The sequence below is a fragment of the Archangium lipolyticum genome (assembly GCF_024623785.1).
In the GTDB taxonomy this organism is placed as follows: Bacteria; Myxococcota; Myxococcia; order Myxococcales; family Myxococcaceae; genus Archangium; species Archangium lipolyticum.
In genome coordinates, this window is record NZ_JANKBZ010000004.1 from 568,461 (window position 1) to 618,883 (window position 50,423).

The 50,423-nt window shown below is 68.9% G+C and carries 50 protein-coding genes and 1 rRNA gene (1 of these 51 only partly in view); 29 read left to right on the forward strand and 22 right to left on the reverse strand.

Features of this window, described 5'->3' with window-relative positions; translation table 11 throughout:
* From NR810_RS12630 to NR810_RS12665, 8 genes are all read left to right on the forward strand, one after another.
* On the forward strand, positions 1-1,343 hold the 3' portion of the coding sequence (locus NR810_RS12630) for a molybdopterin oxidoreductase family protein (protein ID WP_257451870.1). 916 nt of this gene lie to the left of the window's left edge; 1,343 of the gene's 2,259 nt are visible here — the last part of the coding sequence; its start codon lies off the left edge, out of view; it ends in the stop codon at positions 1,341-1,343.
* Positions 1,343-2,014 (forward strand): hypothetical protein, encoded by a 672-nt coding sequence (locus NR810_RS12635; protein ID WP_257451872.1) that lies wholly within the window; start codon positions 1,343-1,345, stop codon positions 2,012-2,014. Before NR810_RS12630 ends, NR810_RS12635 begins: the two co-directional genes overlap by 1 nt.
* Positions 2,015-2,022: 8 nt before the next feature.
* The gene (locus NR810_RS12640) at positions 2,023-2,226 is read left to right on the forward strand and encodes a hypothetical protein (protein ID WP_257451874.1); all 204 of its coding nucleotides are present in this window, start codon (positions 2,023-2,025) and stop codon (positions 2,224-2,226) included.
* A 128-nt stretch (positions 2,227-2,354) separates the two neighbouring features.
* Positions 2,355-3,575: a cytochrome P450 gene (locus NR810_RS12645; RefSeq protein ID WP_257451877.1), complete on the forward strand. Its 1,221-nt coding sequence runs from the start codon at positions 2,355-2,357 to the stop codon at positions 3,573-3,575.
* Positions 3,576-3,702: 127 nt separating this feature from the next.
* A complete protein-coding gene (locus tag NR810_RS12650; RefSeq protein ID WP_257451879.1) occupies positions 3,703-4,812 on the forward strand; it encodes a glycoside hydrolase family 3 N-terminal domain-containing protein in 1,110 nt (369 codons plus the stop codon).
* Positions 4,813-4,938: 126 nt separating this feature from the next.
* Positions 4,939-6,279, forward strand: a complete 1,341-nt coding sequence (locus NR810_RS12655) for a hypothetical protein (protein ID WP_257451881.1) — start codon at positions 4,939-4,941, stop codon at positions 6,277-6,279.
* Positions 6,280-6,375: 96 nt separating this feature from the next.
* Positions 6,376-7,197, forward strand: coding sequence for a hypothetical protein (locus NR810_RS12660; protein ID WP_257451882.1), 822 nt, complete (start codon positions 6,376-6,378; stop codon positions 7,195-7,197).
* A complete protein-coding gene (locus tag NR810_RS12665; RefSeq protein WP_257451884.1) occupies positions 7,197-8,138 on the forward strand; it encodes a DUF3396 domain-containing protein in 942 nt (313 codons plus the stop codon). The genes NR810_RS12660 and NR810_RS12665 overlap by 1 nt, the downstream gene beginning before the upstream one ends.
* Before the next feature lie 15 nt (positions 8,139-8,153).
* Here the strand turns inward: NR810_RS12665 and NR810_RS12670 are convergent, their stop codons facing one another.
* Complete coding sequence (locus NR810_RS12670) at positions 8,154-9,782, reverse strand: sigma-54-dependent Fis family transcriptional regulator (protein WP_257451886.1); 1,629 nt, start codon at positions 9,780-9,782, stop codon at positions 8,154-8,156.
* 186 nt (positions 9,783-9,968) lie between these two features.
* Between NR810_RS12670 and NR810_RS12675 the strand changes: the two genes are divergently transcribed.
* Complete coding sequence (locus NR810_RS12675) at positions 9,969-10,415, forward strand: hypothetical protein (protein ID WP_257451889.1); 447 nt, start codon at positions 9,969-9,971, stop codon at positions 10,413-10,415.
* Positions 10,416-10,425: 10 nt separating this feature from the next.
* Here NR810_RS12675 and NR810_RS12680 read toward each other — a convergent pair whose 3' ends face one another.
* The 3 genes from NR810_RS12680 to NR810_RS12690 form a co-directional block, all read right to left on the reverse strand.
* Positions 10,426-10,929 (reverse strand): hypothetical protein, encoded by a 504-nt coding sequence (locus tag NR810_RS12680; protein WP_257451892.1) that lies wholly within the window; start codon positions 10,927-10,929, stop codon positions 10,426-10,428.
* A 139-nt stretch (positions 10,930-11,068) separates the two neighbouring features.
* Positions 11,069-11,392 carry a hypothetical protein gene (locus NR810_RS12685; protein ID WP_257451894.1) on the reverse strand — a complete coding sequence of 108 codons (324 nt, stop codon included), beginning with the start codon at positions 11,390-11,392 and terminating at the stop codon, positions 11,069-11,071.
* A 93-nt stretch (positions 11,393-11,485) separates the two neighbouring features.
* Complete coding sequence (locus NR810_RS12690) at positions 11,486-12,412, reverse strand: LysR family transcriptional regulator (RefSeq protein ID WP_257451896.1); 927 nt, start codon at positions 12,410-12,412, stop codon at positions 11,486-11,488.
* 41 nt (positions 12,413-12,453) lie between these two features.
* On the opposite strand from NR810_RS12690, the gene NR810_RS12695 reads away from it, so the two are divergent.
* Genes NR810_RS12695 through NR810_RS12705 form a run of 3 tightly spaced genes read left to right on the forward strand, consistent with a single transcriptional unit; the run spans position 12,454 to position 17,487 of the window.
* Entirely contained in the window at positions 12,454-13,347 is an 894-nt protein-coding gene (locus tag NR810_RS12695) for a dioxygenase family protein (protein ID WP_257451899.1), read from the forward strand.
* Between the two features lie 55 nt (positions 13,348-13,402).
* Entirely contained in the window at positions 13,403-16,159 is a 2,757-nt protein-coding gene (locus tag NR810_RS12700) for a phospholipase D-like domain-containing protein (RefSeq protein ID WP_257451901.1), read from the forward strand.
* Positions 16,160-16,200: 41 nt separating this feature from the next.
* On the forward strand, positions 16,201-17,487 hold the full coding sequence (locus tag NR810_RS12705; protein WP_257451903.1) for an AlbA family DNA-binding domain-containing protein: 1,287 nt from the start codon (positions 16,201-16,203) through the stop codon (positions 17,485-17,487).
* Positions 17,488-17,567: 80 nt separating this feature from the next.
* Here NR810_RS12705 and NR810_RS12710 read toward each other — a convergent pair whose 3' ends face one another.
* Positions 17,568-18,782, reverse strand: coding sequence for a serine hydrolase domain-containing protein (locus tag NR810_RS12710; RefSeq protein ID WP_257451905.1), 1,215 nt, complete (start codon positions 18,780-18,782; stop codon positions 17,568-17,570).
* Between the two features lie 75 nt (positions 18,783-18,857).
* Here NR810_RS12710 and NR810_RS12715 point away from each other — a divergent pair, with 75 nt between their 5' ends.
* From NR810_RS12715 to NR810_RS12735, 5 genes are all read left to right on the forward strand, one after another.
* Positions 18,858-19,511 (forward strand): TetR/AcrR family transcriptional regulator, encoded by a 654-nt coding sequence (locus NR810_RS12715; RefSeq protein WP_257451907.1) that lies wholly within the window; start codon positions 18,858-18,860, stop codon positions 19,509-19,511.
* Between the two features lie 9 nt (positions 19,512-19,520).
* On the forward strand, positions 19,521-20,411 hold the full coding sequence (locus NR810_RS12720; protein ID WP_257451909.1) for an alpha/beta fold hydrolase: 891 nt from the start codon (positions 19,521-19,523) through the stop codon (positions 20,409-20,411).
* Positions 20,412-20,420: 9 nt separating this feature from the next.
* A complete protein-coding gene (locus NR810_RS12725) occupies positions 20,421-21,368 on the forward strand; it encodes a phosphotransferase (RefSeq protein ID WP_257451911.1) in 948 nt (315 codons plus the stop codon).
* A 368-nt stretch (positions 21,369-21,736) separates the two neighbouring features.
* Positions 21,737-21,985 carry a hypothetical protein gene (locus NR810_RS12730; protein ID WP_257452018.1) on the forward strand — a complete coding sequence of 83 codons (249 nt, stop codon included), beginning with the start codon at positions 21,737-21,739 and terminating at the stop codon, positions 21,983-21,985.
* 11 nt (positions 21,986-21,996) lie between these two features.
* A complete protein-coding gene (locus NR810_RS12735; RefSeq protein ID WP_257451914.1) occupies positions 21,997-22,671 on the forward strand; it encodes a hypothetical protein in 675 nt (224 codons plus the stop codon).
* Here the strand turns inward: NR810_RS12735 and NR810_RS12740 are convergent.
* From NR810_RS12740 to NR810_RS12770, 7 genes are all read right to left on the reverse strand, one after another.
* Positions 22,659-23,219: a GrpB family protein gene (locus NR810_RS12740; protein ID WP_257451916.1), complete on the reverse strand. Its 561-nt coding sequence runs from the start codon at positions 23,217-23,219 to the stop codon at positions 22,659-22,661. The genes NR810_RS12735 and NR810_RS12740 overlap by 13 nt on opposite strands.
* Entirely contained in the window at positions 23,216-25,786 is a 2,571-nt protein-coding gene (locus NR810_RS12745) for a GMC oxidoreductase (RefSeq protein WP_257451919.1), read from the reverse strand. The genes NR810_RS12740 and NR810_RS12745 overlap by 4 nt, the downstream gene beginning before the upstream one ends.
* A gap of 13 nt (positions 25,787-25,799) precedes the next feature.
* Positions 25,800-26,408: a hypothetical protein gene (locus NR810_RS12750; protein WP_257451921.1), complete on the reverse strand. Its 609-nt coding sequence runs from the start codon at positions 26,406-26,408 to the stop codon at positions 25,800-25,802.
* A gap of 156 nt (positions 26,409-26,564) precedes the next feature.
* Entirely contained in the window at positions 26,565-27,137 is a 573-nt protein-coding gene (locus NR810_RS12755; RefSeq protein ID WP_257451924.1) for a hypothetical protein, read from the reverse strand.
* A gap of 16 nt (positions 27,138-27,153) precedes the next feature.
* Complete coding sequence (locus NR810_RS12760; RefSeq protein WP_257451927.1) at positions 27,154-27,663, reverse strand: PaaI family thioesterase; 510 nt, start codon at positions 27,661-27,663, stop codon at positions 27,154-27,156.
* Positions 27,664-27,690: 27 nt separating this feature from the next.
* Positions 27,691-28,863: an acetylornithine transaminase gene (locus NR810_RS12765; RefSeq protein ID WP_257451930.1), complete on the reverse strand. Its 1,173-nt coding sequence runs from the start codon at positions 28,861-28,863 to the stop codon at positions 27,691-27,693.
* A gap of 107 nt (positions 28,864-28,970) precedes the next feature.
* Entirely contained in the window at positions 28,971-29,426 is a 456-nt protein-coding gene (locus NR810_RS12770) for an ester cyclase (RefSeq protein ID WP_257451933.1), read from the reverse strand.
* Between the two features lie 305 nt (positions 29,427-29,731).
* Between NR810_RS12770 and NR810_RS12775 the strand changes: the two genes are divergently transcribed.
* Positions 29,732-30,376: a DUF3575 domain-containing protein gene (locus NR810_RS12775; RefSeq protein ID WP_257451935.1), complete on the forward strand. Its 645-nt coding sequence runs from the start codon at positions 29,732-29,734 to the stop codon at positions 30,374-30,376.
* A gap of 19 nt (positions 30,377-30,395) precedes the next feature.
* Here the strand turns inward: NR810_RS12775 and NR810_RS12780 are convergent, their stop codons facing one another.
* Complete coding sequence (locus NR810_RS12780) at positions 30,396-31,166, reverse strand: peptidoglycan recognition protein family protein (protein WP_257451937.1); 771 nt, start codon at positions 31,164-31,166, stop codon at positions 30,396-30,398.
* Between the two features lie 185 nt (positions 31,167-31,351).
* Here NR810_RS12780 and NR810_RS12785 point away from each other — a divergent pair, with 185 nt between their 5' ends.
* Both NR810_RS12785 and dgt read left to right on the forward strand, forming a co-directional pair.
* The gene (locus NR810_RS12785; protein ID WP_257451940.1) at positions 31,352-31,909 is read left to right on the forward strand and encodes a hypothetical protein; all 558 of its coding nucleotides are present in this window, start codon (positions 31,352-31,354) and stop codon (positions 31,907-31,909) included.
* Between the two features lie 71 nt (positions 31,910-31,980).
* The gene (dgt, locus tag NR810_RS12790) at positions 31,981-33,396 is read left to right on the forward strand and encodes a dGTP triphosphohydrolase (protein WP_257451942.1); all 1,416 of its coding nucleotides are present in this window, start codon (positions 31,981-31,983) and stop codon (positions 33,394-33,396) included.
* A 3-nt stretch (positions 33,397-33,399) separates the two neighbouring features.
* Here the strand turns inward: dgt and NR810_RS12795 are convergent, their stop codons facing one another.
* The 3 genes from NR810_RS12795 to NR810_RS12805 all read right to left on the reverse strand — a co-directional run bounded on the left by NR810_RS12795 (position 33,400) and on the right by NR810_RS12805 (position 36,581).
* The gene (locus NR810_RS12795) at positions 33,400-34,275 is read right to left on the reverse strand and encodes an imm11 family protein (protein ID WP_257451944.1); all 876 of its coding nucleotides are present in this window, start codon (positions 34,273-34,275) and stop codon (positions 33,400-33,402) included.
* A gap of 85 nt (positions 34,276-34,360) precedes the next feature.
* On the reverse strand, positions 34,361-35,161 hold the full coding sequence (locus NR810_RS12800; RefSeq protein WP_257451946.1) for a hypothetical protein: 801 nt from the start codon (positions 35,159-35,161) through the stop codon (positions 34,361-34,363).
* Positions 35,162-35,360: 199 nt separating this feature from the next.
* Entirely contained in the window at positions 35,361-36,581 is a 1,221-nt protein-coding gene (locus NR810_RS12805) for a hypothetical protein (RefSeq protein ID WP_257451948.1), read from the reverse strand.
* 177 nt (positions 36,582-36,758) lie between these two features.
* On the opposite strand from NR810_RS12805, the gene NR810_RS12810 reads away from it, so the two are divergent.
* The 5 genes from NR810_RS12810 (at position 36,759) to NR810_RS12830 (ending at position 40,557) form a co-directional block, all read left to right on the forward strand.
* Positions 36,759-37,397, forward strand: coding sequence for an RNA polymerase sigma factor (locus NR810_RS12810; protein ID WP_306818086.1), 639 nt, complete (start codon positions 36,759-36,761; stop codon positions 37,395-37,397).
* A complete protein-coding gene (locus NR810_RS12815) occupies positions 37,394-37,909 on the forward strand; it encodes a zf-HC2 domain-containing protein (RefSeq protein ID WP_257451950.1) in 516 nt (171 codons plus the stop codon). Before NR810_RS12810 ends, NR810_RS12815 begins: the two co-directional genes overlap by 4 nt.
* 407 nt (positions 37,910-38,316) lie before the next feature.
* The gene (sitA5, locus tag NR810_RS12820; RefSeq protein ID WP_257451952.1) at positions 38,317-39,621 is read left to right on the forward strand and encodes a SitA5 family polymorphic toxin; all 1,305 of its coding nucleotides are present in this window, start codon (positions 38,317-38,319) and stop codon (positions 39,619-39,621) included.
* Positions 39,622-39,671: 50 nt separating this feature from the next.
* On the forward strand, positions 39,672-39,932 hold the full coding sequence (locus NR810_RS12825; protein ID WP_257451955.1) for a hypothetical protein: 261 nt from the start codon (positions 39,672-39,674) through the stop codon (positions 39,930-39,932).
* A gap of 7 nt (positions 39,933-39,939) precedes the next feature.
* Positions 39,940-40,557, forward strand: coding sequence for a hypothetical protein (locus NR810_RS12830; RefSeq protein WP_257451957.1), 618 nt, complete (start codon positions 39,940-39,942; stop codon positions 40,555-40,557).
* Between the two features lie 167 nt (positions 40,558-40,724).
* On the opposite strand, the gene NR810_RS52095 is transcribed toward NR810_RS12830, so the two are convergent.
* Positions 40,725-42,575 carry a S8 family serine peptidase gene (locus tag NR810_RS52095; RefSeq protein WP_306818087.1) on the reverse strand — a complete coding sequence of 617 codons (1,851 nt, stop codon included), beginning with the start codon at positions 42,573-42,575 and terminating at the stop codon, positions 40,725-40,727.
* Positions 42,576-42,758: 183 nt separating this feature from the next.
* Positions 42,759-44,486 carry a glycerol-3-phosphate dehydrogenase gene (glpD, locus tag NR810_RS12845; protein ID WP_257451959.1) on the reverse strand — a complete coding sequence of 576 codons (1,728 nt, stop codon included), beginning with the start codon at positions 44,484-44,486 and terminating at the stop codon, positions 42,759-42,761.
* A 314-nt stretch (positions 44,487-44,800) separates the two neighbouring features.
* On the opposite strand from glpD, the gene NR810_RS12850 reads away from it, so the two are divergent.
* Positions 44,801-45,226, forward strand: a complete 426-nt coding sequence (locus NR810_RS12850; protein WP_257451961.1) for a hypothetical protein — start codon at positions 44,801-44,803, stop codon at positions 45,224-45,226.
* A 23-nt stretch (positions 45,227-45,249) separates the two neighbouring features.
* Here NR810_RS12850 and NR810_RS12855 read toward each other — a convergent pair whose 3' ends face one another.
* Positions 45,250-47,208, reverse strand: coding sequence for an ATP-binding protein (locus NR810_RS12855; RefSeq protein WP_257451963.1), 1,959 nt, complete (start codon positions 47,206-47,208; stop codon positions 45,250-45,252).
* A 230-nt stretch (positions 47,209-47,438) separates the two neighbouring features.
* On the opposite strand from NR810_RS12855, the gene NR810_RS12860 reads away from it, so the two are divergent.
* Positions 47,439-47,792 carry a DUF7577 domain-containing protein gene (locus NR810_RS12860; RefSeq protein WP_257451966.1) on the forward strand — a complete coding sequence of 118 codons (354 nt, stop codon included), beginning with the start codon at positions 47,439-47,441 and terminating at the stop codon, positions 47,790-47,792.
* 234 nt (positions 47,793-48,026) lie between these two features.
* Entirely contained in the window at positions 48,027-48,926 is a 900-nt protein-coding gene (locus NR810_RS12865) for a tetratricopeptide repeat protein (protein ID WP_257451968.1), read from the forward strand.
* A gap of 141 nt (positions 48,927-49,067) precedes the next feature.
* Here NR810_RS12865 and NR810_RS12870 read toward each other — a convergent pair whose 3' ends face one another.
* A complete protein-coding gene (locus NR810_RS12870) occupies positions 49,068-49,367 on the reverse strand; it encodes a hypothetical protein (RefSeq protein WP_257451970.1) in 300 nt (99 codons plus the stop codon).
* Between the two features lie 63 nt (positions 49,368-49,430).
* Between NR810_RS12870 and NR810_RS12875 the strand changes: the two genes are divergently transcribed.
* The gene (locus tag NR810_RS12875) at positions 49,431-49,634 is read left to right on the forward strand and encodes a SlyX family protein (RefSeq protein WP_257451972.1); all 204 of its coding nucleotides are present in this window, start codon (positions 49,431-49,433) and stop codon (positions 49,632-49,634) included.
* 29 nt (positions 49,635-49,663) lie between these two features.
* Here NR810_RS12875 and NR810_RS12880 read toward each other — a convergent pair whose 3' ends face one another.
* Both NR810_RS12880 and rrf read right to left on the reverse strand, forming a co-directional pair.
* On the reverse strand, positions 49,664-50,110 hold the full coding sequence (locus tag NR810_RS12880) for a hypothetical protein (RefSeq protein WP_257451974.1): 447 nt from the start codon (positions 50,108-50,110) through the stop codon (positions 49,664-49,666).
* Between the two features lie 201 nt (positions 50,111-50,311).
* Positions 50,312-50,423: ribosomal RNA gene (gene rrf / locus NR810_RS12885) — 5S ribosomal RNA — on the reverse strand; the annotation flags it as partial.

A 50,423-nucleotide genomic window follows, 5' to 3' on the forward strand; every position in this document is an offset into this window, starting at 1 on the left:
CGGAGAAGGTGGCGGACCTGTGCGGCCTGTCCTCGGCGGAGATTCGCGAGGCCGCACGGCTCTTCGGCATCTCCCAGGCGGCGATGAGCTTCTGGACGATGGGACTCAACCAGCAGACGCACGGGGTAGCGGCCAACCGGATGGTGATGGCGCTGCACCTGCTCACCGGACAGATAGGACGCCCCGGGACCGGACCCTTCTCGATGACGGGCCAGCCCAACGCGGGCGGCGGAGTGCGTGACACGGGCACGCTGGCGCACGCGCTGCCGGCCGGACGGCTCGTCACCAAGGAGCATGACCGCCACGACATGGAGAAGCTCTGGGGGTTGCCCGAGGGCCGCATCTCGCCCAACCCCGGCCTGCCCGCGGTGCAGCTCTTCGAGGCCATGCGCGAGGGCAAGGTGCGCGCGGCGCTGGTGATGGCCACCAACCCGGCGCGCTCGTTGCCCAACGCGGACCGCTACCGCCCGGGCATGGAGAAGGCATTCCTCGTCGTCAGCGACTCCATCTTCCCCACCGACACCGCGCGGCTCGCCGACGTCTTCCTCCCGGCGGCCATGTGGTCGGAGAAGGAGGGCGTCTTCTCCCAGTCCGAGCGCCGCTACCACCTCGTGGAGAAGCTGGTGGACCCCCCCGGCGAGGCGCGCTCGGATCTGGAGATCCTCGTGGCCCTCGGCGAGCGGCTCGGCCATGGCGAGTTGCTGAAGGCACGCACACCCGAGGCCGTCTGGGACGAGTGGCGAAAGGTCGCCGCCGGCACCAGCTACGACTTCACAGGCATCACCTACGCGCGGCTGAAGGAGCTGCCGGGCCTCACGTGGCCCTGCCCCACCGAGCAGCACCCGGGCACCTGCCGCCGCTACGTACCGGGGGAGGATCCCCTGGCGAAGAAGGAGGGGCGCATCGACTTCTACGCGCGGCCGGATGGGCGAGCCATCGTCTACCTCTCCGAGCAGGGCCCCTTCCGGGAGAACCTCTCGAGCGACTACCCGATGATCCTCACCACCGGGCGCCGGCTGGAGCACTGGCACACCGCCACCATCACCGGGAGGGTTCCCGAGCTGAAGGGCATCCCCATGGACTACCTGGAGCTGCACCCGGGAGACGCGGCGGTGCTGGGTGTGAAGGAAGGGGACTGGGTACAGGTGACGAGCGCACGCGGCTCGGTGCGGCTGCGCGCGAAGCCCAGCATGCGGGTGAGGCCTGGCGTGGTGTTCGCGCTCATGCACTCGATGGAGCACCTGGTGAACGCGGCGACGAGCGACTCCGTGGACCCCATCTCCGCGCAGCCCGAGTACAAGATGGCGGCGGTGCGCGTGGAGCGCGTGAAGGAGGGCACGTGATGAGCCCCTGGTACGTGCTGGCGGCGGCCGCGCCCGAGCCTCCTCACGGGGCCACCCTGGGCGGCACGCTCGGAGGCATCGCGCTGTGGGCCATCGGCGCGGCGGTGCTGGGACTGCTGGCGGTGGAGTTCGTCTTCAAGTCGAGGATGGCGCGCTCGACGTACCGGTGGACGCTGCTGCTGGGCCTCTTCATCCTGCCGGGCGTGGCGCTGCTGGGCACCACGGGGCACATGTTCGAGTCCATGAAGGAGGTCGAGGCCTGTCAGTCCTGCCATGTGATGGACCCCTTCGTGGCGGACATGCACGACACCCGGAGCGCCTCGCTGGCGGCGCGCCACTACCGCGCGGGAGCCATCCCCGCCAAGCAGTGCTACGCGTGCCACACGGGCTACGGCATCTTCGGCACCGTGGAGGCCAAGCGCGACGGCTTCCGCCACTGGCTGCTGTACGTGACGGACACGTGGAAGGAGCCCATCACCTACAAGGGCACCTACCCCAACGCCAACTGTCTGTCCTGTCACGCCACCTCGCCCGTCTTCACGCGGGTGGAGAGCCATCAGGCCCTGGCGAAGCAGCTCGCGGCGGACGAGATGAACTGCTTCACCTGCCACGGGCTGCCGCACCCGCCCCGGCCGACCCGCGCGCCCACCCGCGTCACCGCCCACCCGTGAGCAACGCCATGCGCATGCCCTCCTCCGACGTGCTCATCCGCACCGCCGTCATCCTCACGCTGGTGGGTCTGGTGTCGCTGCTGCCCATCCTCTTCAGCATCCGCGCCGGTTTCGTCGGGCTCTTCATGCTGGGCAGCCTGCTGCTCACGGTGTCCATCGCCCTGTACGTGGTGGCCGTGGTGCGCGAGCTGCGCCGCGGCGGCGCGCTGTGAGCGGGTAGCGCGCTCGCACAGGGCGCGTGAGGGACTCTCGATACTCGCCCCTGGGATTACGGGAATGTCAGCGCTTCATGGGAAACTGCGTGGGGTCATCACCACCCCACGAACCAGGAGCGCCCCCCTTGCCCGAGTTCGATCCGACGTGTCCGCACCAGATGGAGAACCCCTACCCGGTCTATGCCGCCGCCCGCGCCGAGCAGCCGGTGTTCTTCAGCCCCCAATTCCAGATGTGGATCGTCACCCGCTACGAAGACATCTGCACCGTGGTGAAGGACCCGGCGGCCTTCTCCTCGTCGGGTGCCGCCTCGGTGGGCGGCGGGTTCCCTCCGGAGGTGCAGGCGGTGCTGGCGGAGGGGATCCCCATCACCCCGTCGCTCGTCGACAACGACCCCCCCTCGCACACCCGGTTCCGCAACCTCGTCAACAAGGCCTTCACGTCCCGCCAGGTGGCGGACCTGGAGTCACGCGTCCGCCAAGTGGCCCAGGAGCTCGTCGAGTCCTTCGTGCACGAGGGCCACGCGGACCTCATCACCCGGTTCGCCACGCCCTTCCCGGGCTGGGTGATCGCCGACATCCTCGGTCTGCCGCGCGAGGACATGCCCGAGCTCAAGCGGCTGGGAGATGCCATGGTGGCGCTGCTCGGCTCGGCCCATGAGCCCCTGGAGCGGCAGCTCGAGTACGCCCGGGGCGTGGTGCAGTTCACGAAGTACCTGCGGGCCCGGGTGCGCGAGCGCGCCGCCGCGCCTCGCGATGACCTGCTCTCGCTCCTCGTCACGGGGCGCGATGAGCGGGACTCGGCGCTGAGCGACCCGGAGCTGGTCAGCATGCTCAGCCAGTTGCTGAACGCGGGCCACGAGACGACCACGAACCTCATCGGCAACGCGCTCGTGCTGCTGCTCGACCGGCCGGAGCAGCTGCGCGCGCTGCGCGAGGACCCGGGCCTCATCCCCCAGGCCGTGGAGGAGAGCCTGCGGATGGACGCGCCCGTGCAGGGACTCTTCCGGACCACCACCCGGGAGGTGGAGCTGGGCGGGGTGAAGCTGCCGGCGGGAACGCGCCTGCACGTGCTGTACGCCTCGGGCAACCATGACGAGTCGGTCTTCCCCCAGCCCGAGCGCTTCGACCTGCACCGGCCCAACTCGGACGCACACCTGGCCTTCAGCCGGGGCATCCACTTCTGCGTGGGCGCCCACCTGGCGCGCCAGGAGGGACGCATCGCGCTCGAGGTGCTGCTGCAAAGGCTGCCGAACCTGCGCTACCAGGACGGGCTCCGCCCCGTACGCCGGACGCACTTCTTCGTGCGCGGCTACGAGCACCTGCCCCTGGCCTGGGACGTGGGGTGAGGAAGCGAGCCGCCCCGGCCCTGAACCCGAGCCCGTCCGCCCGCCAGCCCCGCGGCCGGGCTTGCCGCCACCTGCCAGTGAATTGGTCCGAGCCCCTGGCGCGCCTCCATGGAAGACTGCGCCCCTCATGCGCGCAGTGCTCCGTTCATCGCTCATCTTCTCCCTGACGCTCGTGCTGTCCACCGTCGCCGGAGCGGCCACTCCGGGGGGAAAGCACCAGGGCATCCACGACCGTGCGCCCGACGAGGCCCGCGTGGAGCGCGTCCTCCAGTCACTGTCTCCTCGTGAGAAGGTGGGGCAGTTGCTCCTCGCCTATCCGCAGGTCGGCAAGGAGAACCCCGTGGAGGTGGGCGGGGTGCTGTTCGTGGGTGGGACGCTGCGCAAGCTGGAGGCGGCGAAGGAGCGCATCCGCTCGTCGCGCGAGCGCGCCCGCATTCCTCCCTTCTTCGCGGTGGACATCGAGGGAGGTGGCTTCAACCGCCTCAACCGGCACCCGGCCCTCAAGGAGCTTCCGTCCGCGAGGGACATGGCCACGATGGAGGACGCCACGGTCGAGGCGTGGGGCCTGCGCGTCGGCAAGGCGATGCGGGAGGTGGGGCTCAACATGAACCTGGCGCCTGTGTTCGACGTGTCCCCCAAGGGCCACATGTTCCGCAACGGGCGCGCGTTCTCCGGAGACCCCGAGGTGGTGAAGCAGAAGGCCACCGCCTTCGCCCGGGGCCTCGCGAAGGCCGGAGTGGTCTCCATCGGAAAGCACTTCCCGGGCTATGGCGATCTCGACTCCGACTCGGACCACGTGCGGGCCATCGCCGACTGGGAGGTGGAGCGCGTGCGCCAGGAGGCGTCGGCGTTCCTCGCCGCGGACCGGTTCCTCGGCGGCGTGATGATGTCGAACATCGTCTACGAGAAGCTCGGCCAGGCGCCCGCCATCCTCGAGCCCTCGCTCGTCGCCATGGCCCACGAGGGCGGGTGGATCTCCGTCACCGACGACGTGGCCATCCGCGCGCTCGCCGAGCACCTCGGCACCGAGCGCGACGAGGTGGTGCGGCGCGCCTTCCTCGCGGGCAATGATCTCATCCTCACCACCGAGCCACCGGACTGGTCGGGCGGCCTGGACTACTTCGGCATCCTGACGAAGCTGGCCGCGTCGGACCCGAAGATGGCCGAGCAGCTGGACGCCGCCGTGCGCCGGGTGCTGCGCCTCAAGGACCGGATGGGCCTGCTGGAAGGGATGTAGAGCGGGGGCTCGGAAAAGTGAGACGGCCCCCGGGAGCACCACGAAAAACCATGGGCTGAGCCCTCCCTCTGCCCTGCCGGCACGTCCGAGACCCGAGCGGAACGCTTCCTGCTTGGGGTCCGGCGCATGAACGAGAAACATCCTTTCTATGTCCTCGCCGCGTGCACGGCCCTGGTGCTCCTGACCGGGGGCACCGCGTGCTCCGGCGGGCACGGTGAGCCCGAGCCGGAGCCAGGAGAGGTCCGCCCCATCGTCCTGGGAGCACCCCAGGCCAGCACGCGCGCGTGTGGCGCGGTGAGCACGGACTCCGGCACCCTCTTCGTCGTGGGGACCACCAACGGCGCACTGGAAGACGGCGGGCCTCGGGGCAGCGTCGATACCTTCGTGGCGCGGGTCGAGCCCGACGGACGGCTCGCATGGGTGAAGCAGCTCGGTGGGCCCGGTGTTCCGTTCGGGTTGGTCGTCCGCTCCTGCGCGGTGGCGCTCTCGCCGGCGGGAGATGTCCTCGTGACGGGCACGGTGAACGGGCGGCCGTCCTTCCAGGGGCGGACCCTGCCCGCCACCTTCACGGCCTTCGCGGCGGCACTCACCTCCGATGACGGAAGGCAGCGCTGGCTCCGCCTGCTGGGAGACCCGAGCGGCCCCACCGAGGCGATGGGACTCGGGTTCACGCCCCAGGGGGAGCTCGTGGTCTCGGGCTACACGCGGACCACCTCGCTGGAGGGAGCGGCCTCGCTCGGCGAGGGTGACCTCTTCCTGGCGTGGCTCTCGGCGGAGGGAGAGCTGAGACAGGTGCGCCGGTACGGAGGGCCCGAGGAGGAATACCCGAGCGCTTTCGCGGTGGGACCCTCCGCGCTGTTCGTCGCCCGGAAGGCGGTGTCCAGCGCCGTCGGAAAGGGCATCGGGTTGGAGCTCATGCGGGTGGGATTCGATGGCACGGTGCAACGGCACCTGACACTGCCCGACCCGGTGCGATGGGACATCCCCTCTCTCTCACCCGTGGGAGATGGAGTGTGCGCCGCCTTCCAGATCCTGACCCAGTCCGCGGAGGCGGGGGCGGGCTCGGATTACGGCCTCTCCTGCTTCGATCCGGAGCTCGTCGAGCGGCATGCCACGCGCGGCCACCAGCCGGGAGTGAGCACCCGGCCGCAAGTGCTCCAATGCGAGCCCACCGGAGCCTGCGTGCTGGCGGGAATGACGTCGGGTCCGCTGGACGGAGAGCCCGCCACGGACGCGAACCAGGCCTTCGCCGTGCGCTTTGGCCCCCAGGGAGGGAGAGTGTGGACGCGGCTCTTCGGCAGCGCCGACTCCGAGACCTTTACGAAGCTGACCGCGCTCGCGAAGGCGCCCGGACAGGGCCTGTGGGGCGTTGGCGAGAGCACGGGAACGCTCTTCGGAAGCCGAGTGGGAGCCGGGGATTCCTTCATCGTCCGCATCGAAGCGGATGGGAAGATCCCCGCGCCGTGAGCGCTGCTCCATCCGCTCCACGGGAGACGCATTCCGGCCATCAGCACCGGGAGGGTCGTGGTTGGAGTGCCAGGACTGATGCCCCAGGATGCCGACATGCTCTTGCCTCATCGAAACACGGGCAGACGGCTCGTGCGTCTGCTGCTGGCCAGTGTCCTGCTCGGCGCCTGCGCTACCGGCCACGAGCGCTTCGGCCCTCCCCCACCTCGCGGGGAGTTGCGCCTCGACACGGAGTCCGTCGCCCGCCTGCGCCACGCGAGCGTCCTGGGCACCACCGGCTCCTCCTCGGCCACGCTGACCGGGGCGTCCACGCTCGCCCGGGTCGCGCCCCTCCTCCTCGTCGTGCTCCGAAACGATGGGAAGGCGAATGAGTTGGACCAACGCCTCAAGGAGTGCGCCATGCAGGCCGAGCGTCAGGTCAACTCCCCGCTCTTCGGCAACCGCGAGCCCACCCGGGAGGAGTGTGGCGAGGAACTGGACGTGGACGGCTGCGGTGAGCCCATCACCCGGGCCATGCTCCTGGGCAGGCAGAAGCACGACATCGCCCTCGCCTGCGCTCGCGAGGTTCTCAAGCAGCTCTGGCCCACCCCCTTCAGCATCGAACAACGGTACCGGTTCTATCCGCGAAACCGGATTGTCGAGGCCATCAGCCACGCGGAGGAACAGCAGCTCATCAAACGGGGATGCACCGACAAGCTACGAAACACCATCAAGCCGGACATCGTTCTCCACGCCGACTACAATCTCCTTCAGGCCTTGCTCATCATCGACCTCAAGTTCCCTTGCCCTCCCTCCAACACTCCGAGATGGAGGGAGTATGACAGGGCAAGTCCCTATGCAGGCTCGAACCAGGGCAAGGTCTACAAGGATGCATTGGGCGGCGAGGCCCTGCGCCTCACGCCACGAGGGATCTTCTGATGAAGGAGAGCCTCCCCACCCTTCGAGTGCGGACAGAGTACGGCGACCTGCTGGCTCGCGACGGCATCGTCATCTGCTTCTTCATGCACCGCTCTCATGGAGAGGTGATTCACGCCGTGTGGCAGGCCCTACAAACGTACCGCCGAGCCATCCCGCTCCAGGCATTGAGCTGGTACGTGGACCTCAACGGGGACCCTCAGCCTCTCGATGACAAAGGTTGGGAGCACGTCCGCGAGAAGATGCTCGACCGGGAGTGGCCCATCCCCTGCTCGGTCACTCTGGAGGAGCACTGCGACGCGGCGGGCGGATACAACTTCGAGTACGAGGGACGGTGGCTCGACGAGCCCCGGTACATGTACGACGAGGATCCCACCTGCGCCGTGACATTCACCCTGCCCACTGAGTTCCTGGTGGAACACGGCCCTGGCCGCGTTCGCGCCCTGGCTCTCGAGCTCGCTCGCGCGCTGCCCTTCAACTTCGGCTATGCCAGCCTCGCCCTCGTCTCCCCTGGTGGACATTGGTACGCGGCTCGCCGCACGGTCCTCGAACTGCGAGACCGCTATCCAGGCATGGATGTCTACAAACTCGGGGAGACCAGTCAGCACATTGGCACCCGAGCCCGGGGCGCCTACTGGCTCACCTTCCTCGGTCTACCCCTGCTCGGCCGGCTCGGCGGACTCGAAGTCCTGCGACGGCGGCTCCCCTTTCCGGACGTCTCCATGCTGACCTTGCCGCCCCTCGAAGGCGAGCGCGTGCTGATCTCCCTTGGCGAGTGGCCCGAGGCCATCGACACCGAGAAGCAGGAGCGCCCCTCCCCCCAACTCCTCGCCCTCGCCCAACTGCTCGAGCCATTCCTCCACGAGGAGCGATCGAACTGGTTCTCCTTCCTCGAACACGACCCGGAGGACATGCGCCGTTGGATCCATCGTTTCTGTCCCTGAGCGGAAGGTCCCGGCTCACCGCTTCCGGCGGCGCGTCACGCGGTCGTAGCTCTTGAGCTTGCGGTAGAGCGTGGTCGCGCCAATTCCCAGGTCCTGCGCCGTGCGCGTCCGGTTGCCTCCGTTCCTCGCGAGCACCGCGAGGATGTACTCGCGCTCCAGTTCCTCCAGCGTGCGCACCTCCCCCACCAGCGCGGGCGCGGGCAGCGCGACCCGTACGTCCTCGGGCAGATCCTCCAATTCGATGCGTGTCCCCCTCGCGAGCGCCACCGCGCGCTCCATCGCGTTGCGCAGCTCGCGCACGTTGCCCGGCCAGCCGTGGCGCTGTAGCTGATCCGCCACGTCCGTCCCCAGGCTCGGCGCCGGACGCCCCATCCGCCTCGCCGCGTCCACCAGGAATACCTGCGCCAGCGAAAGGATGTCCTCGCGCCGCTCGCGCAGCGGCGGCACCGTCAGCTCCACCACGCGCAGCCGGTAGTAGAGGTCCTTGCGGAAGCGCCCCGCCGCCACCTCCTCGGCCAGCGGCCGGTTCGTCGCCGCCACCACGCGCACGTCGATGGCACGGTGGTGGTTCTCCCCCACCCGCCGTACCTCGCGCTCCTGCAACGCGCGCAGCAGCTTCGCCTGCATGCCCAGCGGCATCTCTCCTATCTCGTCCAGGAAGAGCGTCCCGCCCGCCGCCGCCTCCAACAACCCCGGGCGCTCGTGCGTCGCCCCCGTGAAGGCCCCGCGCGCATGGCCGAACAGCTCCGCCTCCAACAGTGACTCGGTGAGCGCCGCGCAGCTGATGGCCACCAGTGGCCCCGCCGAGCGCGCCGACTCCTCGTGCACCAGCCTCGCCACGCGCTCCTTGCCCGTGCCACTCTCCCCGGTGACGAGCACCGTGGCCTCGCTCCTCGCCGCCCTCCTCGCCAGCTCCACCACCCGCCGCATCTCCGCCCCGCGCGCCACCAGCCCCCCGGGCCCCTCCGCCTCACCCACCACCTGCTCCAGCGCCCGCGCCCGCTCGCGCAGCTTGCGCTCCGTGCGCTTGAGGGCACTCGCCACCTGGTGCAGCGAGGCGTCCAGCACCTCACCCTGGAAGTACGGCAGGTGCTCCTCCAACTGGCTCCCCCACTCCTCCAACGTCCGGCCAGCGAAGTGACAGGCCGCATCGCCTCTCGCCACGCACCGGTCCTCCAGGACATAGATCGGCCGGCCCGCCACACGGCTCATGTAGCCGCTGCCGAAACCGCACTGCGTCCAGCACGAGGGCGCCTCCGCTCGGCCCAGGTGCAGCAGGTGCTGCTCCGCCTCGTACGAGTCCTCGACGGTGACGCCCCGGGGCGCCAGTGGATCATTGTCCTCCAGCCGGATGCGGATCAGCCCCTGCAGAGTGTGGATGAGACCCCCGGCGGCGCGCCACTCACTCTCGCTCGCCCAGTCGAAGCCCGTGCGCATCGCCTCCGCCATGCGCCAGCCGTGAGCGAAGCCGAAGCGCGTCAGCACCGCCCGCGCCCCCGCCAGCCCCAGCATCTCCACCAGCTGCTTGCGCAGCATCCCGAGCGCCACCGCATCCAGGATGAGCGCCCGCTCGCCCGCGAAACGGACGCCCTGCCGCGAATCCACCTCCAACAGCGTCTCGATGCGCAGGTCCCTGGCTCGCATGGGTGACTCTTTCATTTTGGAAGAAGGGTCGTTCATATCGAACGGTGCGCGCGTCCCCCTAACATCCAAGCCCACGGATTCACTACGGTCGAGCGCTGGCGCGTGGTTTGCTCTGTTCGAGAGCCAACCCGGGGCGGCCACGAGGGACGCGCGAGCCACCGCTCCCCGGGAGACCAGGAGGACGGGGTGTCGTTCAAACGAGAGACGCTGGAGGACGGCTCGGTGCGGGTGTCGAGCGAGCGGTGCAGTTTCACCTACCAGCGACCGCGCCCGGGTGTGGTGTTCATCCGCATCGTGGGGACCGACAGGGGCGAGTTCGGCACCGCGCCCATGGACGAGCTGCGCGAGGACATCAGTCGCTACGCCCCCATCGAGCTGTTCTTCGAGATGGATGAAGTCACCGGAGCCAACCTGCCCGTGCAGGAGGCCTGGACCGAGTGGTTCAGCTCCAACCGACCGGCGCTCAAGAGCGTGAGCATCCTCACGCACAGCAAATACATGCACTTCACCGCCGAGGTGGTGAAGTTCTTCTCCCGCACCGGCGAGCTCATCCGCGTCTACCTCGACCCGGCGCCCTTCGAGGAGGCCCTGCTGCGCGCCGCGCCCGACGCCTCCCGCTTCATCCGGAAGTAGCCGCCAGGGCTCAGCGCTTCTCGAGCTCCTCGGGGTGGAAGACGCGCGAGGCCACGCGGTCCAGCACCTCGTCGCCCCAGACGAGGCTCGCCTTGGCCAGCCGCTTCATGTCCTTGGAGAAGGCGTTGCCCTGGGGCATCTGCGTGTAGACGCGGCTGAGGTAGAGGCCGCGGTTCTCCCGCTCGTAGTCCACGGTGCCACCGCCCGTGTCGGTGCCCTCGCGGGCCTCGGCCTGGAAGCCCTCCAGGACACCCGGCTTGGGAGGCTCGTGGAAGCGGTAGACGAGCGCGCTGCACTCCAGCGAGTGCGTCTCCTCGTGGTACTCGAAGTACACCTGGGCCCCGCCGATGGCGATGCCACCGAAGCCCTGCTCGTTGAGGCCCGGGCTCAGTACGGCCCCCTCGGAGCGCACGTACCAGGCCACCAGCTCGCGCGCCGACTCGCGCGTGAGGGCCACACCACTGGGGGGCGGCGGCGCCACGAGGCCCACCGCCGAGAGAATCCATTGCAGCATCGCGAAGCTCTCCGTCAGTCGAACCTACCCTGGCACGACTGCTCGAAGGAATTGTCGCGAGGAGGGGCGCGAAAGTTGCCTCCCCATCCTCGCCTCCTACCGTGCGAATCCATGCACGGAGGGTGCGGACCCCGGGCCGTCAGTAGCAGTAGGTGCAGTAGAAGAAGCCGGAGTGGATGACGTTGTTGTTCTGCTCGCCCCAGCAGCTCACGGTGCAGTCATCGTTCGTCTCGCAGGCACCCACCTGCCCATCGACCTGGATGGGAAACGACTCCCAATAAGAGCTGTACCGGGGGCGGTAGAGCGTCGTGCAGGCCTGGGCCGACACCTGGCCGGACTGCTCGGTGGCGGGAGTGGAGGTGATCGTGGACGTGGGCTCGTCCGCGACCGTCTCGGTACCGGCACCACAGGCAAGCAGGAAGCTGGCGGCCAGGGGAACGACGATGCTCGAAGCGATCTTCATGGGGGGCTCCTTCCGCGTCATCACGCGTTGGGTGGGGACACGAAGTATGCACCGCGAGCACTCCGGGTGAAAACACCACGAGGGTCTCGAGACCTATGACGCACGGCGGTGCGCCAGGAATTCGCGGGCCATGAAGTCTCGGAACGCACGGACCCTGGCGGGAACCAACGGGGCGGCTGGATGCAGCAGGAACAAGGAGAACCGGGGCGGGCTGTCCTGTTCGGGCAGCAGCCGTATCAATCGCCCCTCCGCGAGCTCCGGTTCGACCAGGGCCATGGGCAGGATGGCGATTCCGGCTCCCGCCAACGCCAGGGTGCGGAGGAACGCACCATCCTGGGCCACGACCCCCGGCACCAGGCGGACACTGCTCGGACCGCCATCCCGGCGCATCACCAGGACGCGATGCGTCGAGAGCTCCGCCAGGCGGCGTGGGTGACCTTCCCGTTCGAGGTAGGCCGGTGAGGCGACGAAGCCCACCTCCACGTCGAGGAGCCGGAGCGCCACCAGGGAGGAGTCCCGGAGGGACGAGGCCACGCGAAGCGCGACGTCCAGCTGGTGCGCGTCGAAGTCGAGCTCCCGGTCGGTCAGGAGCAGCTCCAGCGAGATGTCCCGGTGGGCCTCACAGAACCGCGCGAGCACCGGAGCGAGCACCGTATTGGCGAAGTCCGGCGGAGCGGTGACGCGAAGCCGCCCGCGAGGGTGCCCCTGTGCTTCCTTGAGCGCATCCGTTGCCTCCTCGAGCAGCTCGAGCGCCCGCCCGACGCGCTGCCGGTACAAAACGCCGTCCTCCGTGGGCCGCACGAGCCGGGGACTGCGACGGACGAGGGAGACACCCAGGGCCGACTCCAGACGCGAGAGTCTCCGGCTCACCGAGCCCTTGGTCTCACCCAACTGCTTCGCCGCGGCGGTGAGCGAGCCATGGTCCACGACCAGACAGAAGGCACGAAGGTCCCGCAGGTCGTCCGGAGCCGTTGCCGGAATGGAAACCCCGGGTTTCGTTTTCGATGTCTTGTTGCCCATTCGGCGACAGGGTACCTGACCGTCCAGGAGACCCCTCACGCATGAGCACGACGACGAAGAACATGACGCGCCGGGAGATTCTCGGCGGACTCGGGTTGACGTTGGCGGCGGTCCCCCTCAGCCAGCTCCTGGCCTGCGGTGGCGAGGGCCCGGCGACGAGCGGCTGGGCGACCGGCGGCACCGCCGCGATGACCGGCGCCAGCAGCTACCCCAACCCGTTCACCGCCTCTCCGGGCACGGTGTGCAAGCTGACGTGCGAGCAGATCCTCGGCCCCTGCTACGGGAACACGGAGGTCCGCAAGGACATCAGCGAGGGCCATGCGGGACTGCCCGTGCGCCTCGCGTTCCGCGTGTTGAACGAGGCCTGCGAGCCCATCCCGGGTGCGACCGTCGACATCTGGCATGCCGGGCCGGCAGGGGTCTACTCGGGAGAGGACCAGCACCCGTTCTGCAATCCCGACAACCAGGAGGCCCGCGCCGCGCGGTGGTTCCGCGGTGTGCAGACGACGGATGCCGACGGCCGGGTGGATTTCGATACCTGCTTCCCTGGCTGGTACGCGGGCCGGGCCATCCACATCCACTTCACCATCAAGATCGCCGGCACCGAGTCCGTGACGTCCCAGCTCTACTTCGAGGACTCGCTCAACGACGACATCATCGGCACCCAGCCGCTCTACAACACGCGGGGCCAGCGTGACACGCGCAACACGGCCGATACGGTCGTGGCGCAAGAGAAGATGGGCGATTTCATCCTCCAGACCCAGAAGATGCCGGATGGCGCGCTGCTCGCCTGGAAGACCCTCATCGTCCGCTCCTCGGCCAGCACCCCCTCGTGCGAGGCGCACAGCCAGCAGATGAAGGATCTGATGAACTCCGGCATCGACCCCAACGACGCGAGCACCTTCCCGCCGGATATCCTCACGCCGAAACCCTGAGCGGTGACTCGGGCGGGCCGTTGGACGGGAGTTGGGGCAGACTGTCCCCCGCGCCATGTTCCAACGCCTGCTGATCCTCTTCGACGCCGGTTCGGCACCGTCCCCGGTGCTGACCGCGGCGCGGCGTCTCGCCCCGGCGCCCGAGAGCGTCCACCTGTATGGCCTCGCTCCCGAGCGCAGCGAGCTCGAGACACACCCGACGCCCAGCCACACCGTCCTCGCCCACCTCCAGGACGCCACCCGCGACTGGCCCGTGCGGTCCAGCGTCGGTCACCAGCTCGAGACACACCTCGACGCCGGAGCGGTCATCCAGACGGCGACGCGGCTCGGCTCCGACCTGGTGCTCGTGGGTCCGCTGCTCGGCATGTCGCCACGTGCTCGCGTGGGCATCATCCTGGCGCTCGCCATCCGCGAGCGCATGCACGTGCTCTCGGTCGGCGCACACTGTCCGGAAACCCAGGCACCCACCCACCGGATCGCCATCACGGTGGCCCCGGATGGCAGGGGGCTGGGCTCGGTGGCGGCCTTTCTCGTGGGGTACGCACCACCTCCGCCTGTCGAGCTCATCGCCCTCACCTCGGAAGCGTCACCGGACCGGGCCGGCGAGCTCCAGACGCTCTCGCTCGCCCTGGGCATCGCCGAGACGCCGCGAATCGAATCCCTCCTGGAGGGACACACGGGACGGGCGGAGGCCTTCGACTCGGCCGCGCTGCGATGCGGGGCGGACCTCCTGCTCGCACCCACCGATGCCGTTGACGACCTCCGCGCGCTGGGCATCGGCCTGTTCGGCGCCAGGGCCATGCAGGAGGCGCACGTCCCCACGTTGCTGCTGCCGCGCACGCTGCCCGCCTCCTCGCTCATCGAGGAGCGTTACGCCGTATCGGACGCGCTGGTCCTGCCGGGCCTGGAACCCCGGTTCGCGGTCGAGGGCGTCGGGTTCCTGTCGAACGTCTCGGTGCCGGAGCCGGGCGAGCTGAGGGTCTTCGAGGGGGGCGTGCCCCTGGGCGGGGCTCGGCACCAGGGCGGAACCGCGGCCCTCCCGGCCTCCTGGTTCTCCCATGTCCGTGGAGAGCGGGCCCTCGCCTTCGCCTTCACGGGCGACGTCGCGGCCAGGGACCTCGCGCCATGCCACGTGCTCGCCCCCGAGCGGCCGTTGCTGCTCATCGACAGCGGTCTCGACCGGGCCCCGCTCGAGGCCGCCTTCTCGATGATGGGCGAGGTGGCGCACCTCGTCTTCGTCCGGCTGCGCGACAGCGAGCCGCTCGACATGCACCGCGAGCGGTTGCGCAGGAGCCTGCCGGGCCTGGGAAGGCCGCTGCTGCTCGACGCCAGCGCGTGGCTCGATGACGCACGCGCCGAGGACGTCCCGCGCCAGGTCGATGCCCAGCGGCTGCTGCGTGTGGCCACGCGCCTCGTGGGCGGCGGCGCCCGCATCGTCGCGGTGGTCACCCGGGACGGGCACAAGCCCCGCAGCCCGTTCATCCGGACGCTGACCCCGGACGAGTTCCTGCTCCTGCCGGGCGGCCCCGTGCCGGAACCCCTGCCAGTGCCAGAGGCGCCCTCCCCGTTCTTCCGCGAGCTGACCCTGGCCGGAGGCGGTGTCTGCCTCGGGGGCCATGCCATCGACCTCGAGTTCGACAATGCCCGGGCGCGCGAGTCGGTGATCGCCGCCATCGAGGGCGCCCGGAGCAGCGTCCACTGGCAGTGCTACATCGTCGAGGACGATGCCATCACCGCGCGTTTCACCGAGGCACTGAAGCGGGCGGCGGGCCGGGGCGTGCGCGTGCGCCTGCTCGCCGATGCGCTCTACAGCGGATACGGCTCCTTCGGCGCCATGAATCCGGCCCTGGTGGCGCTGTCCGAGACGCCCAACATCGAGGTGCGCGCCATCGCGCCCCTGACGGGGATGCCGAGCCTCGCCGAGCTGAAACAGCGCAACCATCGGAAGGTCACCCTCATCGACACGGAGCGGGCCTTCATCACGGGCCGCAACATGGGCGCGCCCTACTACACGAGCTTCGACGAGGTGCCCCTTCGGAAGACCTCGAACTACCGCGAGGTGCCCTGGCTCGATTGCGGCGCGCGGCTCGCCGGGCCGCTCGTCTCCGAGCTCGAAAGCGCGTTCCTGGCGGAGTGGACGCGAGCGGGGGGCCAGCCCTATCCGGTGCCCTCCGCCGCACCGGTGGGGACCCTGCCGGCACGGCTCGTCCTGCACGAGGGCCTCACGGATACGCACACGCTGGACACCCAGCTCGCGCTCATCCGCCATGCGCGGTCGCGGCTGGTCATCGTGAACACCTTCCCGCTGCTCCTGGAGCTGAGGAACGCATTGGTCGCCGCGCTCCAGCGCGGTGTGCGCGTCGAGGTCCTCTTCGGCAGTGTGCGCCCCCACTACGGCCAGGGAATCTATTTCCCCGGTGGGGCCCTCCGCGAGGTGGCGGACTGGTACGTCCGCAGCCGCCTCGACGAGGTGATCGCCGCGGGCGGAGTGGCCTACGAGTTCGCGATGCCGCCTGAGCCGACCTGGGAGCCCGGGTTGGAGCGGGTCTTCCCGCACGTGCACGCCAAGCTCCTGGTCTGCGACACGGCCGCGGTCGCGTTGGGCAGCGCCAACCTGGACGTCACCGCGGCCTATTGGGAGAGCGAGGCGATGCTCGTCGTGCACGACACGCCATTCGCCGAGCGCATGCTCGCGGCGCTGGAGCCGCTGCTCGCGGGCTCGCGCAGGATCGATCGCGAGGACAGCCACTGGCGAGCCGAAGCCGGGCAACGCGCCTGGGTCGGCCGCAACTGGCCCTCCCTCATCGGCTGAGCATCTTCGGGTTCGTCATCGACGAGACGAACGGCCACGCCATGTCCTTGCCGGTCGGCGGAGAAGAGTGTCGGATGCTCCAGTTGGCCTCAAGACCGGGTCCTGACTTCTTGATGGAATCTTCCAACGACGACTACGACACCTGGGAGGGGCTGCTCGAATTGGTAGCGGACGGAGTCACCGAGAGCACGCACCTCGATTTCAAGCGCGATGCCTACGCGAACCCGCAGAAGCCCAAGGAGAAGCAGGAGGAGGACAAGGACGAGCTCCGACGTGATGCCACCGCATTGGCGAACAGCGGGGGCGGTGTCCTGCTGATTGGCGTGGAGGAGGACGCGAATGGCAGAGCCGGAGCCGTCCCTGGGATACCGCAACCACTCAAGCAGGAGAGCTGGGCAAGAGACGTCCTCAGCCGGTTCGTCGAGCCGCCCTTCACCCGCTCAGCACTCGAGGTGAGAACCCTCTTCGATCCGCAGGATGAGACCCGAGGCGTCGTCATCGTTCGAGTCTCGGGCTGCGAGCCTGGCCTCCCGTATGCCGTTGAGGGCAAGGGTGATGTGCCGCTGGATTTCTGGATCCGCGCGGACAAATCCAAGCGACGGATGCCGTACTTGCAATTACGGGCAAGCTTCCGCGGCGACATCACGGATGTCACGAGTCAGAGCCTTGATGCACAGGCCATCTCGGAAGTGCGAAAGCTCGGACACTCGTTGAAGGTAGCGCGTGGGGATCTTTCCAAATCAGTGGAATTGCTCGAACAACTGCGGTTCTACGCTGTGGAACATGGCCATGGATACAGCGATCGTGTCCGAAGCGAGGTCATGCAGGCAGCAGGAGAGGCACTGCACCATTCACGCGCGGGTATCTCTCCGATTGTCGCGCGGCTGGCCATCGACATCATCGACGAGGCGCTGCCCTTCTTCCACATGCGCTACCCCTCTGGCAGAGAAGTGCTTGAGACAGAGCGCGACCTTCTCCGGCAAGCCGCCGCATATGGGTGGGAACTTGCGTACGACGGAGCGAAGTACCTCAAGGATCTCCGAATCATCAGCCCTGGCAGCCACCTGCTGGGCATCATTCTACGGATCGCGTATTTGAACGGTCTAGACGATCTCCAGGATCAGATTCTCGATGAACTGAGGACCCTCAGGGAGATCTCGGAGGAGCGCGGGCTGCTCGATGCAGTCCGGGTCCTGGACTATCAACGAGATCAAGGTCTAGAGGATCCCGACGGTCCGGGTATCGACATACCCAAAGGCTTGGGGTGGGCAATCCTTGGACACGAAGGTCCGGACGAAGATGACGACGAAGATGACGATGACGCTTGAGGCAGATGGCACGGTGACGGCTCCGAAACAACCGGCGCTGCCCGCCACCGTGCGCTGAGCTCCCGGTAGTGGCCTCCGTCTCAGTTGCCGGCGCCGTAGATGGCGTCACGCACGGAGACGGTGAAGGCTCCCGACATCCCCTCGAAGGCCGTGTTGGTGAGCGCCACGACCGTCAGGCGGCGCTGCGGATCCACGAACCAGTTGTGGCCATAGGCTCCGCCCCACTGGTAGGTCCCCGCCGACTGCGGGGTGCGCGTCTTCGCCGGGTCGACGAGCACCGCCCCCACGAAGCCGAAGCCCCAGCCAGGCCCTTGGGTCTCGGCCTCCGGGCCCACCTGCGCGGTGCTCAGTTGCCGCACGGTGGACTCCGCCAACACCGGCGCGCCGCCCTTGCGCAACGTCTCCAGGAACTTCAGGAAGTCGCCCGCCGTTCCCACCATGCCCGCCCCTCCAGACGGGAAGGCACGCGGGTTCAAGGCTCGACCGGGGGCGAAGCGGACCCCAACGCCGTTGTAGACCACCACCTGGTCCTGGCCCATGCGCACCGGCTCCGGCTGTCCGTCCGCGTACGGCGTCGCGAGCCGCTTCACGTCCTTCACGCTGAAGCCCGTGTCCGACATCCCCAGTGGTCCGGTGACGAGCCGCTCGACCACCCGGGGCAGCGGCGCCCCCCCGGCCCGGGCGACGACCGCGCCCAGAACGTCCGTCGCCACGGAGTAGTTCCAGCGCTTCCCCGGCTCGAACGACAGCGGCACCGAGGCGATCCTGCGAAGGTTCTCCTCCAAGGTGACCTCGGACCCGTCCAGGCCATCGGAGACCCCGGCCCGGTGATACGGCCCCTGCTCGGACTCCATGAAGCCGTAGGTCAGGCCCGAGGTATGGGTCAGCAGATGGCGCACCGTGATGACGGGCTCGCGGCCATCCGCCAGCTTCGGCCGGAAGGTCGGAATCCACTTCGTGACCGGATCCTCCAGCGTAAGCTTGTGCTGGTCCACCAGCGCGAGCGCCGCCGCGGAGACGAGCGGCTTGGACATGGACGCCAGGCGGAACAGCTCGTTCTCCCGCATGGGACGCCCCGCCTCGCGATCCGCGAAACCGGCGGCCCGCCGGTAGACGACCTTGCCGTCCTTCGCGACGAGGACGACCGTCCCAACGATGCGCTTCTCCGCGATCGCTCGATCGATGACCCCGTCCAGACGCGCCACGAGGGCGCGCTCCTCGGAGACGTCGGGGGGAGTGGCGGGAGACTGAGCGAGGCTGACGGCCACCAGGGCGGTGGCGATGGCAGAATACATGGGATGGCTCTCCTGTTTATGTAGCGACCGCTCCGTAAATAAGAAGCCCCTCCCCTCGTTTCAATAGTGACCGCTATGAAAAACGACTCTCTCTCGGAACGGCGCCCGCGTGGGCGCCCTCGCGGCTTCGACAGCTCGAGGGCACTCGACCAGGCCCTGGAGGTGTTCTGGAGGCTGGGGTACGAGGGCGCGTCGATCGCCGACCTCACCGAGGCGATGGGCATCACCCCCCCCAGCCTCTATGCCGCGTTCGGGTCCAAGGCCGAGCTCTACCGGCAGGTGCTCGCGCGTTACCGGGCCAGCCAGGGCGCATCCCCACCCCGCGCACTCACCGAGGAGCCCACCGCCCGCGCCGCCATGGAGCGGGTCCTGCGCGAGGCCGCCAGGGGCTTCTCCAGCCGGGAGCACCCGCGCGGATGCATGATCTCGACGGCGGTCCTGGCATGTGCGGAAGAGAACCAGCCGGTCGCCGAGCATGTCGCCACCCTGAGAGCGGATGCGCTGGCGGCGCTCCGCACCCGCATCGAGCAAGGCATCGCCGAGGGGGAGCTGCCGGCCGGAACGGACGCGGCGGCACTCGCTCGATATTTTGGTGCCCTCATCCAGGGCATGTCGGTGCAGGCACTGGATGGCGCGAGCGAGGCCGAGCTCCTCGCGCTCGTGGAGATCGCGATGCGGGCCTGGGACAAGGTGGCCCAGAAGGCATCGACGCCACGAAAGAAGCCATGAGGAGCCCATATGTCCGAGCGGATGGTGCGTGCGGGAGATGTCGATCTTTGGAGCGAGGCCCTGGGTGACCCATTCAATCCCCCGGTGCTGCTCATCATGGGAGCGAACGCCTCCGCGATGTCGTGGCCGGACGAGCTCGTGCGGCTCCTGGTCTCGCGAGGCCTCTACGTCATTCGCTATGACCACCGTGACACGGGCCGATCGACCTGCCGGGACTTCGCCGGGCATCCCTACTCGCTCGAGGATCTCGCGAGCGACGCCGTCGCCGTGCTGGACGGCCATGGCATCCAGGCCGCTCATGTGGTGGGTCTATCCATGGGATGCTCTCTCGGCCAGGTGCTGGCACTCGATCACCGCGAACGCCTGCGGACGTTGACGCTCCTCCTCGGCGCCGCGCTCGATGTCGATTTCGTGGGCAACCTCCGGCGAGCGCTCGCGGGCGAGCCCTCTCCCGATGGACTGCCAACCCCGGACCCGCGTGTGCTCGCGGAGATGGGAAGGCTCTCGACACCGTGCGCGGAGCGCGAGGCGGAGCTCGATCGGCGCGTGGCCATCTGGTCGGCGCTGGCCGGCGATGCCCTGCCTTTCGATGCCGCCGAGTTCAGGCGTTACGAGGAGCGAGTGATGGAGCACGCGGGCACCCTCGTGCAACCTACCGCCCACGCCCTGGCGACGCCCGTGGCGCTGTCACGAGGCGCCGAGTTGCGGCAGGTGACCACGCCGACGCTGGTGCTCCAGGCGCCCAGGGATCCGCTCAACCCGCCACCGCACGGGCGACACCTCGCCGAACTGATTCCCGGGGCCCGGCTGGCGGAGATACCCGGGATGGGTCACGCGCTGCCCCGCGTGATTCACGAGAGACTGGCCGAACTCATCTGCGCGCAGGCCAGTAATGGGTAGGATGATGGGATGCCCATTGCCCACCTGACTCCCAGCGACCTCGAGGCCCGTACGGCACGTGCCATTGCCGCGGCGACGAGTGCGGGCCGTGCACTCGGACTCGACGTGACCGCCCCGAAGGTCCTGCATGACGTGTTCTCCGTCGTCGTGCACCTCGCGCCATCACCCGTGGTGGTCCGCGTCCCCGTGGTGCTTCCGCCCGGGCTCGACGGGGCGCCGCAGACCGCGCGTCAGGCGCGCGAGCTGGCCGCGGTCTCATGGCTGGCCGATCGAGGGCTCCCAGTCGTGCGACCGAGTCCCCTCGTCCCCCGTGAGCCCGTACGGCGGGACGGCTTCTCGATGACGTTCTGGGAACTCGTGGAGGTCGACACCTCGCGCCAGCCGGACTTCGTCGCCGAAGCGGCGCTCGCGGCCGACCTGCACGCGGCGCTGCGCGACTACCCGGGCGAGCTTCCGTTCCTCTCCCCCATCGCCGCGACCGTGCCCACCTGCCTCGCGCTCCTGGAGGAAAACCCCGGGCTGCTGGCCCCCGCCGACCTCGAGCGGGCTCGGAGCGAGTGGGCCATCCTCGGGCCCGTGCTCTCGTCGCGCGAGAGCTTCGCCAGGGCGTTCCCGGGTGTCGGCATCCAGCCGATCCACGGTGACGCACCGTCGTACAACATCATCCGTACGACCTCGGGAGTGCGCTACGCGGACTTCGAGGACGTGAACCTCGGCCCGGTCGAATGGGATCTCACGTTCCTCGGCCCGGACGGTACCGCCGTCTACGACGCCGCGGCGGCGCGAGCAGGCGTGAGGCCTCTCGACCCGGCTGTCCTGCGCGTCATGGAGACCGCGCGGATGCTTCAGGTGGTCGCCTGCTACGCCCTCGTGCCACAACTGCCGATGCTGGCCGAGGGGCTCGCGCCCTCGCTCCAGAGCTGGCGGACGATGCCGTTCGCGGGCGGGCTGGGCTGAGCATTCCCTGATACGTCACACGTCTTACAGACTTGAAGCCTCGTGGTCCGCTGGGGAGGTGAGGCATGTCCACCCGTCTCGCAGGCCGGTGCCCGGTCAGCGTAAGTCAGCTCACCAGGTTGGACGTGCTGACTTTGATGGTGCTCATGCTCCAGATGGGCTGCGCGACGAGCACGCCATCGAGAGGCCTCCTGGAAGGCGGCTACCACTATCGGCCGCAGACGCCCCATGACTGGGGGGCGCGCCCCTCTTCCAACAGCGGAGTTGGTGCTCGAGAGCAGCCCACCCCGACACGGAGGCAGGAGAGCGTTGCCAACCACCAGGAGGAAACCCGGGAGCGGGTGAGGCGGGTGGAGCAGGCCCGGGCTGTGAAGCTGGTGCTCGCGGCGCAGCGCGAGGGGAGAAACCCGGACGCGGCACGCGAAGCCGAGGCAGACAGGGCGCTGGCACGGGTAGTGGGCCTGTGCAACGGAGTGGAGGAAGTGGGGGCGACGCTGGTCTTCAACTTCTGGGCGGAAGGGGGCCCTGTCGATCCACCAGGAATGATGAAGACCGCCGAACAAGCCAGGAAGGTAGCCATGCGCGAGTTGCGGAGCCGATTCCCTGGCCTTGAATAGGAGGAAGACAGATGGAACTGCCTCTTGCGTTGCCTGGTTTGGATCGGCTGATGGGGTTGTGCCAGCGCTTGAATTTGAGGTTGGAGACGTTGCCACCCGCCCGTGAACCACCGAGGGCTGGGAGTTCGTTGGAGGGCCTCCCTTTCGATCCGGTCCTGGCGAGTGTCTATGCGCGTCTGGGATACGCGGCATTCGCCACGGAGTTGATAGGAATCGGGTGGATTCTTGATCGATCCGACGACCAGGTGCATGAGCTGGAGGAGAACAACAAACGCTGGCGGGAGAAATGGTGGGAAGAGCTGGGTGAGCCCGTGATTGTCTTCGGTGGCGATATCTACACCTATGCCACCGTGCCAGGCCTCGCGGATCAGTGGGGCAGACAGCCCGTGGTGGAGGTGAACACCCAGGAATTCGATGGACCCCACGTGCTGCCCGTGGCCTCGAACGTGGACCGGTTCTTCGACAGTTACTCACGCTACCTGGAAGCCCTCGTCGCGGACTCTCGCTACCAGGAGTCCGGTGAGAAGGAACTCATCTTCCCTTGGGATGCAGCCGACATCCTCGCGCGGGACGAGCCATTGGTGGAGTTGATGCGCTCGGGGCGCTTCGACTCGTTGATGAAGAACATGAAAGAGAGCAACGCGACACGCCGCTGGTTCGCGAAGGTGACGGGTCACCCGGAGTGACCCGGTCCGGGCGTTTCGCCCCGCGACGTGCTCGCCCACGCCAGCGCTCTCTCCACCAGCGAGGTGACGAACGCGTTCTTCCGCTGCGAGTACGTCGAGAAGAGCCGCGCGCCGTGCGCGTAGGCCTCGCGCTTCTCCTCGGCGTAGGCCTTCACTTCGTCAGGGTGCGCGCGCAGGTAGTCGCGGACGGCGAGCTGTGAGGTGAAGAAACTCCCTCCCTCCTCGGCGATGGCGACGTTGAAGTCGGGCGGCCCCCGCCGCCGCAGGTAGAGCCTGCCCGGAATGAACACCTCGCCGAAGTCCTCGTAACCGAGCGCGACGAGGCGTGGCGTGGCGGCCCTTCCCTCATCGAGGGAGCGCACCCCCACCAGGAGGTCGACGATGGGTTTGCCGGTGAGCCCGGGCACCGCGGTGCTTCCCACGTGCTCGAGGCGTGTGACCACGTCACCCAGGGCTTCTCGCACGCGCTCGGCCTCGGCGGCGTAGAGCTCCGGCCATCGAGGGTCGGGCTCGGACAGGATGATGGGCTCGTCGACGTTGGAGGTCACGTCATCAGCCTCCCACAATGATGCGCCAGGGCCATGATGGTCCACTGGGGATTCACCCCCGCGACGTCGGGGAACACACTCGCATCGCACACGCGCAGATTGCGCAGGCCTCGCACGCGGAACTGCTCGTCCACCACGGAGATCGCGGGGTCCGTGCTCATGGCATTGCCGCCCTGGGGGTGACCCGTCCCCATGCGCAGTTGGGCCGGGCTGGTGAGCGCATCGATGAAAGCCTGCACGTCGGCCTCGCTCCGGATCCGGTACCCGAGCCGTGTGCCGGCGACCACCTCCGTGGGCTTGAGGTCCGTGCTCGCCAGGAAGGCCCGCGCCACCGTGGCGATGCCCTGGCGGAACCGCCCCAGGTCCTGCGCGAGCGGCAGGCGGATGTGCGCCTGCTTCTTCCCATCCAGGGTGATGATGCCCTGCGGCTCGACCCCCACCAGCGGCGCCACCACCACTCCCCGCGCATAGTTCATCATCCGCTGGAAGTGGTCCTCGAAGTACCCGGGCATGGCAACCGCCAGCGACCCCGGGGGCGCGTACCAGGACTCGATGATGAACCCGCTCCCCTCCTCGGGCATGAAGTAGTGGGAGATCTGCAGGCTCGGGCGCGGATGCACGACCCGGTCGAAGAAGGCGAAGACCGGGGTACCCACGTTGGCGCTGAAGCGCCGGCCCACCGGCACGCCCCGGTCCCCCAGCGCCTGGCGCACGTCGCTCGAGGCGAGCAGCAGCGCCGACGAGGCGATGGCCCCCGCACACAGGATGAACTCCTTCGCGCGCACCGTCACCCGGACCCCTTCGACGTCCACCACCAGCGAGGTGACCGCGCGGGTACCGTCCGCCCCCTTCCGTGTCGAGAGATGGATGTCCACCACACGCGCGTTCGGCACCAGGTGGCAGTCGCGCTCCAGGGCCCTGGGCAGATGCACCTGCATGGCATTGAGCTTGCGCTCGGAGCCACACCCGCTGTTGCACAGGCCCAGGCCCTGACAGTCCTTCAGGTTGACCAGGTTCTCCCACAGGCCAGGGCTGGGTGGCTCGTCCACACGCGGCTTGCGCGCCTCCCCCAGCCCCCCCAGGAAGCGCGTCGCCGGGTTGGTGAAGGCGGTGCTCTCGGACATGGGCTTGATCCCCACCTCCCGTGCCATCGCCAGGTAGGCCTCGCGCAGGGTGGCGGTGTCGATGGGGAAGCCCACCCCCTGCCAGCGCTCCAGTTGCGACTGCGGCAGCTGGAAGCAGATGGCGTTGTTCACCGTGCCGCCACCGCCGACACACGCGCCCTGGAGCACGGTGACGGCGCCGCTGAGCGCCTCCTCGGAGCCTTCATCATTCGCCACCTGCAGGCCCGAGCGCTTGTACAGCCGCGCCGTCATGGTCAGGTCGTCGGTGCTCATGTCCCGCTCGGCCACATAGGGACCCGCCTCCAGCAGGAGCACGCTCTTGCCCGCGGCTGTCAGGCGCTCGGCCAGGATGGAGCCCGCCACTCCCGATCCGACGATGGCCACGTCATAGGTGCGCGCCTCGGGCATGCGCCGGATGGGCAACACCCGCTGGTGCTTGGGCTCGAAGACCGGGCGCTTGTAGCCCACCAGCGCGTCCGTCTTCGGATGCGCGAAGTACGGCAGCGCCACCATCTGGAACATCAGCTCGAAGGTGGTGCGCAGCCAGCTTCCCTCGGTGCGGTTGAGCGTCTCGCGCACCCACTTCTCCAGCTCGGGCAGGAACCCCTGCGCAATGGGCGCGAAGGTGCCCAGCACATCCAACCGCGTGCGGATGTCGTTGAGGTCCTCCGCCTTGGAGGTCCGGATGAAGCTCTGAAGGTTGAGGATGACGTCGCGCGTGGTGGGGCCGGGGCGCGGGAGCGGCTTTGGCAGCATCACCGCCGCGATCAGCGACAGGGCGCGCCACTGCACGGGCGAGAGGTACCGGTCCCTGTCCACACTGAACAGGAAGGGGATGTTCTCGTACACCTGGCTGAGCTGGTCGTTCATGAAGGTCAGGAACGCCGCGGTCGCCTCGAGCGCATCCGCGGGCCCGCTCTCGTTGGTGGCCTGCATGGAGACAATCTGGTCCAGCAGCTCGGTGGGGAGCACCCGGGTGGTACCCGCCGCCACCTGACGTCCGGTGTCGTCGAATACGCGGATGAACAGCGTGGAGAGGTCCGCCGCCGAGTCGAAGCCCCGGTCATCCACCAGGCGCTTCTCTCCGGTGACGGCGTAGCGCCGGCCGTCGTCGGCCACGAAGCCGAAGGAGAAGTCGAACACCTTGCGCCGCCCATCCGGTGAGGTGTTCCGGTAGAGGACGATGGTGCCATCCTGGCCCACCGGCGTCCCCCGGTGCGCGTGCCCGCGCCACTCCACCGCGCCTCCGACGATGGAGGCCTGATGCACCCCCGCGTTGATGAAGTCGCGCAGCCGGGGGATGGCCACCTCCAGGGTGAAGCGGAAATTCTTCGACCGACCCTTCCCCCGGGCCGCTCCCTCCTCGGGTGTGGACACCCCCTCGGCGAGGAAGCCACTCATCGACTCCCGGAACCTCAACCCCACTCGGTCACTGAAGCTCATCACTGCCTCCTCACTAGGGACTTGGGTCGTCGCGCACCACGAACTGGAGCCGCATGCCTCGTAGCCGCGGCAGCTCCGCCACGGCGCGCTCTCCCACCCACTGCGCCGGCAGGTACTCCCAGGTCAGCACGGGGGAGCCGCCAGCCTCGCCCGGCCCGACATCCCCTGGCCGTTCGGCGGCAAGTGTCAGGTCCTCGGGGTCGGAGCCCACGGGCAGCGACGACAGCGGAATGGAGAGGATCGGCCCCTTGCCATTGGAGGGCTCGAGCATGGGAGAGATCAGCAGCAGCGGCCCCACCGGGGCGACGTTCGGCTCCGCGGGATGTCCCGGCCCCTCATCGACGCGCATGCTCAACAGGAGGCCCTGAGGGCCGATGGCTCCGGCGGGGACCTCCAGCCGGGGACCGCCCTGTGACAGCGAGAGACTCCCGCCAGAGGGACCGAGCGAGCCCGCGACGCGGGAGCCATCGCCCACCAGCGCCACGGTATTTTCAGGGGGAGGGGGCGGGGGGCCATCGGGCTGGATGTGCCATTGCGTACAGGCGCTCGCGACGAGCAGCACCACGGCCAGCCAGGCGTGCAAAGGTACGCGTGGTGCACGCTGAAACGCTCGCTCCCTCATGGTTCCCTCTCCGGTGGATGCCCGCGGCATGCACAGGACAGAGGACGTGGGCGCGACTTGTGACATCGCGAGAAGGACGCGTGCCTGGGGAGGAGGGCTGGCCTTCTACATCATGAGGTTGGCCGCCCGCTTCCGCCCGCTCGTCTCCATGATGAACTACCGTGATTCGGACAGGTGCCGGGTCGCGAGCCACTTCTTCCCGTTGAACAGGTAGACCCACGTGGCATTGCCCTCGCCCCAATCGACCAGGCCCTGCCGCGCCGTCTTGGGCTCTCCATTCGGGCCGGGCTTGGACCTTGGACCGTAGAGCTGGAGGCAGCTCACCTCACGCGGCAGCGCCCGCACCTCCCTCACCTGCCCATCACGCGTGAAGAGCACCCGCACGGGCACGGACTGGTTGCACGAATAACCCTTGCCCGGAAACGCGTAGTCCGGCTGGCCGTCCTTGTCGAAATCCCCCTGGACGCAGGGCCATCCGCTCGTCTTCAGGGTGTTCAGCTCCACGCCAATCTCCTCGAGCTGGGATGCCGCCGTGCCGGGAGTACCCACGCACAGGCACTTCCAATTCTTCTCCGGCGAACACTCCGGTTCCGCATGGGCGAACGCCACTCGCTGGCCGTCCGGCTCACCACGGGGTGAGGCATCCGCATATCCCAGGGCCGCCAGTGAAAGCGCCCAGGTCCACAGCCAACGCAACTCCATCACTCGGCGCTCCCGTCGTGCATTCATCGGGTTTTCTCCTTCTTCAGCCACCGGTCTTCGTATCCTTCCGGTCGTGCGCCGCCGCTGTCAGTTGCGCGGTATCGACGCGGACGAAGATCGAATCGCCCATCGCCGTCAGCGTGTCGCCGGCATGGACCTCGCAGATGATCCGGCTCTTGCGGCCGAGCTCGCCTTCGACCCGCGCGCGAAGGGTGAGCGGCCCCCCCATGGGCGTGGGCTTGATGAACTTGATGCCGAGGTTGCCGGTGACGCATTCGATTCGCGGCAGACTGCCGGGTTGGCGGCCCTCGGCGCGGTAGTGGTAGGCCATCGCGGTCCAGTTCGAGTGGCAGTCGACCAGCATCGCGATCAATCCGCCGTACACCAGGTCGGGCCAACCCGTGTATCTGGCCTCGGGGGTGTGGCTGGCCATGACGTGGATGCCGTCCTCATGCCAGTAGCTCTTGATGTGCAGACCGTGCGGATTGTCGCAGCCACAGCCGTAGCAGATGCCCTCTGGCGCGGCGAGTTCTTGCAGAGATGCGGTGCCCATTGTTTGTGAGTCCCTCCAAGGTGATGCTCAGCCCACCGCGCGGTGAGCCGCCGAGAGCTTCTCGAGCAGCGTGTCCACCTGGGCCGCGGTGATGATGAGTGACGGCGCGATGCGCAGCGTGTTGTTGCCCGCAACTCCGATGACGAGCCCCTCCGCGAGGGCCGCCTTCACCAGCTCGGCGGGAGGCCGCTGGAGCTGGACGCCCAGGAGGAGCCCCTTGCCACGCACCTCATGAGTGGGGCCGAAGACGCGGCGCAGGCCCTCCAGGAGCTGATGGCCCCGCTCCACGACGTTGCCCAGGAAGCCCGGCGAGGTGACTTCCTTCATCACCGTCAGTCCAGCGGCGCACGCGAAGGGATTGCCACCAAACGTGGTGCCGTGCAGACCGGGCTTCAGCAGCGCGGCCACGGGCTCGGTCGCGAGCACCGCGCCGATGGGGACGCCGCCGCCGAGCCCCTTCGCCAGCGACATCACGTCGGGGGTGATGCCTTCGTGCTGATAGCCGAACATCCGCCCGGTGCGGCCAATGCCCGTCTGGATTTCATCCACCACCATGAGGGCTTGGTGGCGCGTGCACAGCTCCCGGACCCGGGTCAGGAATCCCGCGGGAACCGGACGCACACCACTCTCTCCCTGGATGGGCTCGATGAACACACCGGCCACGTCATCCTTCATGGCGGCGGCGAGCGCGTCCACGTCCCCGAACGGAACGAAGTCCGTGGGAGGCAGGGGCTCGAACGGCGCGCGGTACGCGGGCGTGTGCGTGATGCTGAGGGCGCCGAGCGTGCGGCCGTGGAAGCTCCCCTCGAAGGCGATGACGCGGCGCTTGCGGCCCTCATGCGCCACGTTGCCCCACAGGCGCACCAGCTTGTAGGCCGCCTCGTTGGCCTCCGCTCCCGAGTTGCAGAACAGCATCCGCCCTGGAAACGCCTGGGGGACGATGCTCGCCGCCAGCTCCTCCTGCCCCAGCTGCCCGAAGTGGTTCGAGGTGTGGAGCAACGTCGCGGCCTGCCGCGACAGCGTCTCCACGAGCTTCGGGTGCGAATGCCCCAGGGTGCACACCGCCACGCCGGCGAAGGCATCGAGGTACTCACGGCCCGCGCCGTCGTACAGGTAGCAGCCATTGCCACGGACGAAGCTCACGTCCTGACGGCGGTAGTTCTGGATGAGGAAGGAGCTGGGAGTGGTGGTGACGTTCAATTCGGAAATTCCCTCGTGACAGGCCATGGGGAAGAGCGTCGGCCCGTTGATCGCGCCCCTACCATGCGTGAACCCGTGTGACGAGCCCCAAAACCTCCCGGGCCCCCTCACGCCAGGGAAGCCCCGGAGCGTTCACCCTCCTCGGAGGCTTCGGCCAATGGCCTCACCACCCCGAGCTGCCGCAGGTAGCCGAAGGTGTCCCACTCGCTCGTGTCCTCGACGAGCCGGCCGTCCTCGAACTCGGAGAGGGTGATGCCCTCCAGGGTGACATGCTGGCCTCGGGGCTCCACCCCGAGCAGCCTCCGAGCGAGGTTCCCCTCCATGTGCCACCGGATGATGACGGTGTCCCCCTCGGCGTAGACGGCGAGGATGCGCACCTCCAGGTTCGGGAAGCAGGCATGCAACAGCCGCACGTAGGCCTTCACGCCCGCGAGGTCCGCGCCCCCCGTGAGCGGGTCATGGCTCACGTAGCTGGGATGGCAGAGCTCGTCGAGCACCTCCACCCGCCCCGCTCCGTACACTTCCTCGATGATGCGCCGGGCCGCTTGCTTGAGGCTGGCCATGACACTCCTCCTCGGGACGGGCATCCCCTCCCGGACCCGTCCCCCATCCTCGAAGATAGGAACGAAGGACCGGAGCGCCGCGCTGGCCCGCCGTCAAGGAGCACGGCCACGCGAGCGCTGTCTGACCGGGACAAGCTGTCACGCGCCTCCGCGAGCACGGCCGCCAGTCTGTCCGACTGAGAGGCGAAGCGAACCACGGCTTCCCTCGAAGCCCTCCGTCCAGAGCAAGGGAAGACCGTCTGGCACACGCGCTGCAACCCTCGCGGCACGCGCCGCTGGCCGGACGGTGCATGGGAGGGATTGCAATGCGCACATGGATTCGTTGGGGAGCTGTCGCAGTCGGAGTGGGAGTGGGCCTGGTGCCGTCGGGGGGCCGTGCCGAGCAGCACGCACAGGAGCGGCGCACGGTGGCGTTGGCGCAACCGCTGTATGCGCTCTCGGGACAGTTCGGGGCTACCGTGGAGCACGCACTGAGCAAGCACGTGACGCTCGCCGCGACGCTCCAGCTCAACGCGCTGGTCGACCGGAGCACGTTCGGCTCCGCCTTGAACACCACCACCCGGCGCTTCGGCGTGGGACTGGAGCCGGGCGTGCACTTCTACCTCTCGGGCCAGGCTCCCGAGGGCTTCTGGGTGGGTCCGCACCTCGAGGCCTCGGTGCTCCAGCGAAACGATGTCCACGAGTCCGTCTCCCCGGAGGGGGCGCAGACGGTGAGGACTGGCTCGCGGACGCTCAGCTACGGAGGGAGCGCGTGGGCGGGCTACACCGCCATCCTCGCCCCGGGATTGTCCGCCCAGGTGGGAGTGGGGCTCGTGGCACTCGTTCGCGACACGGACTCATCCCCCGAAGGCATGTTGGGGAGCACCCTCGGGGGGCTGTCGGGTTCCATCAGCCAGAATGGCTGGTGGGTGGGCCCGCGCATGTCGGTGGGCCTGGGCTGGGCCTTCTGAGACGGCTCCTGGCGAGGTGCTAGAGGACCTGGTCGACGGCGCGGCGCACGCGCTCCCAGTCGAAGTTGTCCGCCGGGTCCGTCTTCCGGCCCGGAGCCACGTCGCGGTGGCCGAGGATGTTCTCCTTGGGCACCTTGTACGTCCGGGCCAGGTACGGCACGAGCTGCTCCAGCGCGCGGTACTGCGCCTCGGTGAAGGGCGTCTGGCCGCTGCCGTCGTTCGTTATCTCGATGCCGATGGAGCGCGCGTTGACGCTGGGAGTCGTCTCGCCCCGCAGCGAGGAGACGCCAGCGTGCCAGGCCACCTTGTTGTCCGGCACCAGCTGATAGAGGGTGCCGGTGGGTGACAGGAGGTAGTGCGCGCTCACCCGGCTCCCCTTGGAGCTGCGCAGCGTCGCCAGGTCCACCGAGACGCGGTTGGAGCCGGTGTGGTGGAGCACGATGACGTCGATGTCCACCCCGTTGCGCGACTCGAAGTTGGGCGAGGGCTTGGACACCACGGGCGGCTTGTGCACCGGCCTCAGCGCCTTGAGGAGCGCGGTGCGGGTGACGGGCCCGTAGGCGCCGTCCGCGGTGAGCCGCCAGTCGCGCTGGAAGCGCATGAGGGCGTCCTTCGTCTTCGGCCCGAAGTCCCCATCCGCCCTGCCCCCCAGGTACTTGAGCTGGATGAGCACGAACTGGAGCCGCTGCACCTCGAGGCCCTTGCTGCCCTCGGACAACGGGCCCTCGGGCAGCTCCGGCCCTGTCGGGGTGATGGCCACGGCAGGGGCATTGGAAGTCGGCGTCGGCATGGTCCTCTCCGGGTGTGAGGTACGGACACTCCGCGTCCAGGACGCATTATCCCCCCTGGACTGACCTGGCCGCGCGCCCGCGGAGGTCGAGGTGTCCGAATCCTATCGGCCCGGAGGCTTCCGGCTATAAGGCGCGACCGGAAGTCCCTCCCGCCTCACCCCACATCCACCCGAGGTCACACACCATGCGTCCAGCCCAGCTCGTCCCGCTCGCCCTGTTCCTGCTGCCGCTGCACTCCGCCCTCGCCGCCGAACCGGCCAAGGGAGCCTCCCGTCCCGCCTCCGAGGCGAAGCCCGCCTCCTCCGATACGGCGCTCGCGCCCCTGGTGAGCGCGGATGGCACGGGCGCGGCCCCCGGCGCCAAGGGGCTCGTCTTCGGCGTCAACCAGCTGCCGACGATTGGCGGCTTCTACTATGTGAGCCCCGTGGGCTCGGTGCGCGCCGGCCTGGGCTTCACCATGAACTTCAAGCCGGACGTCAACGCCCAGTTCGCCATCGACGCCAGCTACCGCCACCACCTGCTCACCGGCAACCTGCGCCCCTTCGCCGAGGGCGGCATCAGCTTCGGCTACTCCGGTGACGTCGACTTCGCCTTCGGCGGAGGCCTCGGCATCGAGTACTTCATCGTCCCCCAGCTGAGCGTGTCCGGCATCGTCGGCGCCCAGCTGCGCTTCGACAACGGCGGCGACTCCATCAGCATCCCCTTCGCCACCACCGGTCTGATGCTCAACGTGTTCCTCTGACACCGGGGGCGGCGGGAGGTTGACGGCCCGGGAACTTGCCGTTGTCAGACCCGGGCTCAGGATAGGCCTCCGTGAGCACTCAACGAACCGATCGGTGGCGTCAGCTCCTCTCCACCCACCGGGTGGGCAATCCGCAACACCGCGCGCCCGCGCCGGACAGCGCGGACGAGCGGACCGAATTCGACAAGGACTACGACCGCATCGTCTTCTCGAGCGCCTTCCGGAGCCTGCACGACAAGACGCAGGTGTTCCCGCTGTCGACGAGCGACTACACGCGCACGCGGCTCACGCACAGCATCGAGGCCTCGTGCGTGGGGCGCTCGCTGGGGCAGCTCGCGGGGCGCGGCCTGAGGGCCCAGGACGTGGAGGTGGACCCGTCCTGCCTGGGCACCATCGTGGCGGCGGCGTGCCTGGCGCACGACATCGGCAACCCGCCCTTCGGGCACTCGGGAGAGGCGGCCATCCAGCACTGGGTGGAGCGGAACTTCCAGCGCTTCGTTCCGGTGGAGAAGCAGGACGCGAAGCACCCGTTCGCCACCGAGGGCGAGTGGAAGGACCTGGCCAGCTTCGAGGGCAACGCGCAGGGCTTCCGCATCCTCAACCGGCTGCAATCGCGCAACCGGGATGGCGGGCTGCGCTACACCGTGGCGACGGTGGGGGCGATGAGCAAGTACCCGAGGCCCTCGGTCCTGCCGCGCGGGCGGGACAGGGACAAGGCACGCATCTCGGAGAAGAAGTTCGGGTTCTTCCAGGACGACGCGCAGCTGGCGCGCGAGGTGTACGGCAAGCTGGGATTGGTGGAGCGCGAGCCATACGTCTTCAGCCGGCACCCGCTGGCCTTCCTCGTCGAGGCCGCGGATGACATCTGCTACGCCATCATCGACCTGGAGGACTCGGGGAAGCTGGGCCTCATCCCCATGGAGACCGTCTGCTCGCTGATGGAGGACGTGGCGGCGCTCCAGCCAAGCTTCAAGCCCTTGAAGGACAGGGTGGACTGGGAGTCGCGGCTGGGGCGGGCCCGGGCCGGGGCCATCTTCGCGCTCATCCAGGAGTGTGTGACGGCGTTCGCCGAGCATGTCATCGCGATGGAAGCGGGAAGCTTCGAGCAATCGCTGGTGTCGGCACGGCCGGAGGCGGGCGAGCGGCTGAAGACGATCACGAACATCACTCGCGAGAAGGGGTACTGGAGCGAACGGGTGCTGCAGATCGAAGCCGCGGGCTTCCGGACGCTGGGAGGTCTGTTGGACAGGTTCGCGCCCGCGGTGCTGGCGGACAGACCGAACCGGGAAGAGGAGAAGTTGCGGCAGTTGCTGCCCCTGGAGTTCTTCCAGCGCCCGGGCCCGTACGTGGAGAGCCGGAAGGAAGCCATCGAGCGGCTCAATCCCTACCAGCGGCTGCTGTGCGTGACGGACTACGTGTCCGGGATGACGGATGGCTTCGCGGTGGACCTGTACCAGCGGCTCTCGGGAATCAAGCTGCCGGGCTGAGGCTCAAACCTCCATGAAGCCAAGGCCGCTCAGGCCCTCTTCCTCCAGGGCCAGCTTGAAACGCTCGGAGACGATGAGGGCCCCCTGCCAACCCCAGGGACGGAAGATGTTGGCGTCCCCGATCTTCTCCGGGTCCACCTTCATCCCGACGACGTTGCGGTAGTGGCCCACCTTCTCGGGCACTCCGTGCCTGGGCTCCCAGAAGGTCACCTCTTCGCACCGGGACTCATCGATGCATTTGATGACGCGAAGGGGATTGAGGACGAAGTAGGGCTCCGGGTGTTCTTCCACCCGAGCCGGGATGAACTGCACTTCGTGCTGGATGCCCAGCCGCTCACAGAGGGCGACGAAGCGGCCGTTGACGACGGGGACGTTGAGGCCCGTCAGGCTGAAGTCCAGCGCGTGCCCTTGCTGACCCAGGAGGAGGACGAGGGGCTTCTCCGTGGCGAAAACCAATCCTTGATGCAGCCGCCAGGGGATGACCTGCTGCCCCTGCTCATCCCTTGGACCCTTCACATGCCAGCGCCCAGGGATGTGCACGTCGTCAATCAGGCGAAAGTATCGAGCAGGGTGTCTCATGTTCGCCGAGGACCCGAAGAGAGGACCTGCCGTGACCACGTCCATCGGAAATCGGAATGCCGCCTCCATGGCCGCGACGAAAGCCCGCGCGTCCTCCACGGAAAAGCGTGTGAGCGCCGGGTCCGGCGGAAGGTGCTTGAAGGTGAGCACGAGTCCGCGCCCGTATGGCGGGCCGTGGTGTTCGCGCACCGCCACGGACTCCAGCACGTGGAGGCGCGACTCGACGTCAGGTGGAACTGCTCGGACCGGGAGCGGTAACAGGAGCAGCAGGCAGAGGGTGAGGACGGCTCGCTGCGGCATGAGAGCTCTCATTGCCCAGCGTAGCAGCGAAGCCGCTTGCCCGTTGTTTCGTTCGAGCAGCCGCCGGAGCGGGTTCACTCCTCCCCTATCGAGTCCGCGCACGGGCGGGAGGCACCACTTCGATCTCCGTCACCGGATTGCCGCGCGTGTAGAGGCTGGCGGAGGCGCGTACGACGGTGCCCTCCTGGATGCTCTGCAGCGACACCTGCTGTCCCTGGCGCAAGACACGCACGTTGGGAGCGAGTGACAACGTATTGGCGGCGCCAGCGTCATCGACGAGCACGAGCCGCTGCTGGGACACCGAGCGCACGCGGCCCGTGTAGATGACGTTGGCCACGGCGTAGCCCTGGTTGTCGGTGTCCGGACGGGCCTGGGCGCCACCCGCGCCACCACCGCCCACGCCTTCATTCACGGGAGTGCCACTCTCCTGGGCTCTCGCTGGCGCCTCCGCGTTGGGGTCTCCTAGCCCCGTGGCTCCGGCCGGAGCCTCCGCGTTGGGGTCTCCGATTCCGGCGGACCCACTGCCGCCCACGCCCTGTCCGGCGCCCCCTGCCTGCTGGGCCTGCACGAGCTGCGACCGCATCCGCGCGAGCTCCAGCTGAAGCCGGGCCACCTCCGCTCGCAACCGGGCGATCTCCTGCAGTTGCCGGGCATCGACGCTCGACATCTGCTGGTTGCCCGTCGTCTGCTGCCCCGTGTCCTCCGCCTGCCCCGAGCCTCCCGTAGCGTCCGTCGCTCCCGGCACGTCCGAGCCCTGGGTGGGCTGCTGTACCGTGCTCCCCGTCCCCGGGTACTGGGCGTCCTGAGCCAGACTCCGCGTGGCGCCGCACACGAGGAACAAGCCAAGCACCGCGATCCCGAAATCCCACCAGGTCGGCTTCCGCATCGACGCCGCGCTCCCTTCTTCTTGTAGAACGTTGGGCGACAGCCACTCTCGGGCAACCGGCGCCAGCACCGGGCGAAGTGGGAAGCACGCGTCCGGCCCCCTGCCCGTTCCCCTGAATGACTACCGCCGTCGCGAGGAGCCGTGAGCAAGGCCACGGCCCCTCATTCCCTCGCTGGACCCGCGGCAGGCCGGTCGGGGCTCACTGCTGAGAGCCCGGTGGCACCGCCATCCGTTGCCCGGGCCCCATCTGTTCCCGGCGCTGTTGTTGCTGTTGCCCCCGCTCTTCCTGCTGCCGCTGCCGTTGCTGCTGGGCAGGCTGCGCGACGATGTAGCGCGCGACCTCCTCCCCGGAGGAGATGAGCTCGAACGAGGTCCGTACCTGCGTCCCCTCGGGAATCTGGCTCACGCGGATGCGGCTCAGCTGGGGACCCCTGAAGGCCTTCGTCTCCTCGTCGATGCGGAGCCGGTAGAGGCTGCCGTCCGAGGTGTCGACGATGTCGATGTGCTTGGACGTGACGTCGCGCACCCGGCCATCGAACACCGCGGTGGCGACGGTGACGGGACCTCGCACCTGAATGTCCGCCGTGTTCGGGGTGCCCGTGCCACCGCCGCCCGTCCCGCGCAGACCGGCCACCTCGCTCTCCAACTGGGCCACGCGCTGGCGCAGGGTGAGCAACTCGCGCTGCATCGCCTCGGGGCTCTGGGGTACGGCGGGCTGCTGCGCCGAAGCCTGTCCCCCGACACCTCCACCCGTGCCGACTCCTCCGCTCCCAGCAGCACCGCCCGCACCGGCGCCTCCGCCTACACCGGCGCCTCCGCCTACACCGGCGCCTCCGCCGCCACCCGAGCCGGTCCCGGTCGTGCCCGTACCGCCGGTCCCCGCCTGTTCACCCGGCTCCGGCCCCACCCGCGTCCCGATATCCACGGGGGGTGTCGCGGACGGAATCTCCGAAGTGGTGCCACGGTAGGTGGGACCCGTCGCTCCTCCAGTCCCCGTCCCGCCCGTTCCCGCCCCACCTGCCCCGGCTCCGCCCGCTCCTGCCCCACCCGTCCCCGTCCCGCCCGTCAGCCCCTGATCTCCGCCCTGTGTGGTCTGCTGCTGGGACACACCACTCTGCCCACCTGTCCCCTGCGCTCCCGCGCCGCCCGTGGCGGGCTGGCCCTGGGTCGTCCCCACCGAGCCGGCCGACTGCTGTCCGGGCGCCCCAGGGGTTCCCAGCCCGGTCGTGTCCTGGCCCCGCTGAATGCTGCCCGCCCCCGAAGGGCTCGCCTGTGTACCCGGCGCCTGGGCTCCGCCAGCCCCCGCGGCTCCTCCTACCCCCGCGGCGCCTCCCGCGCCTCCCGCGCCTCCGCTCTGCTGCGCCAGGGCCACCAGAGGGGCAGTCCCCAAGGCCAGCGCCATCCAGATGGCTCTCCGCATGCCGTCCTCCTCGTCGTCCCCCTCCCCGTGGCGCAAAGGTGGGAATTGTTCGTGGAGGGACACACCCGGCCCGCCGCATGCCCCTGCCCCCCTGGCGGCTCCCCGGGCCAGCGAGGCCCTATTTGACGGACCGGGCCGGGATGAAAGAGAACGGGCGGTGAAACTCCCGGCGGCTTCATGTCACCACGGCGCGTGGCCCACCTCTTCGCGGTGCGAATGACGACCCTGGCCGGCGGCGCATCCTCGGCGCAGGACGCCGAGCGCCGGCTGCTGACGCGCGCGCGGCAGGGAGATCCGGTCGCCTTCCGGTCCCTCTTCGAGCAGCACGCACCGGCCGTCTGGCGCTTCCTGCGCGACCTGTCCCGGGACGATGCCGCCGCGGACGAGGCCACCCAGGAGACCTTCGTACGCGCGCACGGGAAGCTCGGGGCGCTGCGCGACGAGGCGCGGCTGGCCTCGTGGCTGCTGGGCATCGCGCGCCACGTGTACCTCGAGTCCCGCCGGGGCCGGGCGGTGCACCTGGACGCCGCCGCCGAGGAGAACGAGCTGCTCCTGGAGGCGGCGCTGCCCACGCCCTCGCCGGAGGATCTGCTGCTGGACCGTGAGTTGGAGGGGCTGTTGGCGGAGGCGCTCGGGGAGCTGCGCGAGGAGCGTCGAGCGGCGCTGCTGCTGCGCATCGACCATGGCCTGCCGTACGAGGAGATCGCCCAGGTGATGGGCTGGTCCATCCCCAAGGTGAAGAACGAGATCCACCGGGCGCGGTTGCAGCTGCGCGAGCGGCTCTCCGCCCACGTGGGAACCGGAGGTCGTCCATGAGCCACCCGTGCCGAGAATCGGACCTGGACGCGCTGCTGGCCGAGGAGCTGCCGGCGGAGGAAGCGGAGCGCGTGCGCGAGCATGTGGCCACGTGCGCGGGGTGCACGCAATCCCTGGCGTGGCTGCGGATGGAGCGCGGGTGGATGGCACAGCGGGCCAGGCGCATGCCCGCGCGTGCGGCGTTGAACTTCGGCGCGCTGGAGGCCCGGCTCCGGGCGGCGGCGGCGCCACGCCGGGGAGAGTGGTCGCACCGGGGGATGATGGCGATGGGGGCCGTGGCGGCGGTGGCCTTCGTGCTGCTCAGCCTCTTCCCCCAGAACCCCACGCTGACGCTCTCCGAGGAGCCCTGGCGGGACGGGCTCGTCTCGGTGGCGCAGGTGCCGGCGTGCATGGACCCGAGCGTCGAGGCCGTGGCGCGGGTCGAGGCGAGCTTCGGCGCGTGCCTGCTGGCGTCGCCGGCGCACCCGCTGCGTGGGGAACGGGAGCGCCGCGCCAGTCTCCAAAGCCCGTGACTGGTTGCACGAGTGGGTGGATCGACACCGCTCCTGACTATGTCCAAAAACTTCGTGGACACTCCACTAGAGCACTTGCACGTGTGGGGACCCACGCTGCTCCGGTCACCGGCACCACACTGACGCGGTCACTTCAATTGGAGTGCCGACGGTGGGTTGTCGCGCGTCCAGGGGCGGCCAGCAGGTGCGGCGGAGACTCCGGGTGTGTGCGCGTCGCCCCCCTGTAGGGTTGGCCAGCCCTCATCCTATCCTTCAGGCCTGTTTGTCCTGGGGGAAAGGCCAGCGCCATGGCGAATGAGCACCGGAGTCTTGGGGCGCGGGAGGGCGGCAGTACGCAGCTCGAGGCTCGGAGAGAGAGGGCGGGACGCGCGCCGTGGTGGGCGCCTGCAGGAGCCTTCGCCCTCATCGTGCTCTTCCTCTTCGCGGCGTGCGCGACGCACGCGCCGATGGCGGGCATGGGTGGAGTCCGTAACCGCACCTGGGAGGCGGCCCCCGAGGACGACGAGGCCCGGGGGGCGTCGGCGACGGAGCCTGGGCTCGAGGGCGCCGTCGTGTTGGACGTCGTGGTACTCGAGCCCGGGAAAGTGAGGACGCGGCCCGTCCCCATCACCAAGGCTGAGTTTCGGGAGAATGTGGAGCGCCTCGCGCGGGGCCGCCGACTCCAGGACGGGCCCCAGGAGGTGGCTGCGGAGGTCCTCAAGGTGCAGGAGGCGCTGCGCCAGGCCCGGGAGGCACGGCCAGTCTCGGACGTAGAGGCTGGGGGCAGATTCACCGCCGAGGGGGAGCCACGCGCTGACGGTGGCCGAGGGAGCGTGTACGCCATCCTGCCGGAGGAGCAGTGGGGGCAGGTCAAACTCGAGCCGCAGGCCGAGACCGAGCTCCGCGCGAGGTACGAGCGGTTTTGCATCGTTCGAGGGGGCGGGGACTGCCTCGGGCTGTTTGAGGATGGCCCATATCTGCGCTCGGACGACCGGAGCACTTTGGCCCTGGCCCTGGCGTTCGGCTCAGTCCTGGATGAGACGTTCGCGGCGCTGGGGCGAGAGGTGAGCCCCAAGGCGATCCTCGCTACGCTTTTGTGGACCGCGAGTTTCTATCTCGGATTGTGGCTTCTGCCTGAGCCAGCGACCAAGGGAGTTGCCGCCGTGCTCACGGTGGCACTGGTGGCTTGGCTGGGCATCGACACGGTATGGGGCCTCATGGATGGCTGGGCGGAGCTCGTCATGAAGGCGCGCGTGGCCACCACCTTCGACGAGCTGCGCGAGGCCGGGGCGGGTTTCGCCAAGGTGCTGGGGACGGATGCAGCCAGGGCGATGATCATTGCAGTGACGGCGCTGTCGGGGCGGACGCTGGCCGAGCTGGGTCCGGCGTTGCGCTCCCTGCCGGGTTTTCGGCTCGCGCAGGTGCAGCTCGCGGGGCAAGGAGCGCCGACGTTGGTGGTCGTGCGGTTGGAACAGGTCCAGGCGGTGGCGGCCTCTGCTGAGGGCGCCCTGACGATCACGGTAGGCCCCGAGGGCGCTCTCGCTGGCGCCATGATGAGCCGCAACAGCGGGGCAAGTACCAGCTCAAGCGGCTCTCCCGCTAACGAGGTGTACCGGCACCGCGGCGGTAACAGACAGGTAGAGAGGAATGGCGGGCGGTGGCACCTCTCCCACGAGGCGTGTCCGTCAACGACATTCCTGCCTCGGACCCCCTGGGTGACCAACTGCAGGTAGCGGCCAGGGAGGTAGCGGCCGGATGGAGTAAAGAGACATACGGGCCCAAGGTGACAGCGGCGATCCAGCGGATGCTGAAAAGAGGCCTCGTGCATCGCGCGGAGCTTCTTGAGCGCCAGGCGCGAGGACGTTGGGTAGAGGAGCAACTGCGGCTGCGCTTCCCTGATTTGACGTGGAATCGGAAGGGCGTTGACGTCACCGGCCCCTCAGGCCAGAAGTACCACTACGAGATTCTCTCGGACACCGAGTCGAACTTCGAGATTCATGGGCGGCGGATGGCGAGCACGTTTTTTCGTATGATCTTCTTCTGAGAGGCTCGTGACTCCGAACATCCACTACGAGAACAGAGAGATAGAAGGGGAGCGGTTGGAGCTGACGGATAACACCGCCATATATTGGCTCGGCCCGAGCATCACGTTGCGCCGGTGCACAGTCATCCTCGGTGTTCCGGGACGGTGGCTGAGCTTGGTGTCGGGACGGCTGATCGACTGTACCATCCAGGCGAAGCGCGAGCTCGTGGACTCTCGCTGGACAACGATGGGGTTGAAGGGCTGTCGTTTCAAGGGTCGGTTCAGCGGAAATGAGTTCGGGCACCGCCGCGGTCACCTGGACAACTGGGAGCTCGGGGGCGTCGAGGACTGTGACTTCTCCGAGGCTCGGTTGGATCTGTGCCGGTTTCACGGCTGCGACATGAGTACGGTTCGCTTGCCGAAATGGCCCTGCTTCACCATCGTGGACCCTCTCAAGTACGGGCCGGATCTGCTGAGCGTGCCGTGGCCTGGGGACTTTACTCCAGTCATCCTTGAGGGGCCGCTGAAGGAGCTGCCGTCCACGGTCGCGCGTACGTTCTACGCGCCGGCGGAGGCCAAACGCTCGGGCGCGACGCTGGAGGAGTTCAAGGCGGCAGTGGAGCGATTCGACTTCATCGTGCGATGAGGGAACGGTGCGAAACGAAGCGTACTCGGCCACTGCATTCTGGCGCCCGCGATTAGTGGAGTGTCCGGCAAATCCCTGGACATAGTCGTGGGGCTGGTTCCGTTCCCCTGGCTGATGGCGGGGTCAGACTCCCTGCGACTATGTCCAAAAGCTTCGCGGACACTCCACTAGTACGCCTTGGCCAGTTCCACGGCCTTCTGGGCCTGCACCAGGCCGTAGCCGAAGATGGGATCCTTGCCCTCGATGGACGTCGGCTCCGCGCTGTCGACGAGATCCCTCGCGCTCTTCTCGAGGATCTCCCGCACCTGGCCGGCGGTGAGCGAGGGCTTGGAGCTCCACACCAGCGCGGCCACCCCGGAGACGTGGGGCGTGGCCATGGAGGTACCGGTGCTGTAGGCGTAGTCGCTGCCCTTGACGCCCAGGCGCACGTTCTGGCCGAACTGGGCGCGGATGAAGGGCACGGTGGTGGTGGAAATGGACGTCACGGGCGGCCAGCTGGCGCGGCTGCCCAGGGTGAACGCGAGCGCGTCGTCATCGGCAGGGTCGTTGTTGCCGATGATGACGGCGCGAGCGCCCTGGGAGCGCACGTTCTTCACCTTGTCGGCGAACTTGATGTCGCCGCGGTCCACGTAGGCGACGAAGCCCTCGCAGGTGGCCTCGGGGCACGAGCGCAAGCCATTGCCCAGCCCGCAGTCGATGAGCTTGCCCTCGTACGTCTCGAAGGGGACGTAATCGAGCACGCTCGAGGTGTAGAACCGGCCCCCGGCCGACAGCTCCGCGTAGGGGGACTGGCCGCCGGGGTAGGTGGAGTAGACGGACTGGCCGGGAGCCACGAGGCTCAGGTGCTCGCCGCCCTGGGAGAACTTGGGGTGCTTCTCGGTGGAGGTCACCGCGCCCACCGCGAGCACGGAGGAGTAGGCGGACGGATAGACCTTGGACTCCGGGGAGGCCGTCTCACCGGCGTTGCCGCTGGCGGCGATGGAGAGCATTCCCCTGCCCTCGTCCCAGAGAGCATCGAAGGTGGCCTTCTCGTCCTCGTCCGGGTTGGGCGAGCCGAGCGAGAGCGAGGCGATCCGCGCGCCCTGCTCCTTGCACCACTTGACCGCCGCGATGACGTCCGAGGTGCGGCCATCGCCCCGCTCGTCGAGCACGCGGGCGATGAGGAGGGAGGCGCCGGGGGCCACGCCCACCATCCCCTGGGGGCTGAGCGTGTCGTCGTTGGGGTTCACATTGCCGGCGGAGCCGAGCTGGGCAGCGACGGTGCCCGCCACGTGGGTGCCATGGCCCCCGCCCCACTTGCCGGACGCGTCCTTGTCCTCGGGGTCCTCGTCATCGTCGACGAAGTCCTTGCCGCCGACGATGGCGGCCGCGAGCTCGGCGTGGTTCTTGTCGATGCCGCTGTCGATGATGCACACCTTGATGCCCGAGCCATTGGGGGCACCGGAGTCGAGCACGCCATCGTTGTTGGCATCCCAGACGGCGTTGGCCTGCACCATCTTGACGGCCCAGGTGTACTCGCTGGGGTTGCCGGTGGTGGAGCCGGGCGCGGCAAGCAGGGAGGACACGGCCAGCAGCGGGGAGCCGCCGAGCGCGCGCACCACCCGGTCCGGCTTGATGGCGGCGACGTCGGGATCCCTGGCGAGCTGGGCCTGCTCCTCGGGGGTGAGGGAGAGGGCCATGAGGTCCATCGAGGGCCAGTGGTACTTCATGGAGGCGCCCAGCCGCCGCACCTTCTGCTCGCGCTCGCGGGACACGGCGGCGGCGCGCACGCCGGTCTGCTTGCGGAAGCGCACGAGCACGCGCTCGCGGCCGGTGGCGTCGGAGGCGGGCGTGTCACCGCGCAGCGCGGAGGCGGCCGTGCCCACCGCCATGGCGGAGGTGGCATCCTCGAGGCCGCCCTGGACGACCAGCTCCGGGCACAGGGGCTGCTCCGTCTCGTTGGGCTCGACGACGATGGGCTCTTCCTTGCAGGCGGTCGTGCTCAGCCCCAGCAGGCCCAATAGAACCAATCGCCTCATGTCTCGCGTCTCCTTGCCCCGTCCGTGGGGGGGTGCACCGCCGGTGGCGGTACCGGGCGGAGGAACGGGCCCCGCCAACCTGTGGCGGTGGGGCCCATTCCCATTGAAGCACGGTAGGTCGTCCGCTCGCTGGGCGGTAGGGAGGGCGGGGGTGAATCCTCCCGGCGGGCGAGTTGGTGGACGTCAGCGCGAGGTGGGCTCGATGGCGAAGAGCCGCTCCACGTCGCGCGAGTAGTCGGCCAGCTGGCGCTCGACGGTGTCGGGGCTCCAGCCCAGGAGGGGGGCGATGTCGGCGGCGGCGATGCGGGCGGCGGCGCGGCCGAGGTCTCGCGTCTCGAAGGCAACCTTGAGGCGGCGCACGAGCAGGTCGGACAAAGTGTGGACGAGCTCGTGGGTGACGCCGTGGATGGCCTCGGCGCGGATGTAGGGGAGGCCGGGGGCGAGCGGCTCGGCGAGGGTGGGCTGCTCGCGGGTGAGGGCCCACACCAGGCGCCACCGGGAGCCGTAGGCATGCACGAGGTGGACGGCGGTGTCCTCGCGACCCACCTCGGCGCGAGCGGCGGCCAGCTCGGCGTCGAGCGAGGAGAGGTCGCCACCGGGAAGGGGGATGGAGCCGGTGGTGGCCTTGTGGTGGGGAACACCGAGGGCCTTCTCGACGGCGTCCACCGTGTCGCGGGCCATGACGCGGTAGGTGGTGAGCTTGCCGCCGGAGATGGCGAGCACGCCGGTGGGGCTGGTGTGGATGGCGTGCTCGCGGCTGGCGCTGTTGGCGTCGCCGTGTCCGTAGCCGCTGGCGACGAGGGGGCGGATGCCGGCCCAGGCGCTGACGACGTCCTCGCGGACGAGGTGGGCCTGGGGGAAGAAGCCGTTGGCGGAGGCGAGCAGGTAGTCCACGTCGGCCAGGCTGGCACGCACCTCGGAGGGGTGGGCCTGGGTGGCGGTCTCGGTGGTGCCGATGATGGTGTGGGTGCCCGCGGGGAGGATGAACATCACCCGGCCGTCGACGGGGGACAGGAGGGTGATGGCGCAGTCGGTGGGGAGACGCTCGCGGGGGACGGAGATGTGGACGCCCTTGGAACCGCGGACGGTGGAGGTGGAGCCGTTGGCATCGAGCTTGCGGATTTCATCGGACCAGGGCCCGGTGGCGTTGACGAGGACGCGGGCGCGGACGGTGAGCTCCTGGCCGGTGAGGGAGTCGACGACGGTGGCACCGCGGGCGCGGCCGTCCTCGAGCAGGAGCGCACGAACGGAGGCGTGGTTGAGGACGACGGCACCGGCCTCGGAGGCGCCGATGGCATTGGCGAGGGTGAGGCGGGCGTCATCGGTCGCGGCGTCGTAGTAGCGAGCGCCGCCGGTGAGACCGTCGGAGCGGAGGCCGGGGAGGAGCTCGGAGATCTGTCGGGCGTTGAGGCCTTGAGAGGCCTTCACATTCCGGAAGAGCGCGAGAGCGTCATAGAGCATGAGGCCGGCGGAGAGCTTCCAGCGGGCGATGCGGGCGCCCTTGTAGACGGGCCAGACGAAGGCGAGAGGCCGGACGAGGTGGGGAGCGAGACGGAGGAGCCGGTAGCGCTCGATGCTGGACTCGAAGACGAGCCCGAGGTGGCCGTGCTCGAGGTAGCGGATGCCGCCGTGGATGAGGCGGGAGGAGCGGCTGGAGGTACCGGAGGCGAAGTCCTCGCGTTCGACGAGGGCGACGCGGAGACCGCGGAGGGCGGCATCGCGGGCGATGCCACAGCCGGTGACGCCGCCGCCGATGACGAGGACATCGAAGGACTGGGAGGAGAGAGCGAGCAGGCGCTCGGAGCGAGGAGGGGGAGGCTGGGGAGGAGGCGAAGGGAGGGCCGGGACGGCGCCGGAGTCACCGCGGAGGGCGGGAGCGGGAGCGGTCTGGGCAGCGGGTTGAGGACGCACGGCAGGAGTGTAATGGCGAGGGAGCGACTGGGGCAGCAGGAAGCGAACGCGGTGCGTCAACAAGGGCGGAACAAAACCCCCTCTCCCTCTGGGAGAGGGCTGGGGTGAGGGTCTACGCAACACTTGGATCGTCAACCACCGTCAACAACCCCTCTCCTTCCGGGAGAGGGACGGGGTGAGGGTATCCGAGGCCCCGGGCTCCAACCCGAGCCCCCCGGGGGCGGGGGACTGTCGGGAAGGAGCCGGGAGGAATGCGGGAGAGCGGAGCCGTGCATACCTCCACGAGAACCCGAGGGGCCGGACGGAGGTGGCGCGTGAAGACGGTGACGTACGAGCGCAGCGGCAGGACGAACACGGGGGCGCAGGCGGTGCGGGTGGAGGGAATGAAACACCTGCGGGTGCTGGAGCAGGGCGAAACGGTGGTGGAGAGGGACCTGACGGAGGAGGAGATCCAAAGGCTGCAGCCGCTGTTGGAGGAGGCGGAGCGGCAACCAGCGCCGGCGGCCCTGCCGCCCGAGGCAGGAGGCCCGAGGGGGATGGCGGTGAGCCTGGCGTTCGAGGACGAGGAGACGCCGAGGGTGAGGCTGGGGTGTCACGCGGGCCAGCCGGTGAGAGGAGCGGGAGAGGCCTACGACGAGCTGCTGGCGGAGCTGGACGCGCTGCTGACGGAGGAGCTGCACGAGCGGGCGCCGAGGCATGCGCACGCGGTGTTGCCGCACGAGCTGCGACAGGAGGAGTAACCCGGGGGCCCGGGCAAGCCGGCTCAGACGGAGGGGAAGGAGCCGGAGAGCGGCTTGCCGTTGGGAGGGGGCTCGAGGGGAAGGGAAACAGTGAAGGTAGCGCCCTGGCCGGGAAGACTCTCGACGCGGATGTCGCCGCCGAGCGAGTCGACGATCTGCTTGCAGATCCACAGGCCGAGGCCGAAGCCGCCGAAGTGCCGCTCGGAGACGGCGCGTTCGAAGCGCTGGAAGATGCGGGCCTGGCTGTCGGGGGCGATGCCGATGCCGTGGTCGCGCACGGTGAGGCGAGCGGAGGAGCCCTCCTGGACGACGGCCATTTCGACGGGGTGGTGGGCGCCGTACTTGATGGCATTGGAGAGCAGATTGGTGACGACCTGCTCGAGGCGGAGCCGGTCCCAGCGGCCGATGATGGGGGGGCTGGGGTGGAGGACGAGCGAGCAGCCGGCGCCGGCGGCATCGGCCTCGGCGCGGGAGACGACGTCCTGGAGGAGGGAGGCGAGGTCGACGGTCTCGCGCTCGAGGGCGAGGCGGCCGGCACGGATGCGGGAGACGTCGAGCAGGTTGTTGACGAGCTGGTGGAGACGCTCGGCGGGGCGGAGGGAGGCCTCGACGCGCTTGCGAGCGGGGTGGGGATTGCCGTTGGCGTCGAGCGCCGGGAGCGAGCGCCACAGCAGCTGCAACTGGAGCTGCAGCGAGGTGAGGGGCGTCTTGAGCTCGTGTGAGGCGACGGAGAGGAAGTCGTCGCGAATCTGGAGGGCCTGCTGAAGGTCGGAGGCGAGGGCCTCGACCTCGCGGCGGGCGAGCACCTGTTCGGTGACCTCGGCGCACAGGCCCATGGTGCCGAGAATCTCCCCGTCGACGCCGCGCCAGGGCTGCCAGGTGAGGTCGAAGTACTTCACCTCTTGATGGCCGGAGCCGGAGAAGTCGGCGCGCAGGGGTACCTCGTGGCCGACGAAGGGAGTGCCCTTGCGGTAGACCTCGTCGAGCAACTGGACGAGGTGGGGGTCGAGCCCGGAGACGGTCTCGCGGACGGAGCGGCCGGGGGAGAGGCGCTCACCGACGAGGGTCTGTCCGAGCGGGTTGACGAGCTCGACGACGTGGTCCGTGCCGCGGGTGAGGCAGATGGCGACGGGGGCCTGCATGAAGAGGGTCTCGAGACGTTCGCGCTGGACCTCGGCCTCGAGGTGGGCGTCGTGCTCGCGGGCGAGGAGCTGGGCGCGCTCGCGGTCCTCGCGAAAGCGGGCGGAGATGTCGCGGAAGACGATGACGGTGCCGAGCCGGTGGCCGAGGGCATCGCGGATGGGGGCGGCGGTGTGCTCGATGGGGAGCTCGCCGCCGCGGCGGGGAAGGAGAAGGGCCTGGTGGCCGAGCTGGACGGGCCGCTCCTCGTCGGGGGAGAGGGAGACGGGGGCGAGGGGCTCGCGGGTGGAGGGGTGGACGAGCTGGAGGACGCGCTCGAGGGGCTGGCCGATGGCATCGAGCTCGCGCCAGCCAGAGAGGTAGGAGGCGACGGGGTTGATGAAGCGGACGAGGCCATGGGGGTCGGTGGTGACGACGGCGTCGCCGATGCTGCGCAGGGTGATGGCGAGCACGTGCCCATTGGCCTGGGCGGAGGCGCGAGCGACCTGGGCCTCATGGAGGGAGAGGCGGACGCGGGCGCAGACGAGGGTCATCAACGCGGCGACGCCGGTGAAGAGGGCGCTGGTGATGGTGTGGTGGGCGGAGGAGCCGGAGTCGCGGAAGAAGAAGCGGGTGGCCAGGAGGGAGAGGACGGTGGCGAGCGCACCGGGGCCGTAGCCGCCCAGGGAGGCGGAGAAGATGATGGCGGCGAGGAAGAAGAAGAAGGGAGAGGGGGCGAGCCAGGGCCAGAGGCACCACTGGAGGGCGAAGGCGAGGCCGGTGGCCAGCAGGGCCAGTGCGTAACGAGCCCAGGTGGAGCGGAGGTAGGGAGGGGAGTGGCTGTTGGCGGAGAGGAAGGCCAAGGAGCCCTCGGGGGAGGCCGGTGGGGGAGAGCGGGAGTCCGACGAAGGATGGACGGAAGACGGCCCCGGAGAAACCGGAGACACACGGGACCCATCCTGAGTGAGTTCGAGGCCGAGCACACATCCCCCCTGAGGGGGGAGAACTCTACCTGCTTGCCCGAGTGCACCACCAGGGAGGAGGCGGGAGGAGCCGGTTGCGGGGGGGCAGGCTCCGCGCCTAGAGAGAGCGCATGAAGCGAGTGCGGTTCTCGGTGCACCGGACGGTGGGAGAGGCAAGGCTGCTGGCGGGACTGCTGGCGGGCTCGGGGCTGTCGGTGGAGGTACGAGGCGAAGCCCTGGCGCCGCTGAGCGGAGAAATCCCGAGTACGGAGACGTGGGTGGAGCTGTGGCTGCCGCCGGAGGAGGTGGCGAAGGGGAAGGAGCTGCTGGCGGAGTTGGAGGAGGACGAGGAGAAGGCGGGGAGGACGGTGGAGTGCCCGGGGTGTGGGGAGGAGAACCCGGGGAACTTCGAGCTGTGTTGGAGCTGTGAGGAGGAGTTGCCGTCGTCGCGGGGGCCGAGGAGGAGACTGCGGGCGGTGCCGTGAGGGGGGCATTCCCCGGGGGTGGAGGAAGTAAGCCCGGCTGATTGCTGCGGGCACACGGTGTCGGGCATTGACCAGGGAAGCGGGCATCGAACCGTGCGGAGGGGTTGGCGAGTCTCTAGAGTCAGGGAAGCCGTGCAGAACGAACCTCCCGCCGAAGAGAGCCGGGGACACCGAGGCCCCGAAACCTCACAGGACCGACCGCGCAGGAAGCTGGATCGGAGCTGGAGGAGTCTGTTGATCGTCCTCGGGGTGGCGTTCGTGATCCACCTGATTCCGCTGTTCTTGCCGAGGAACATGCCGGAGCAGGAGCTGTCGATCGCGAGGCTGACGCCGGACGCGGCGCAGCGGGTGAAGGTGCTGAAACCGCTGAAGGAGAACGCGAAGGCGACGGCGGCGGACCTGAGGGAGGCGGCGGAGCTGCTGAGAGAGGGAGCGCCGCTGGACGCCTACGAGCTGGCGAAGGAAGCGGAGAAGAAGGACCCGAGCCAGGTGGAGACGCAGCTGGTGCTGGCGAGGATCTGCCATGGGCAGAGGATGAACCGATGCGAGGAGGAATCCTTCGCGAGGGCGGAGAAACTGGCGCCAGGAGATCCGAGGGTGGACCTGCTGAAAGCGGACTTCGAGGAGAGGAACGGGAACCTCGAGGGGGCGCTGGCGGCGGTGGAGAAGGCGTACGCAAAGGCGGGAGGGAGCGTGGGGGTGGGGGTGCGGTACGGAAGACTGTTGAGCGAGGCGGGGCGGTGGGACGAAGCGCTCCAGATATTGAAGGGGCTGGAGGGGGAGTTGGGAAGGCCGCAGGTGTTGGTGGAGGAGGGGTTGGTGAGGGTGAAGCAAGGGAGGATGGAGGAGGCGCGGGAGCTGTTTGGGGAGGCGGTGGAGGCGGATCCGAAACTGGTGATGGGGTACTTCCACCTGGGGATGACGGCATTCCAGATGGGGGACGTGGAAGGAGCGGAGGAGGCGTTGAGGGAGGCGGATCGCCTGGACATGTCGGACATGAGACCGCTGTCGGCGCTGTGTGAAATCCAGAGGCAGGCGGGGAAGACAGACGCGCAGAGGGTGACGCGGATGGACCTGGAGCGTCGCTTTCCGGAGCGGATGGCGGCGGTGAGAAAAGCCTGCCGAGCGCCCTGATCTCCCCCCTCTCCCTTCGGGAGAGGGACGGGGTGAGGGTATCGAGCATCCCAGGTTGAACCCCGAGTAAACCCCCTCTCCCTCTGGGAGAGGGTTGGGGTGAGGGTCAGCGTCGAAGAGCAGCGCCCACGAAGCTCCAGCTCACTCCTCGGGAATACCGCGGATCTGGCGGAGCAACCGAGCGGAGGACTTCACCTCGGCATCAACGGAGCCATCGGGAATCTCGGTGCGAACGACGGCCTGGAGGAAGGGAACGGCCTCGTCATCCCTGCCCTGGCCGACCAACAACTCACCGAGAGCCATACGGGCGCGAGTGAGCATGACCAGATCCTCGGCCTGGACGGCGGCATCGATGGCATCGCTCAAGGCGGACTCGGCGAGCTCGGGGCGGCCGCGAGCGAGGAGCTCACGGGCGCGCTGGAGGTGGCGGGAGACATCCATGGGGAGGAACCCAAGACACACGGAGAGGGACAACACGACCGGGGCCGGGTTATCCCAGGAGGTATGGACGCCGAGTCACGGATCGTGGAGCTGGAACTACGCTACATGCAGCAGCAGGAACTGCTGCAGGAGCTGAGCGACGCACTGTACGCGCAGCAGCGCGAGCTGGACGCGCTGCGAGCGGAGCTGGAACACGTGAAGAAGAAGCTGGAGGGAGAACCGGGCCTGGTGGATGCGCGGCAGCAGGAGAAGCCGCCGCACTACTGAGGGGGAACACCAGGCCCGGACTGGCGGACCTAGAACCGCCACCCGAGGCGGAGGCCGATATGGGGCCTGGGCTCGAGGTAGCCGAGCTCGACGCCGAAGGTAACGGACCGACCCTGGTAGCCGAAGCCGAAGGCGGCGTGGGCGCGGAAGGTATCGCCCTCGAAGAAGATCCACGGCCCACCGAGGAGCTCCACATAGATGGGAACCCGGCGGGGAGTGATGCGCAGGTTGAGGTCGAGGGGGATGCCCAGGGTATTGGGCTGGGTGGCGAGGAGGGCGCCGAAGCGGGTACCGATGGAGAGGGGGCCGAGGTCGACGAAGTCGACGGCGCCGGTGAGATGAAAGAAGGCGCCCGAGTCGAACTGATAGTCGCCGCCGAGGGTGAGGCGGAATTCAGTGGCCTCGGAACGAGCCGGGGCGAGGAAGACGGCGAGCGCGAAGAGACCACCGAGGAAGGGACGCAACAGCTGCTTCATGGAAGAGGCGCTCCTGGGCTTGAAGGATGGAATGCCAATCAAGCAAGCCTGGGGAGAGCTCGCCAGCGCGAAGATGCGAAACACAGGACGGGAGACACGACGCCCGGGAAGGACACACGCGGGACGCAGAAATCCAGTGATTCGAAAAGGCGAAGGCCCCGAGTTCTCACGTGATGTGAGGACTCGGGGCCTTCAAAAAAAATCCGGCAGCGACCTACTCTCCCGCGCGGTTTCCCGCGGAGTACCATCGGCTCTGGAGGGCTTAACTTCCGTGTTCGGGATGGGAACGGGTGGGACCCCTCCGACATTGCCA

Bases quoted from the DNA above. Each gene is read 5' to 3' on its own strand.
- NR810_RS12685 (WP_257451894.1), bottom strand. From the start codon at position 11,392: ATGAAGATCGCTTCGAGCATCGTCGTTCCCCTGGCCGCCAGCTTCCTG.
- NR810_RS12660 (WP_257451882.1), top strand. From the start codon at position 6,376: ATGCTCTTGCCTCATCGAAACACGGGCAGACGGCTCGTGCGTCTGCTG.
- NR810_RS12755 (WP_257451924.1), bottom strand. From the start codon at position 27,137: ATGAATGCACGACGGGAGCGCCGAGTGATGGAGTTGCGTTGGCTGTGG.
- NR810_RS12655 (WP_257451881.1), top strand. From the start codon at position 4,939: ATGAACGAGAAACATCCTTTCTATGTCCTCGCCGCGTGCACGGCCCTG.
- NR810_RS12880 (WP_257451974.1), bottom strand. From the start codon at position 50,110: ATGAAGCAGCTGTTGCGTCCCTTCCTCGGTGGTCTCTTCGCGCTCGCC.
- NR810_RS52095 (WP_306818087.1), bottom strand. From the start codon at position 42,575: ATGAGGCGATTGGTTCTATTGGGCCTGCTGGGGCTGAGCACGACCGCC.
- NR810_RS12720 (WP_257451909.1), top strand. From the start codon at position 19,521: ATGTCCGAGCGGATGGTGCGTGCGGGAGATGTCGATCTTTGGAGCGAG.
- NR810_RS12760 (WP_257451927.1), bottom strand. From the start codon at position 27,663: ATGGGCACCGCATCTCTGCAAGAACTCGCCGCGCCAGAGGGCATCTGC.
- NR810_RS12665 (WP_257451884.1), top strand. From the start codon at position 7,197: ATGAAGGAGAGCCTCCCCACCCTTCGAGTGCGGACAGAGTACGGCGAC.
- NR810_RS12695 (WP_257451899.1), top strand. From the start codon at position 12,454: ATGAGCACGACGACGAAGAACATGACGCGCCGGGAGATTCTCGGCGGA.
- NR810_RS12690 (WP_257451896.1), bottom strand. From the start codon at position 12,412: ATGGGCAACAAGACATCGAAAACGAAACCCGGGGTTTCCATTCCGGCA.
- NR810_RS12775 (WP_257451935.1), top strand. From the start codon at position 29,732: ATGCGCACATGGATTCGTTGGGGAGCTGTCGCAGTCGGAGTGGGAGTG.
- NR810_RS12770 (WP_257451933.1), bottom strand. From the start codon at position 29,426: ATGGCCAGCCTCAAGCAAGCGGCCCGGCGCATCATCGAGGAAGTGTAC.
- NR810_RS12875 (WP_257451972.1), top strand. From the start codon at position 49,431: ATGGACGCCGAGTCACGGATCGTGGAGCTGGAACTACGCTACATGCAG.
- NR810_RS12725 (WP_257451911.1), top strand. From the start codon at position 20,421: ATGCCCATTGCCCACCTGACTCCCAGCGACCTCGAGGCCCGTACGGCA.
- NR810_RS12670 (WP_257451886.1), bottom strand. From the start codon at position 9,782: ATGCGAGCCAGGGACCTGCGCATCGAGACGCTGTTGGAGGTGGATTCG.
- NR810_RS12635 (WP_257451872.1), top strand. From the start codon at position 1,343: ATGAGCCCCTGGTACGTGCTGGCGGCGGCCGCGCCCGAGCCTCCTCAC.
- NR810_RS12715 (WP_257451907.1), top strand. From the start codon at position 18,858: ATGAAAAACGACTCTCTCTCGGAACGGCGCCCGCGTGGGCGCCCTCGC.
- NR810_RS12860 (WP_257451966.1), top strand. From the start codon at position 47,439: ATGAAGCGAGTGCGGTTCTCGGTGCACCGGACGGTGGGAGAGGCAAGG.
- NR810_RS12680 (WP_257451892.1), bottom strand. From the start codon at position 10,929: ATGCTGCAATGGATTCTCTCGGCGGTGGGCCTCGTGGCGCCGCCGCCC.
- NR810_RS12745 (WP_257451919.1), bottom strand. From the start codon at position 25,786: ATGAGCTTCAGTGACCGAGTGGGGTTGAGGTTCCGGGAGTCGATGAGT.
- NR810_RS12805 (WP_257451948.1), bottom strand. From the start codon at position 36,581: ATGCGGAGAGCCATCTGGATGGCGCTGGCCTTGGGGACTGCCCCTCTG.
- NR810_RS12700 (WP_257451901.1), top strand. From the start codon at position 13,403: ATGTTCCAACGCCTGCTGATCCTCTTCGACGCCGGTTCGGCACCGTCC.
- NR810_RS12795 (WP_257451944.1), bottom strand. From the start codon at position 34,275: ATGCCGCAGCGAGCCGTCCTCACCCTCTGCCTGCTGCTCCTGTTACCG.
- NR810_RS12785 (WP_257451940.1), top strand. From the start codon at position 31,352: ATGCGTCCAGCCCAGCTCGTCCCGCTCGCCCTGTTCCTGCTGCCGCTG.
- NR810_RS12705 (WP_257451903.1), top strand. From the start codon at position 16,201: ATGTCCTTGCCGGTCGGCGGAGAAGAGTGTCGGATGCTCCAGTTGGCC.
- NR810_RS12815 (WP_257451950.1), top strand. From the start codon at position 37,394: ATGAGCCACCCGTGCCGAGAATCGGACCTGGACGCGCTGCTGGCCGAG.
- NR810_RS12640 (WP_257451874.1), top strand. From the start codon at position 2,023: ATGCGCATGCCCTCCTCCGACGTGCTCATCCGCACCGCCGTCATCCTC.
- NR810_RS12710 (WP_257451905.1), bottom strand. From the start codon at position 18,782: ATGTATTCTGCCATCGCCACCGCCCTGGTGGCCGTCAGCCTCGCTCAG.
- NR810_RS12780 (WP_257451937.1), bottom strand. From the start codon at position 31,166: ATGCCGACGCCGACTTCCAATGCCCCTGCCGTGGCCATCACCCCGACA.
- NR810_RS12750 (WP_257451921.1), bottom strand. From the start codon at position 26,408: ATGAGGGAGCGAGCGTTTCAGCGTGCACCACGCGTACCTTTGCACGCC.
- NR810_RS12650 (WP_257451879.1), top strand. From the start codon at position 3,703: ATGCGCGCAGTGCTCCGTTCATCGCTCATCTTCTCCCTGACGCTCGTG.
- NR810_RS12810 (WP_306818086.1), top strand. From the start codon at position 36,759: ATGTCACCACGGCGCGTGGCCCACCTCTTCGCGGTGCGAATGACGACC.
- NR810_RS12870 (WP_257451970.1), bottom strand. From the start codon at position 49,367: ATGGATGTCTCCCGCCACCTCCAGCGCGCCCGTGAGCTCCTCGCTCGC.
- NR810_RS12800 (WP_257451946.1), bottom strand. From the start codon at position 35,161: ATGCGGAAGCCGACCTGGTGGGATTTCGGGATCGCGGTGCTTGGCTTG.
- NR810_RS12735 (WP_257451914.1), top strand. From the start codon at position 21,997: ATGGAACTGCCTCTTGCGTTGCCTGGTTTGGATCGGCTGATGGGGTTG.